General features: G+C 34.8%; 59 protein-coding genes, 2 other RNA genes and 1 pseudogene (2 of these 62 cut by a window edge). 43 read left to right on the top strand and 19 right to left on the bottom strand.

What is annotated here, in order from left to right; all coding sequences use genetic code 11:
* The 4 genes and pseudogenes from QUS22_RS02355 to QUS22_RS02345 all read left to right on the top strand — a co-directional run.
* Positions 1-14: the final stretch of a reverse transcriptase N-terminal domain-containing protein gene (locus QUS22_RS02355; RefSeq protein WP_289513519.1), read on the top strand. It extends 121 nt beyond the left edge of the window; the window shows 14 of its 135 coding nt (coding positions 122-135); the start codon falls outside the window, past its left edge; it ends in the stop codon at positions 12-14.
* Positions 15-156: 142 nt separating this feature from the next.
* Positions 157-498, top strand: a pseudogene (locus tag QUS22_RS02350) (reverse transcriptase domain-containing protein); the annotation flags it as partial.
* Positions 499-813: 315 nt separating this feature from the next.
* Entirely contained in the window at positions 814-1,119 is a 306-nt protein-coding gene (locus QUS22_RS05495) for a group II intron maturase-specific domain-containing protein (protein ID WP_353477718.1), read from the top strand.
* 741 nt (positions 1,120-1,860) lie between these two features.
* Positions 1,861-2,046, top strand: coding sequence for an SWIM zinc finger family protein (locus QUS22_RS02345; RefSeq protein WP_289513391.1), 186 nt, complete (start codon positions 1,861-1,863; stop codon positions 2,044-2,046).
* A 492-nt stretch (positions 2,047-2,538) separates the two neighbouring features.
* On the opposite strand, the gene QUS22_RS02340 is transcribed toward QUS22_RS02345, so the two are convergent.
* A complete protein-coding gene (locus QUS22_RS02340) occupies positions 2,539-3,702 on the bottom strand; it encodes an aspartate kinase (RefSeq protein ID WP_289513390.1) in 1,164 nt (387 codons plus the stop codon).
* Positions 3,703-4,100: 398 nt separating this feature from the next.
* Between QUS22_RS02340 and QUS22_RS02335 the strand changes: the two genes are divergently transcribed.
* The gene (locus QUS22_RS02335; RefSeq protein WP_289513389.1) at positions 4,101-5,561 is read left to right on the top strand and encodes a hypothetical protein; all 1,461 of its coding nucleotides are present in this window, start codon (positions 4,101-4,103) and stop codon (positions 5,559-5,561) included.
* A gap of 651 nt (positions 5,562-6,212) precedes the next feature.
* Here QUS22_RS02335 and QUS22_RS02330 read toward each other — a convergent pair.
* Together QUS22_RS02330 and QUS22_RS02325 are read right to left on the bottom strand one after the other, a co-directional pair.
* Positions 6,213-7,511: a bifunctional folylpolyglutamate synthase/dihydrofolate synthase gene (locus QUS22_RS02330; protein ID WP_289513388.1), complete on the bottom strand. Its 1,299-nt coding sequence runs from the start codon at positions 7,509-7,511 to the stop codon at positions 6,213-6,215.
* Entirely contained in the window at positions 7,508-8,098 is a 591-nt protein-coding gene (locus QUS22_RS02325) for an MlaC/ttg2D family ABC transporter substrate-binding protein (protein ID WP_289513387.1), read from the bottom strand. The genes QUS22_RS02330 and QUS22_RS02325 overlap by 4 nt, the downstream gene beginning before the upstream one ends.
* 121 nt (positions 8,099-8,219) lie before the next feature.
* Between QUS22_RS02325 and ssrS the strand changes: the two genes are divergently transcribed.
* The 3 genes from ssrS to QUS22_RS02310 all read left to right on the top strand — a co-directional run bounded on the left by ssrS (position 8,220) and on the right by QUS22_RS02310 (position 9,620).
* Positions 8,220-8,381, top strand: a non-coding RNA gene (gene ssrS, locus QUS22_RS02320) — 6S RNA.
* A gap of 18 nt (positions 8,382-8,399) precedes the next feature.
* A complete protein-coding gene (locus QUS22_RS02315) occupies positions 8,400-8,849 on the top strand; it encodes a type II toxin-antitoxin system RatA family toxin (protein WP_289513386.1) in 450 nt (149 codons plus the stop codon).
* Positions 8,850-8,915: 66 nt separating this feature from the next.
* Positions 8,916-9,620: a thioredoxin domain-containing protein gene (locus QUS22_RS02310; RefSeq protein WP_289513385.1), complete on the top strand. Its 705-nt coding sequence runs from the start codon at positions 8,916-8,918 to the stop codon at positions 9,618-9,620.
* Positions 9,621-9,657: 37 nt separating this feature from the next.
* On the opposite strand, the gene QUS22_RS02305 is transcribed toward QUS22_RS02310, so the two are convergent.
* On the bottom strand, positions 9,658-9,936 hold the full coding sequence (locus tag QUS22_RS02305) for a DUF2671 domain-containing protein (RefSeq protein ID WP_289513384.1): 279 nt from the start codon (positions 9,934-9,936) through the stop codon (positions 9,658-9,660).
* 245 nt (positions 9,937-10,181) lie between these two features.
* Between QUS22_RS02305 and QUS22_RS02300 the strand changes: the two genes are divergently transcribed.
* On the top strand, positions 10,182-10,832 hold the full coding sequence (locus tag QUS22_RS02300) for an O-methyltransferase (RefSeq protein ID WP_289513383.1): 651 nt from the start codon (positions 10,182-10,184) through the stop codon (positions 10,830-10,832).
* 1 nt (position 10,833) lies between these two features.
* Here QUS22_RS02300 and QUS22_RS02295 read toward each other — a convergent pair whose 3' ends face one another.
* Positions 10,834-11,487: a glutathione S-transferase family protein gene (locus QUS22_RS02295; protein WP_289513382.1), complete on the bottom strand. Its 654-nt coding sequence runs from the start codon at positions 11,485-11,487 to the stop codon at positions 10,834-10,836.
* A gap of 90 nt (positions 11,488-11,577) precedes the next feature.
* Here QUS22_RS02295 and ffs point away from each other — a divergent pair.
* The 6 genes from ffs (at position 11,578) to QUS22_RS02265 (ending at position 16,190) form a co-directional block, all read left to right on the top strand.
* An RNA gene (gene ffs / locus QUS22_RS02290) (signal recognition particle sRNA small type) lies at positions 11,578-11,676 on the top strand.
* Between the two features lie 15 nt (positions 11,677-11,691).
* On the top strand, positions 11,692-13,176 hold the full coding sequence (gene dnaX / locus QUS22_RS02285) for a DNA polymerase III subunit gamma/tau (RefSeq protein ID WP_289513381.1): 1,485 nt from the start codon (positions 11,692-11,694) through the stop codon (positions 13,174-13,176).
* A gap of 21 nt (positions 13,177-13,197) precedes the next feature.
* Entirely contained in the window at positions 13,198-13,512 is a 315-nt protein-coding gene (locus QUS22_RS02280) for a YbaB/EbfC family nucleoid-associated protein (RefSeq protein ID WP_353477724.1), read from the top strand.
* A 316-nt stretch (positions 13,513-13,828) separates the two neighbouring features.
* Positions 13,829-14,509 (top strand): P44/Msp2 family outer membrane protein, encoded by a 681-nt coding sequence (locus QUS22_RS02275; protein ID WP_289513379.1) that lies wholly within the window; start codon positions 13,829-13,831, stop codon positions 14,507-14,509.
* Positions 14,510-14,806: 297 nt separating this feature from the next.
* Positions 14,807-15,700 (top strand): RNA polymerase factor sigma-32, encoded by an 894-nt coding sequence (locus QUS22_RS02270; protein ID WP_289513378.1) that lies wholly within the window; start codon positions 14,807-14,809, stop codon positions 15,698-15,700.
* The gene (locus QUS22_RS02265) at positions 15,693-16,190 is read left to right on the top strand and encodes an invasion associated locus B family protein (protein WP_289513377.1); all 498 of its coding nucleotides are present in this window, start codon (positions 15,693-15,695) and stop codon (positions 16,188-16,190) included. The genes QUS22_RS02270 and QUS22_RS02265 overlap by 8 nt, the downstream gene beginning before the upstream one ends.
* A gap of 16 nt (positions 16,191-16,206) precedes the next feature.
* Here QUS22_RS02265 and hisS read toward each other — a convergent pair whose 3' ends face one another.
* Both hisS and QUS22_RS02255 read right to left on the bottom strand, forming a co-directional pair.
* Complete coding sequence (hisS, locus tag QUS22_RS02260; RefSeq protein WP_289513376.1) at positions 16,207-17,448, bottom strand: histidine--tRNA ligase; 1,242 nt, start codon at positions 17,446-17,448, stop codon at positions 16,207-16,209.
* A complete protein-coding gene (locus QUS22_RS02255; RefSeq protein WP_289513375.1) occupies positions 17,445-18,017 on the bottom strand; it encodes a NifU family protein in 573 nt (190 codons plus the stop codon). The genes hisS and QUS22_RS02255 overlap by 4 nt, the downstream gene beginning before the upstream one ends.
* Positions 18,018-18,186: 169 nt before the next feature.
* Between QUS22_RS02255 and QUS22_RS02250 the strand changes: the two genes are divergently transcribed.
* Entirely contained in the window at positions 18,187-18,438 is a 252-nt protein-coding gene (locus tag QUS22_RS02250) for a J domain-containing protein (RefSeq protein WP_289513374.1), read from the top strand.
* A 107-nt stretch (positions 18,439-18,545) separates the two neighbouring features.
* Here QUS22_RS02250 and purF read toward each other — a convergent pair whose 3' ends face one another.
* Positions 18,546-19,931, bottom strand: coding sequence for an amidophosphoribosyltransferase (gene purF / locus QUS22_RS02245; RefSeq protein ID WP_289513373.1), 1,386 nt, complete (start codon positions 19,929-19,931; stop codon positions 18,546-18,548).
* A 761-nt stretch (positions 19,932-20,692) separates the two neighbouring features.
* On the opposite strand from purF, the gene ruvA reads away from it, so the two are divergent.
* The 4 genes from ruvA to QUS22_RS02225 all read left to right on the top strand — a co-directional run bounded on the left by ruvA (position 20,693) and on the right by QUS22_RS02225 (position 23,937).
* On the top strand, positions 20,693-21,274 hold the full coding sequence (ruvA, locus tag QUS22_RS02240) for a Holliday junction branch migration protein RuvA (protein WP_289513372.1): 582 nt from the start codon (positions 20,693-20,695) through the stop codon (positions 21,272-21,274).
* Positions 21,271-22,251 (top strand): Holliday junction branch migration DNA helicase RuvB, encoded by a 981-nt coding sequence (gene ruvB / locus QUS22_RS02235; RefSeq protein ID WP_289513371.1) that lies wholly within the window; start codon positions 21,271-21,273, stop codon positions 22,249-22,251. Before ruvA ends, ruvB begins: the two co-directional genes overlap by 4 nt.
* A 544-nt stretch (positions 22,252-22,795) precedes the next feature.
* Entirely contained in the window at positions 22,796-23,014 is a 219-nt protein-coding gene (locus QUS22_RS02230; RefSeq protein WP_289513370.1) for a hypothetical protein, read from the top strand.
* 413 nt (positions 23,015-23,427) lie between these two features.
* A complete protein-coding gene (locus QUS22_RS02225) occupies positions 23,428-23,937 on the top strand; it encodes a DNA-3-methyladenine glycosylase (protein ID WP_289513369.1) in 510 nt (169 codons plus the stop codon).
* Between the two features lie 90 nt (positions 23,938-24,027).
* Here the strand turns inward: QUS22_RS02225 and QUS22_RS02220 are convergent, their stop codons facing one another.
* Both QUS22_RS02220 and QUS22_RS02215 read right to left on the bottom strand, forming a co-directional pair.
* The gene (locus QUS22_RS02220) at positions 24,028-24,900 is read right to left on the bottom strand and encodes a hypothetical protein (protein WP_289513368.1); all 873 of its coding nucleotides are present in this window, start codon (positions 24,898-24,900) and stop codon (positions 24,028-24,030) included.
* Between the two features lie 120 nt (positions 24,901-25,020).
* The gene (locus tag QUS22_RS02215; RefSeq protein ID WP_289513367.1) at positions 25,021-25,389 is read right to left on the bottom strand and encodes a glutaredoxin domain-containing protein; all 369 of its coding nucleotides are present in this window, start codon (positions 25,387-25,389) and stop codon (positions 25,021-25,023) included.
* Between the two features lie 68 nt (positions 25,390-25,457).
* Here QUS22_RS02215 and ribF point away from each other — a divergent pair, with 68 nt between their 5' ends.
* The 5 genes from ribF (at position 25,458) to QUS22_RS02190 (ending at position 30,418) form a co-directional block, all read left to right on the top strand.
* Entirely contained in the window at positions 25,458-26,486 is a 1,029-nt protein-coding gene (gene ribF / locus QUS22_RS02210; protein ID WP_353477723.1) for a bifunctional riboflavin kinase/FMN adenylyltransferase, read from the top strand.
* The gene (gene lspA / locus QUS22_RS02205; RefSeq protein ID WP_289513365.1) at positions 26,483-26,959 is read left to right on the top strand and encodes a signal peptidase II; all 477 of its coding nucleotides are present in this window, start codon (positions 26,483-26,485) and stop codon (positions 26,957-26,959) included. The genes ribF and lspA overlap by 4 nt, the downstream gene beginning before the upstream one ends.
* 37 nt (positions 26,960-26,996) lie before the next feature.
* Positions 26,997-28,340, top strand: coding sequence for a M16 family metallopeptidase (locus tag QUS22_RS02200; protein ID WP_289513364.1), 1,344 nt, complete (start codon positions 26,997-26,999; stop codon positions 28,338-28,340).
* Complete coding sequence (locus tag QUS22_RS02195) at positions 28,324-29,649, top strand: M16 family metallopeptidase (protein WP_289513363.1); 1,326 nt, start codon at positions 28,324-28,326, stop codon at positions 29,647-29,649. Before QUS22_RS02200 ends, QUS22_RS02195 begins: the two co-directional genes overlap by 17 nt.
* Before the next feature lie 406 nt (positions 29,650-30,055).
* Positions 30,056-30,418 (top strand): hypothetical protein, encoded by a 363-nt coding sequence (locus tag QUS22_RS02190; RefSeq protein ID WP_289513362.1) that lies wholly within the window; start codon positions 30,056-30,058, stop codon positions 30,416-30,418.
* A gap of 171 nt (positions 30,419-30,589) precedes the next feature.
* On the opposite strand, the gene purN is transcribed toward QUS22_RS02190, so the two are convergent.
* Positions 30,590-31,156 (bottom strand): phosphoribosylglycinamide formyltransferase, encoded by a 567-nt coding sequence (purN, locus tag QUS22_RS02185; protein WP_289513361.1) that lies wholly within the window; start codon positions 31,154-31,156, stop codon positions 30,590-30,592.
* A gap of 338 nt (positions 31,157-31,494) precedes the next feature.
* On the opposite strand from purN, the gene QUS22_RS02180 reads away from it, so the two are divergent.
* On the top strand, positions 31,495-31,911 hold the full coding sequence (locus QUS22_RS02180; RefSeq protein ID WP_289513360.1) for a hypothetical protein: 417 nt from the start codon (positions 31,495-31,497) through the stop codon (positions 31,909-31,911).
* Here QUS22_RS02180 and QUS22_RS02175 read toward each other — a convergent pair.
* Complete coding sequence (locus tag QUS22_RS02175; protein ID WP_289513359.1) at positions 31,904-32,428, bottom strand: Na+/H+ antiporter subunit E; 525 nt, start codon at positions 32,426-32,428, stop codon at positions 31,904-31,906. The genes QUS22_RS02180 and QUS22_RS02175 overlap by 8 nt on opposite strands.
* 652 nt (positions 32,429-33,080) lie before the next feature.
* On the opposite strand from QUS22_RS02175, the gene QUS22_RS02170 reads away from it, so the two are divergent.
* Positions 33,081-33,791 (top strand): TerC family protein, encoded by a 711-nt coding sequence (locus QUS22_RS02170; protein ID WP_289513358.1) that lies wholly within the window; start codon positions 33,081-33,083, stop codon positions 33,789-33,791.
* 7 nt (positions 33,792-33,798) lie between these two features.
* Here the strand turns inward: QUS22_RS02170 and guaA are convergent, their stop codons facing one another.
* Both guaA and QUS22_RS02160 read right to left on the bottom strand, forming a co-directional pair.
* Entirely contained in the window at positions 33,799-35,361 is a 1,563-nt protein-coding gene (gene guaA, locus QUS22_RS02165) for a glutamine-hydrolyzing GMP synthase (RefSeq protein WP_289513357.1), read from the bottom strand.
* A 109-nt stretch (positions 35,362-35,470) separates the two neighbouring features.
* Complete coding sequence (locus QUS22_RS02160; protein ID WP_289513356.1) at positions 35,471-36,007, bottom strand: DUF2924 domain-containing protein; 537 nt, start codon at positions 36,005-36,007, stop codon at positions 35,471-35,473.
* Positions 36,008-36,873: 866 nt separating this feature from the next.
* Here QUS22_RS02160 and QUS22_RS02155 point away from each other — a divergent pair.
* The 9 genes from QUS22_RS02155 to QUS22_RS02115 all read left to right on the top strand — a co-directional run bounded on the left by QUS22_RS02155 (position 36,874) and on the right by QUS22_RS02115 (position 41,772).
* Positions 36,874-37,008 (top strand): hypothetical protein, encoded by a 135-nt coding sequence (locus QUS22_RS02155; protein ID WP_289513355.1) that lies wholly within the window; start codon positions 36,874-36,876, stop codon positions 37,006-37,008.
* A gap of 104 nt (positions 37,009-37,112) precedes the next feature.
* Positions 37,113-37,838: a F0F1 ATP synthase subunit A gene (locus QUS22_RS02150; RefSeq protein ID WP_289513354.1), complete on the top strand. Its 726-nt coding sequence runs from the start codon at positions 37,113-37,115 to the stop codon at positions 37,836-37,838.
* Positions 37,839-37,899: 61 nt separating this feature from the next.
* Positions 37,900-38,127 carry a F0F1 ATP synthase subunit C gene (locus QUS22_RS02145; protein ID WP_289513353.1) on the top strand — a complete coding sequence of 76 codons (228 nt, stop codon included), beginning with the start codon at positions 37,900-37,902 and terminating at the stop codon, positions 38,125-38,127.
* 1 nt (position 38,128) lies between these two features.
* Positions 38,129-38,608 (top strand): F0F1 ATP synthase subunit B family protein, encoded by a 480-nt coding sequence (locus tag QUS22_RS02140; protein ID WP_289513352.1) that lies wholly within the window; start codon positions 38,129-38,131, stop codon positions 38,606-38,608.
* An 8-nt stretch (positions 38,609-38,616) separates the two neighbouring features.
* Positions 38,617-39,093, top strand: coding sequence for a hypothetical protein (locus tag QUS22_RS02135; protein WP_289513351.1), 477 nt, complete (start codon positions 38,617-38,619; stop codon positions 39,091-39,093).
* A 5-nt stretch (positions 39,094-39,098) separates the two neighbouring features.
* On the top strand, positions 39,099-39,473 hold the full coding sequence (locus QUS22_RS02130; RefSeq protein ID WP_289513350.1) for a hypothetical protein: 375 nt from the start codon (positions 39,099-39,101) through the stop codon (positions 39,471-39,473).
* 297 nt (positions 39,474-39,770) lie between these two features.
* Complete coding sequence (locus QUS22_RS02125; protein WP_289513349.1) at positions 39,771-40,082, top strand: glycosyltransferase; 312 nt, start codon at positions 39,771-39,773, stop codon at positions 40,080-40,082.
* A 3-nt stretch (positions 40,083-40,085) separates the two neighbouring features.
* Positions 40,086-40,346: a glycosyltransferase family 2 protein gene (locus QUS22_RS02120; RefSeq protein ID WP_289513348.1), complete on the top strand. Its 261-nt coding sequence runs from the start codon at positions 40,086-40,088 to the stop codon at positions 40,344-40,346.
* Positions 40,347-40,683: 337 nt separating this feature from the next.
* Positions 40,684-41,772 carry a COX15/CtaA family protein gene (locus QUS22_RS02115; RefSeq protein WP_353477722.1) on the top strand — a complete coding sequence of 363 codons (1,089 nt, stop codon included), beginning with the start codon at positions 40,684-40,686 and terminating at the stop codon, positions 41,770-41,772.
* On the opposite strand, the gene QUS22_RS02110 is transcribed toward QUS22_RS02115, so the two are convergent.
* A complete protein-coding gene (locus QUS22_RS02110; RefSeq protein WP_289513347.1) occupies positions 41,746-43,824 on the bottom strand; it encodes an acetyl-CoA carboxylase biotin carboxylase subunit in 2,079 nt (692 codons plus the stop codon). The two genes, QUS22_RS02115 and QUS22_RS02110, sit on opposite strands and share 27 nt — an antisense overlap.
* A gap of 77 nt (positions 43,825-43,901) precedes the next feature.
* Positions 43,902-44,660 carry an ankyrin repeat domain-containing protein gene (locus QUS22_RS02105; RefSeq protein ID WP_289513346.1) on the bottom strand — a complete coding sequence of 253 codons (759 nt, stop codon included), beginning with the start codon at positions 44,658-44,660 and terminating at the stop codon, positions 43,902-43,904.
* A 157-nt stretch (positions 44,661-44,817) separates the two neighbouring features.
* Between QUS22_RS02105 and gltX the strand changes: the two genes are divergently transcribed.
* A complete protein-coding gene (gltX, locus tag QUS22_RS02100; protein WP_289513345.1) occupies positions 44,818-46,200 on the top strand; it encodes a glutamate--tRNA ligase in 1,383 nt (460 codons plus the stop codon).
* Between the two features lie 308 nt (positions 46,201-46,508).
* Here gltX and QUS22_RS02095 read toward each other — a convergent pair whose 3' ends face one another.
* Positions 46,509-47,642: a class I SAM-dependent methyltransferase gene (locus tag QUS22_RS02095; RefSeq protein ID WP_289513344.1), complete on the bottom strand. Its 1,134-nt coding sequence runs from the start codon at positions 47,640-47,642 to the stop codon at positions 46,509-46,511.
* 82 nt (positions 47,643-47,724) lie between these two features.
* Here QUS22_RS02095 and QUS22_RS02090 point away from each other — a divergent pair, with 82 nt between their 5' ends.
* The 3 genes from QUS22_RS02090 to QUS22_RS02080 all read left to right on the top strand — a co-directional run bounded on the left by QUS22_RS02090 (position 47,725) and on the right by QUS22_RS02080 (position 49,212).
* Complete coding sequence (locus QUS22_RS02090; RefSeq protein WP_289513343.1) at positions 47,725-48,117, top strand: hypothetical protein; 393 nt, start codon at positions 47,725-47,727, stop codon at positions 48,115-48,117.
* Entirely contained in the window at positions 48,118-48,402 is a 285-nt protein-coding gene (locus QUS22_RS02085) for a DUF2610 domain-containing protein (protein ID WP_289513342.1), read from the top strand.
* A 588-nt stretch (positions 48,403-48,990) separates the two neighbouring features.
* Positions 48,991-49,212 carry a Fic family protein gene (locus tag QUS22_RS02080; RefSeq protein ID WP_289513341.1) on the top strand — a complete coding sequence of 74 codons (222 nt, stop codon included), beginning with the start codon at positions 48,991-48,993 and terminating at the stop codon, positions 49,210-49,212.
* Positions 49,213-49,775: 563 nt separating this feature from the next.
* Here QUS22_RS02080 and dapD read toward each other — a convergent pair.
* Positions 49,776-50,600, bottom strand: coding sequence for a 2,3,4,5-tetrahydropyridine-2,6-dicarboxylate N-succinyltransferase (dapD, locus tag QUS22_RS02075; protein ID WP_410543818.1), 825 nt, complete (start codon positions 50,598-50,600; stop codon positions 49,776-49,778).
* Between the two features lie 67 nt (positions 50,601-50,667).
* On the opposite strand from dapD, the gene QUS22_RS02070 reads away from it, so the two are divergent.
* Positions 50,668-51,063, top strand: a complete 396-nt coding sequence (locus QUS22_RS02070) for a zinc-ribbon domain-containing protein (protein WP_289513339.1) — start codon at positions 50,668-50,670, stop codon at positions 51,061-51,063.
* Between the two features lie 225 nt (positions 51,064-51,288).
* On the top strand, positions 51,289-53,094 hold the full coding sequence (sdhA, locus tag QUS22_RS02065; RefSeq protein ID WP_289513338.1) for a succinate dehydrogenase flavoprotein subunit: 1,806 nt from the start codon (positions 51,289-51,291) through the stop codon (positions 53,092-53,094).
* On the opposite strand, the gene QUS22_RS02060 is transcribed toward sdhA, so the two are convergent.
* Positions 53,066-55,609: an ankyrin repeat domain-containing protein gene (locus tag QUS22_RS02060; RefSeq protein WP_289513337.1), complete on the bottom strand. Its 2,544-nt coding sequence runs from the start codon at positions 55,607-55,609 to the stop codon at positions 53,066-53,068. The genes sdhA and QUS22_RS02060 overlap by 29 nt on opposite strands.
* 397 nt (positions 55,610-56,006) lie before the next feature.
* On the opposite strand from QUS22_RS02060, the gene QUS22_RS02055 reads away from it, so the two are divergent.
* A protein-coding gene (locus QUS22_RS02055) for a dihydroorotase (RefSeq protein WP_289513336.1) crosses the window boundary here: on the top strand, positions 56,007-57,236 show its 5' portion. Its footprint extends 102 nt past the window's final position; only the first 1,230 of its 1,332 coding nucleotides appear in the window; it begins with the start codon at positions 56,007-56,009; the stop codon falls past the right edge of the window.

The raw sequence follows: 57,236 nt of genomic DNA, 5'->3' as shown, positions 1-57,236 counted from the left end.
CTAGCCTTAGCTAAGTAGAAAGAATATAATTAGCATATTCTATGGATCTAAAGGAAAAAGTAAAACCATCAAGACGAATCTGGATTCTAAAACCTGGTAAGCCATCGGAACATCGTCCCCTTGGTATTCCCACTAATATGATCGTATCGAGCAAAACAAACACTTGTTAAAATGGCGCTAGAACCCGAATGGGAGACAAAATTCGAGCCGAACATTTATGGTTTTAGGCCTGATAGATCTTGTCATGATCCCATGAAGATCATGTTTTATGCGCTTTATAAGAAATCCGCATTTATTTTAGATGCGGATATCTCTGGATGTTTCGATAATATAAAACATCACGCACTGTTGGAAAAACTTAATACTACTCCAACCCTTAAGAGAAATATTAAAAAAGTGATTAAGAGCAGGTGTGATGGAAAATGGAACTTTCCAACCAACCAACTGAAAGTGGTACAATTCAAGGAGGAACTATTCTTCCTCTGTTGGCCTGTATAGCATTACATGGTTTGGAACAATATATTAAAAAAATCTCAAAGGGGAGCTTCTACAGTATAGGGGAAAAAATGTGGTACAATGTCACAAAGTGGGATACAACAATCACTCAGGGTTATTTTTTATGCCGATGATTTTGTTTCATACATTTAGAGTGATGAGATTATTCTGAAGGCTAAGGAGCTAGTCGAAAGTTGGTTAAAAACTATCGGACTAGAGCTAAAACCTTCAAAAACAAAGATCTCTCACACTCTCAAGTTTTCCAACGGACAGAAACCAGGTTTCAATTTTCTTGTTTTCACAATACAACAATATCCAGTGAAAAGTAAGAAAGGTTACAAGTTATTGGTTAACCCAAGTCGTAATTCTGTTAAACAGTATACGTTGGTTATTAAACATAAGTTAAGGAAAATGCGAGGCGAATCGCAAGAAGCTGTAATAAACAACCTTAATCCAATTGTTAGAGGATGGTGTCAGTACTACACTTCGGTAGTCTCAAGCAAAACCTTTAACTCATTGGATATGATCATGTACACCCAACTTTGGAGATGGGTAAAATGTAAACACCCAAACAAAGGAGGATGCTGGATTAAGAGGAAACACTTTAAAAGGTATGGTAACTAAAATTGGAGATTTATGACAAGTAACGGAATACGTGTTACAAAACATGGAGAACATGCCAGTGAATGGCATATCAAAGTGAGAGGAACCAAATTTCCTTATGATTGAGACTGGCCATACTGGGAAAGTTGTTTGAGCACAATTCCAGGAAAATCGCTATAAGTAATAAAACTACTGAAGATGCAACAAGGCGAATGTAATATTGTCATCTTTGGATTAGATTTGATGACTTAGCACATGTGTATCATCAGGACTGCAATAGACTCAATAATAACATCAAAAGCTTATCCTCATTACACGAGCACTGTCATGACCAATTGCATGGAAGTATGTGTGACAAGCGCCGAATTACAGAAAAGTCGGATAACGAGGGACTGTTAAGTCCGGTTTTGAAGCTGAGGGGGAGGTGACTTTCTCTCCTTAGGTAACAACAACTGCTTCAGATGGTAAAAGTATCCTACGCCATCTATACAACTTAGACTCAATTAACGAGTATCAAACACGCAACATTACAAAAGCGTCTGCAGGAAAGAAACGCCATAAAAGTTGTGATGAGTTAATAAATTTTTATGAAAAAAAGATATGTTAGAAAATTGAGGCTTCAAAGGAGGTACAAAATGGGGCCATATTATGGAGATATCGAGGGTCTTATCAAAGAACCCTACCTCTTCAGAGGTAGGGATTATTTCAATAAAGGGAAAGTACAGATTATATCTGTTAATGAATCTCAATTAATGAATCTCAATGCAAATCAGAAGTGATGGGGCATATGTATATCGGATAACGTTAAGGTGCAATGGTCCACTCCTTAGTGGGGGGTGTTCCTGTCCTGCGTTTGTGTACTACGGTCCGTGTAAACATATGGCTGCAACAGGTTTTGCTTTGATCAATCTCGATTGGGAAGAAATACAGGTCATCTGTGTGTTCTGAACATACTGATAAACAAGTTCACCTTGAAAGGTTGTACTTAAAAAACGAGCCAAAAGCCCACTTTAATAAGTGTTCGCTTAAATATCCAATATCTAGAGATTTTTGAAGAACTGGAGGATAAAGAATATGAGCAATTCATTCAAAGCGAATTCTCAAAACTCAAGAATTATAGCTAATAAAGCCCGCTCATGTCATTCCACAATTTGATTGTCACAGGATCTGGTTTATAGAACCACGATTCTAGCCTAAGTGCTGGAATCTGAACTTCAGGATATCACATATAATTGCATGCCTCACTACAAACACATTTTGATAAACTTGAGTTACTTAGCCATAGTTTAATCATTGCGTCTTTTGGTAAAGAACTCAAGAATTTAATATTTCTAACTTTTGGCTTGGTAACGGCTTGTTAAGCTTTTGCTGTTTTACTAAAAAGATCTTGAATAAGCCTATTCAAGAACAAGCGCTTGTGTAGTTATAGGTAACGTAGGGCTACCTGGTGCCGCATATCAATTCGGAATGTAAATCTCTAACAAGGGTTTCGGCACATTCTCTTTGAACAATTATACTGATTTTAGTTTCAGACGCCGTGATAGCAAGCATTTCTATCTTTTTTTCGCTTAAGACTTTGAGGGTGCAGTGCATCACTTCAGTGTTAGACATAACACCAATACCAATTATTGAAATTTTAGCTACATTACTGTTGATAACATAACTTTCCTTCCCATTCAGTAGCGCTTTCATTAAATCAATATCAAGTTCGGAAATTACAAGACTTGACCCATGTATTATATCAACTTTAATATTTGCCTCTGTCATATCTTTTAAAATGCGCAAGGTATTTGCAAGGTTAGTAAAAGTTACAAGCGCTTCATTAGTGCTACAAGTTATTCCAGTGATTAGATATCTTTCTAATACATCTTTTTTGTGTAGTACTGAAGTGCCTTCCACCTCTTTAAAAGTGGATAGCACATGTACTTTAATGTTATGTTTCATTGCAAGTTGTACTGAACGATTATGCAGTATTTTAGCACCAGATGACGACATTTCCAACATCTCATTATAAGAAATAGACTTGAGCTTATATGCTCTTGGAACAATTTTTGGATCAGCTGTATATATTCCATCGATATCAGTGAAAATCTCGCAAACCTTGACGTTAAAAACTACCGCGAAGGCAACTGCTGATATATCAGAGCCTCCTCTTCCAAAAGTAGTGATTCTATCATCATGTATACCCTGAAAGCCGGCAATGATCGCAACAGTGTAACCTTCGGCAAAAGATCTTTTCAGATGATCAATCCCTATCGTTTTTATTTTAGACTCAGAGTAAAGATCGTCAGTTATAATTGGTAACTGCCAGGCAAGCCATGATTTAGCATTTACTCCGATAGATTGTAGGGTGATCGCCAGTAGTCCACAAGAGATCTGCTCTCCTGCTGAAAGCATAACATCATATTCTGATAGATCTTGTCTGCGACTTAAACTTGAAATTTGTCTAGCTTGAAAAGCCATTTGGTCGGTAAATCCTGCGACAGCGGAAACGACAACAACTACATTACAGCCTTTTTCAACATCTTTTTTTATCAAATTTGCAACTCGGTTTAAATCAGTTAATGAAGTCCCACCAAATTTTTTTACGATCACGTTATCCATAGTTACAATATAACTTTCCTTTGGAGAAAAATATAGCACTAGTTGATATAAGTTTTAAAAGGCTCAATTATTAGACCTTTTGCATAACCTAAACTAAAAGGCAGTTGTAGTATTTATACTTTTTTCTGCGTTTTTTTACTCTAAACACTAGCTGCTTTTAAATTGCAACTAATGTAAGCGTCTGGAGTTATGGCTTAAGAGACAAATTAAGAGGTTGTGAAAGGGCCTTTTGTTTCCATATTAAGTATAATGAAATTATTCGCTCAAGTTCCTCGCTTTGATTATATAAATATGAGTTTTTGTGGTAAACAACAAGATCACTTTTACAGGTCAATTGCTTGTTAAGTGAGTATAAAAAACTGCTATTAATGCAAAATCAATCTTCATAGTTTAAAATTATGCAAAATGATAATGAGTTTTTGTATAGGAGTGCAATTATGGGCGTAGTAAGTAAATTTTTAATCAGATCTATTGGAAATAATAACATAAAAGGTGTGAAACTAGCTTTAAGCCTTCATTATTTAGTAAATAATCTTGAAAAACTCTTTTCGAGAGTTAATCCTTTTAGAAATAAAGCATCATTTAACAGGAATGATGATCAAGTTTTAAACCGTGCCTTAGGATACGCAGTAAACAATCTTGATTATGGTGCAATGGTATTACTTATTAACGCTGGTGCAAGCGTTCATGCAATAGGCAGCGATGGTGTAAGAAGTATAATTTATAAATACAAAAGAGCACTTGCTTATGAGAAAGAGGCACCGGAGCAAGCTAAGGAGTTTCTTGCAAAATATAAAGAAAAATGCTGTTTAGTACTCAGTGAATTAATAATACATGGTGCAATATCTAAAAATAACGAAGAAGAGAAGAATATATTAAAGATTTTCGAGAAAAGAGAATGTTTTGGTGAGTCTAGCTCAGCTAGTAATGTAATACCACCTGAAAACTCTCCTAGAACCTTTAATTGTAAGCCAACAAATATGGAGTTTATGAATGTTGAAGTAAATAATATGATACCACCTAAGAAACCTCCTAGAACTTTTGATTATAAGACAGAGGGTACTAGCTATGATACATTGCTTGCGAGAGAGCCCATTTACGCTGAGGTGTATGACTCCAAAGTCAGTAAAGCATTGCAGGAAAGTGGTCATTTGAGCATATCAGAAGAGCCTATTTATGCTAATGTAGCAGAGGGTACTAGCTATGATAGATTGCTTGCGAGAGAGCCCATTTATGCTGGGGTGTATGACTCCAAAGTCAATAAAGCATTGCAGGAAAGTGGTCATTTGAGCACATCAGAAGAGTCTATTTATGCTGATGTAGATGCTTTATATAAAGCATCTACCAAAAGTTTATCGTTGGAAGATAGTGGTTATTCTGGTATATTAGAAGAACCTATTTATTGCACTGTAGATGCTCTTTTAGAGCAAAAAAAGGCTGCTAGCCTAACACTGAAAGAGCCGGAGCAGTTATCGAAGCCTATTTATGCTAAAGTAGATCTTTTCGAGAAAAGGGCAGAGAGAAAACTAAAAGATATAAAAGCTAATTTTAGGATTTATCATGGGCTGGTACAAGATAAAGTAAGTCAGTGGCAAGAGCGAATAAAAATAAATGAACAAAACTCTAGTAGGCTAATAAATCAGCAACAGACTAGTGATCAAAAAGTTGAGGTCAGAGATGGCTTCAGTGTAAAAGAAATAAAACAGAAGTATGAGAGCAAAAATTCAGGTTACAATTCTGGCTACGGGTCTTATACAGAAGTTGAACAATTAAGAATGGGACCTAAAACCCCTAACTCTAAGGTAAATTTGGTGGATATTGAGTGTGGAATAGAGAAAGGTGTTTGTGTTCTAAAATGATAGAAGTATCCATTTAGTGGTGTAGCAGGAAAACTTTCAAAACAAGTATAACCATTAAAATAAAAACGCAGAAAATGTGGTCCTTTATTAAGGTAAGAAAAGAACTATTGAAACCCACATAACACGTGCCTTTTTGCTACACCACTGAACGTTTACCAACTAATCTAAACTATAAACATTAAGAAATTCACTAAGTGAAAAAAAGGCAAAAAAAGCCCTAGTCACTGTCTATTTTCAGTATTGGCGTTTTTTAAATCTTAAATGTTGCAATTTAGCTGCTTTTAAACTGCAACTAACCTTAGCTTAAATATTTAAGAAATTTACTAAACAAAGAAAAGACAAAAAAACCCGCAGTAGCTAATTATTAACTCTTTATTTTAAAATTGACGTTGGTGATGTCTTGAATGCTTTATAAGCGCGTTCCAGCTTTTATAGGTAAAAACCTAGAATTTTATAAAGATATACGGTGGACATAGTGCAAAAATTAAACAATAGTACGCCAAATACAAGTTTTCTTGTCCTTTTAATCTGCACAGATTGGGAAGTTAAATAATAGCTTCACTATTGTGATAAGTGAGCTGGCAAGATTTGTCAAAGAATTTTTGCCTTTCTCTCAGCTACCTGAGTCATTGTTATCGCACTGCCGAATTGTTATGCAAGAAGTCTATTCTCTATAGCAAAATCTCTGGCCAGAAATAATGAACCACAAATCAGTATGGTTTTGACGTTTTGAATAGGAGCTTTTAGTATGTGGTTTAATATGGCATCGCCAATTGATTCACATTCAGTAGCATTTATTCCTATATTATTGGCTCTCTCTCTAATTAAATCTGTGTTTGTTGCTTTAGGTTCAGACTTAACACAAACCGCACATAATAACTTGGTATATGGTTTTAGATGTTCCAAAAATTCTTCTACATTTCTGTTACGAGTAACACCAAAAATCATATAGATACCTTCAGCAAAATTATTTTTTACCCACGCAGCTAATACTCTGGCACCGTCATTATTGTGTGCACCATCTAAAAATAATTGCCAATCTTTTGGTAATAAAGAAATTAAATGGCCCCCTTTTATAAGCTCTAGTCGTGCAGGCCAGTAGGTATGTTGTAAACCTGAAGTGATATCCTCCTCTCCAATATCAAATCCATACTTTCCACTCAAAATGCTACATGCTGCAATGGCGTTTCCTGCATTAATTATCTGATGATCGCCCTTTAAAGATAGCAAAGGAAATTCTATTGATTGAATAGCTGATTGAAAAATCATTTTGCTATTCTGTTTTTTGCAATTCCACTCAAGCCCCCCTCTATATAAAGGAGATTTCTTATTTATTGCATAGTGCTCTAGCGTATTCATTATAGATTTTTCTTGTGGTGCTACTACACAAGGAACATTGTGTTTCATTATCCCGGCCTTTTCACCTGCTATGGTTTCTACAGTAGAGCCAAGATATTCCGTATGGTCAAGTGCAATGGAAGTGATGATTGTTAAAATTGGATTATCTATAACATTTGTTGCGTCGAGCCTTCCACCCATACCCACCTCGATTAAAGTGACATCAGCTTTATGACGAGCAAAAGCTAAGAAAGCTACAACAGTTGCAGTTTCAAACAAAGTGATTGGCTGATCTGCAATTGCAGTACGGCATTCTTCCAATAAGTTATATAATTCATTGTCGTCGATATAATCGCCTGCAATAACTATTCTCTCGTTAAACTTTACTAAATGTGGGGAAGTGTATGTGTGAACCTTATACCCTGCTGCTTGCAGCATGTACCTTATAAATGACAATGTTGAGCCTTTTCCATTAGTTCCAGCTATGTGAATTGCGGGAGGCATTTTTCTCTCGGGATTTCCTAATATATTTAGGAAACTTTTTATGCGCTCAAGAGAAAAATCCTTTGGCTTTCTACCAAGCGGCTTAGGCCAATGAGGCATGTATATCATAGATTGTTATTACATTTTAATTCTCTTGTAACACTCGCTATACCATATGTATCAATTTTCTCGCTGAATTGAGAACGTTGATTAATAGAAATGCTTATCCCATTCATTATAACATCACTTATTAAGAAAGAATTGCCATTTTTAGTAACCTTGAAATCAATATTTGTAAATTCTTCGTTGCCGTAAGAAAATCTTGTACTAATCAAGCAAGTTTCGTCATTAACCGCTTCCGAGCTCATTATAATCATTTCACTATTATTCATGTACTTATATAAAATTTTAACGCACAAACGCGTAAGATACATCTCATACTCTCTTAAGAAGCCTTCTCTTTCTTCCTTATTAATCAAAGCCCAGTGTTTTCCCATAATGAATCGAGATATTTCTTTGAGGTTAACATTATTTTGAATGATCTCCTGAAGCTTTTTATATACATATTCTCGATTTTTTTTATTCTCCTTTGCAGACACGCTACCTGCTTGTTGTTTCATAGCATGCATAAAAATTTTGTGACCTGCACAACTAGTGTAGGCACTTGAAGAAAGTGCAACAAAAACAGCAAAGATTAAAACTTTAGTAATACTCATAATATATATTTATTGACTTTAATACTTAAAATGCAAAGTTTAATAAAAGTTGAATAATAGTTAGTTTTACTTTAACTGTAATATACCTATAGACATGACATATGTAAACAGTTATAATTATAAGGGTCTGTTCTATACGTTATGAGTTAAGTTAAGTTTCCCGAGCGATAATTTCTAGTCAAGGGAATTGCTTCTATTAATTTCAATGAAATTAGTGTGTGATGCCCACCTTAACTTCAGGTCTCAGGAATCTACTAAGGCTAACGGTAGATACGGATCCCATTCCAGTTAGTTTAAATTTATGCTCCACCAATATAAAGAACAAGATACTTTTCTCTGTTCACCTAATGAAGTATTTCAGGTTGTAATTGATGTTGAGAAATACCCTGATTTTGTTCCTTGGTGCAAAGCTGTTTATATAAAAGAAAAAATTGATAGCCAAATGGTTGTGGATCTCCTGGCAGCTTTTCATGGGATTAAAGGAAGATATACATCAGAAGTAACCTTTCTTTCTCCAAGTGAGACAAATGAAGGTTGGATAAAAGCTGTATCATCAAATGGAATATTTAAACACTTATATAGTGAATGGAAATTTATCTCTATAGGTGAAAGTGAAACTATGGTAGAGTTTTGTATAGAGTTTGAGTTTAAATCCAGCTCGTTTTCTACTTTACTAAATTCAGTATATAAATACACACAAAGTAAAGTAATCGCTGCATTCAAAGATAGAGTTGAAAGTTTAGCTGAGTGAAAAGTTATCTTGACATTATTAGTATAAATATGTTACTTCTTTAGTAAATTAAGAGTTTATGATATAATGACCTTTAGACTATTGCTTTTACTAATTTTTATAAGTTTTAATTCTTATGCAGTTGTTGAGCAGGACTCGTCCAACAATCAATACACTCAAAAAATTGATGAAATAACACTAAAAGAACTACTATCACCATTACCTGATGATAAATTATTAGGAGACCCCCAAGCGCCAATCCTAATGATAGAATATGCTTCGCTCACTTGTTACCACTGTTCTCTTTTTCATAAGGAAGTTTTTCCTAAAATTAAAAAAAAATATATAGATACAGGCAAAATGCTATATATATTTCGTCATTTTCCTTTAGATTATAGAGGCCTAAAGGCAGCAATGCTGAGCTATTGCTACGAAAAAGAAGAAGATTATTTTAATTTTAACAAAGCTGTTTTTAATTCAATAGACTCGTGGAGCTACTCTAACTTAAGCGATTTAACTGTATTGCAGAAAATTGCTTTGCTAAGTAACTTAACGAAAGAAAAATTTGAACACTGCATCAGTGAAAAGAAGAACAAGGAAGTGTTTGATAAAATTATAAATGATAAATCACTGGCAATAAATAAGCTTGGTATTATGGCCACCCCAATATTTTTCATCAAGCTTAACAACGGTGAATTGTATGCAGAGCATAATAAAATTAAACACGAGGGGTATAGAACGCTAGAATACTTTACTAATGTAATAGATAAACTATATATGAAAAAGCTATAGTGAAATAATACCACTGTAGCTTATCACACAAAAGACCCTATGCTGAGCCATCATTTTTCATCACTGTTTGTTGTTTTTTACGCTCAAATTCTCTCTTTTTACTGTGCCAAGTGTAGTAATACATAGCAATCTTATTCTCTATTAATATTATTGTTCCATCATAAAACTGAACCATGTCCATAACTTTCCTCTGGGCTTCATCAAAACGTTCCCTATACTTTTCACGATAAGCTGGGTTATTTAGTAATGTAACCCCTTCATCTTTGCTAGATTTTTTGCTTAGCGTTTCAACCCCACCAGTAATATTATAAGACATATAACCCCCCTCTCATTGATTATGAAAATTATATTTTAACAAAGGGAAATGCTTATGAGCAGTCCCTCTAATTTTAGTATGATAATTGATCAATTATTATACTAGTTAATTATGATATTACATATAATAATTTTTGTCACTTAAAATTTTACGCTGTAAGATAACCACCTAAAACAAATGTTTTTACTATTTCGAGCTAACATTTATAAACTTTATGTAAACTAAACCTTTCTATAATATGAGACATGGCACGTAGTAACTCTAGTAAGAAATTATCATACATAAGAGATTTATTTGCAAAGGAATATAAAAAAATAGAGGAGTACTGTATTCTTAAAAAAAAGAAACATATTCAAATTAGCGCTGAAGAAGGAAAGCTGTTAAGTCTATTTATAAAAATTCATAAAGTAAGAAGCATCGTTGAAGTTGGCACGTTATACGGTTATTCATCAATTTGTATGGCAAAAGCTCTACCTGAGTATGGCCATATATACACAATAGAAAACGATCCTGAACACTTGAGTATAGCAAAAAGAAATTTTAGTATTTTTAATTTGAACAATAAAATTACTTTAATAGAAGGTAACGCATTGGAAAAGTTGAATGAGCTATCAGCGAAAGCGCCATTTGACATGATATTTATCGACGCTAATAAGAGCGGCTATCCTCAATATTTAGATTGGGCAGAGTTATACATTAAACAAGACGGGCTAATTGTTGCAGATAATACTCTATTGTTTAATACAGTATTTTTGGAATCACCTCCAGAAGAAGTATCGGAGGAATCATGGTACGCTATGAGAGGATTCAATTACAGATTATCAGACGAAAAAAGATATTACTCTATATTGATTCCAACTGATGAAGGGATGACTGTAGCTTTAAAGCTAACATGAGTTAAAAATCAAAGTTGGCATAATGCTGAGGAGGAGTTAAACCAAGAACCCTCTCTAACAACATCTCACGAAAACAAGGCCTTGACTTAACAATAGAATACCATTCTTTTAAAATTTTACTCCTTTCCCATGGAAAACTATTTACGTAGTCCATTACAGAAATATGTGATGCTAAAGTAATGTCAGCCAAAGTGAATCTATCGGTTGCAAGCCAAATATTTTTGCTAATTAAGTACTCAATATATTCCACATGACAAGACAGGTTATGCTGAGCTGCGTGAAGATACCTAGAGTCAGGACTGCGATTAATTATCACTTTCTCATTTATGATATACTTAGTAACTTCATTATAAAATTTATTATCAAACCAGTTAATCAAAGCACGTATTTTAGACTTAACAACAGTAGAGGAATCCAGCAGTTTGATATCGTTGTTGTAAGTTTCTTCTAGATATTCACAAATAGCGTTACTGTCTGCTATAACAAAATTATTATCTATAAGCACTGGTACCTGTCCAGTTGGGTTAATTTTCATAAACTCATTCCGCTTCTCCCACGGGTTTTCGTATACTAAATCACAACTCAACTTTTTTTCCTTTAGAAGAGCTCTAACTTTTCGTGAAAATGGACAAAGAGGGAAATAATATAAAATCATAATTGATTTCTATAAGTAATCTATGCAACCTCAATTAATCATAAACCAAAGTAGGATATACCTTGCTAAATAAAAAAAAAAGTATAATATTTTATAAGGTATGCAGGCAAAAACTCTGTAACTTGGTCAGATCAGAAATGAAGCAGCCATATCAGAATCTTTTTGGGTTGCATACCTACTTTCATTGTTGTTTTATTCTAGACTATGAACATAGCATTAAAATATCGTCCTGGCAGCTTCAAAGATCTAGTAGGTCAAGATATATTAGTGCGTATATTAGAAAATGCTTTTACTCTCAACAAAATCCCACAATCTATACTGCTCTCTGGTAGCAGTGGAGTTGGTAAAACTACCACAGCAAGAGTAATAGCTTTATGTTTGAACTGCTCCTTGGGACCAACTTTTGAGCCTTGTGGATCATGTGAAAATTGTCTGGCGATAAAAAGTTCAAGTCATCCAGATGTGATTGAAATCGATGCGGCAAGTCACACTAGCGTTGAAGATATCAAAGTAATCCTAGGAGACATTTGCTATTCACCTATAAGTTCCAAATTCAAAGTTTACATTATAGATGAAGTACACATGTTATCTAGCAGTGCATTCAATGCGTTACTTAAAACTCTAGAAGAACCACCATCTAGTGTAAAGTTTATTTTGGCAACTACAGAAATAAAAAAGATACCAATAACTATCATCGCGCGTTGTCAAAGGTTTGATTTGCATAACATTCCTGCAGCTAAAATAGTAGAGCGTTTGAATGACATTGCACAAAAAGAAAATTATCTCATTGAAAATAGGGCATCAGAATTAATTGCACGTCACTCTGGTAATTCAATGCGTAACGCCTTATTTTTGATGAATCAAGCAGTGCTATATAGCAAAGGTGGTGTAATATCTGCTGAAAGCGTGACAGACATACTTGGTCTAGTGGATAAAGACATTATATTTGATCTACTGAAAGTAATGCTAGATGGTGATTTACAGAGGGCTTTATTGGTATTTGACAAAGCGGTTAAGGCAGCAAACCCACTTAGTATTTTTGAAGGTCTACTGCAAACAATCCAATTAATATGCCGTTTTTTGATTACAAAAGAGGTTGATAGTTCAGTTACGGAATGTGAAAAGAACAGGATAAAAGATTTAAGTGCAAAGAAGTCTTTAATATTTTTCTCAAGATTGTGGAAGGTGTTGCTCAAGGGAGTTCAAGATATAAAAGCCTCAACATGCAATGACGTTGCTGCTGAAATGATATTAATTAGCCTCTGTTATCTTTCCGATTTACCTTCTCCGGAGCAAGTAGTCAAAAAAGTTCTTGCACAGAATACACAGCAAAGGAATATGCGTAACACAGAGAGCACACAGCAAGAAAATTACGATTTTGATAAAATTCTGCAACTATTACGACAGAATAACCAAATTTATCTTTACAAACAACTATGTAGTAACCTACAATTAGTGGACTGCAAACCTGGATATTTAAGGTTAAAAGCTGTATCTCAACTAAGTAGTAATTTTTGTAATGATTTAAAAAATTACTTAAATCGAGCCACTAGACAAGAATGGGTTGTTATAGTTGATGCGGGTTATATAAACAGGGGGACAAGTGACCTAAGTTATGTACCTGTAGTCAAGGATATACTTAATACATTTAAGGGTGCAAAGGTAGTTAATATAGAAAACAAGGAGTAAGTTGTGGATTTTAGTCAAATAATGAAGCAAGCACAAGAAATACAAAAAAAGCTTGCAGAAGCTCAAGAAAAGTATATTGGTAAAGGATTCCAAGGTATTTCTGGTGGTGGTAAAGTTTCTGTATTAGTAGAAGTTGTAAAAATAGGTAGCTATAAAGCCAAGAAGGTAAACATAGACTTAGAGCTTATGAGAAATGAGGAGAAAGATATAGTAGAAGATTTAGTAACAGCAGCGTTCAACGATGCTATTAAAAAAGCAGAGGAAGACATGGCAAATGCAACCTCTGATCTTGCTGGTATGATGGGGTTACCACCTGGATTTAAACTGCCTTTTTAAGTTTTTCTGTATTGTTAACTAGGTTCCTGGTATTTTGGCACTAGCATTGTTTGATATAGTGCATCTGCAACATTATTAAAGATGGAAGGAGCTGTGGCAGTTAGGGTGCTGAGCAGAGTAAAGAAATACTAGAGTCGGAAGAAAATACTAAGGGTAAAAAGTCATATAATTCTATTGTTTATTAACAAAATCTTTATCCCCTAAAAAATTGGTTTAAATGCAAAATATTTTGTGTTATTAAGTTAGTACTTGACTTAACTTTAGTTTTTACTTAAATAGCTAGAGTGGAGTTTTAATTTTTTTTACGAGGACAATTATGCATTATAAAAAGTTTTTTTCAGCAACCGCTTTAGTGACGTTGCTAAGTTTATCAAGCTCTGCTTTTTCAGATCCTATTGGTCCAATAGCTGACGAAGAAACTAGCTACTATGTTCGCTTACAGTACAATGGTGAAGTGTTACCTTTCAAAACAAAAATTGATGGCATAGCGCATAAAACAGGTAAAGACTACGATAGTCCCTTAAAGGCGTCTTTTATTGCTGGTGGTGGTGCATTTGGTTATAAAATGGATGATATCAGAGTTGATGTTGAAGGGCTTTACTCACAGTTGAGTAAAGATACAGAGGTAATAGATGTCGCTGCAGCTTCGGGTATGGCAGATAGTTTATCAGTAATAACAGGATTGGTTAATGTATATTACGATGTAGCAATTGAAGATATGCCTATCACTCCATATGTTGGTGCTGGTGTTGGTGCAGCGTATGTCAAAAATCCTTTGGGTACTCCTGTTGAAAATCAGAAACGTGGGTTCGGTTTTGCTTATCAAGCAAAGGCTGGTGTTAGCTATGATGTAACTCCAGAAATCAAGCTTTTTGCTGGGGCTCGCTATTTCGGTTCTTGTGGTACTCACTTTGATAAGGCAGTTAAAGACGATGACAAAATCAAAGTTCTTTACAGCACTATTGGTGCAGAAGCTGGAGTAGCGTTTAATTTCTAGTCTGTCTTGCAACTCTTCTTATCATCCCAGTTCTGTCGCCAAAATTATTGACACTGGGGTCTAGAAAAAAAGAAATGTGGATTCCAGTGTTTTTACGCACTGGAATAACATCATTTGCTATGTAGGTTGTCTTGGTTTATGCAGCTATACGTTATGCACTGGTAGTCAGTTTGAAGCATCTAAGGCTTCAGTTGGATGCAGGGATATACAATAAGTTATGCTTTCTTTCAAATTAAAGCTTGAGTTTTTACTAGAAAATCAGTACATTATATGCATGGAGTTTTAATTTAAGTTGTTATGTTAACCCCAATGGTAAATTTATCTGTTAATAGTAGCACTAATCTCATGCAGTATATTGTTGAAGTGCGAAAGTTTCCTATGTTATCTCAAGAGGAAGAGGTGCAGTTAGCAAAAAATTGGCACCAATGCAAAGATGTTTCTTCTGCTCATAAATTGATTACCAGCCATTTGAATTTGGTAGTGAAAATTGCTATGAAGTTTAAAAACTATGGACTACTGTTGATGGACCTGATCATGGAAGGAAATATGGGTTTAATGCATGCAGTAAAAAAGTTTAATCCTGATTTGGGATTCCGCTTTTCAACTTATGCGGTGTGGTGGATTGAAGCTTCAATAAAAGACTTCATATTGAAATCTTGGTCGTTTGTAAAAATAGGCACAACGCAAGCACAAAGAAGGTTATTTTTTAGTTTGCGCAAAATAAAAAAAAGAATTTTACGATATACAAACAGAGAAACTTTAAACAATGAAGAAATAAAAGCAATATCTAATGAACTTTCTGTATCTGAAGGGGACATTGTACAAATGAATTATCGTCTGGCTTGTAAGGATCAGTCGCTAAATAATTGTATAAAGATAGGTGACGACTCTAAAAAGGAGTTACAAGATGTGATCCCGTGTAACTCGGTCGATCAAGAAATAAGCTATCAGAATCATGAAGAGAAAGAATTAAAAGAAATAATTTTGAACAATGCGTTAGCAAGCCTTAATGAAAGGTCGAGAGATATTTTTATTAGCAGATATTTGTCTGAAAATACTCAAACTCTGGATGAGCTTAGTAAAAAATATGGTGTTTCAAGAGAAAGAATAAGGCAGTTGGCTGAGCAATCGATGAGTCAGGTAAAACAATATATACAATCGGAGAGTTTAAAATTTGGTTTGCATGCGTAGGTTTCTTGTATTTCTAATATTTCTTTCAGTAGGCGCTCTTGCATCTGTTAGTGATGTGCAACTGAAGGAAAAATATAAAGACTGGCTTGTGTATACTGCATTAGAAGATGGAGAGAAGGTGTGTTACATCGTATCTTACCCTAAGAAAAAAAGTGAGCATTATACAGCTGACCGCAAGCCGTATGTAATGGTCAGTTATGTTGATAAAAAAGCCGATGAAGTAAGTGTCACTTCTGGCTTTCAGTATGATAAGGAGCCTGTAGTTCTCAATATCGATAAAAAAGTTAAATACACATTACCAATAATGCAGGGAAGTCTTGCGTGGGCAGAGCATACAAAAACAGACCAAGATTTAATCCTCAAGATGAAGCAAGGATTATTAATGGTAGTTAATGGAAAGATAGAAACAACAACTGTCGATGATACTTATTCCCTACTTGGTTTTAAAAAGGCGTACCAAAAAATGCACGATTTGTGCCATACAAGGTAAACTAAATTTATTCAACCTATGCAAGTAAAGCTTGATGAATGTTTTCCATTATATCGCTGCGGGCAATCATTTTTTCTTCACCTGTATCCATGTCTTTAATCTTCAAAGTCTTGCTGCTCAACTCTTCATCACCAAAAATTAACGCAGCCTTAGCATTTGCTTGATTTGCTTTTCTCATTCGGGTTTTAAGCGTTACGTTATATTCATAGATTACATATAAACCACTTCTACGTAGCTCATTTGCAAGTGTTAAAGCACATTCTTCAGCTTTTTCTCCAATAGGAATTAGACAAATGGGTCCCTCTTCTTTTGGAGTATAATTAATTAATTCCATTATGCGCTCAATACCTCCTGCAAATCCTATCGCTGGAGTGTGTTTTCCACCTACTGAAGATACTAGATTATCATATCTTCCCCCTGCAAATACTGCTCCTTTGCTACCCAAATCTTCTGTAACAAACTCAAACACTGTGTGGCAATAATAGTCTAGACCACGGACTAGTTTATTGTTTACGGTATAAGGTATATCAAGTATTGCTAATCCTTTTAGTATTTGTTCAAAGAAATCTGAGGACTCTTTAGTATAATAATCATTGATTTTAGGTGCATCAGAAATTATTTCTTTATCTGCCTTGTCTTTGGAATCCAATATTCTGAGTGGGTTTTTAATCAATCTATTTTGGCTATCTTCTGATAGGTCATTTTGAAACTTTTTGAAATATGATATCAAAGCCTCTCTATATTTGGTTATTGTTTCACTATCACTCAAAGAATTAATTTCCAGCCTTACGTTCTTGTTGATACCAAATTCAGTTAGCAGGTGTTGAGCGAGTGATATCAACTCAATATCAGCTTTTGGATCCTCGATACCAAAAACTTCAAAATTTATTTGGTGAAACTGCCTTTGTCGTCCCTTTTGTGGTCTTTCATAGCGAAATGCAGGTCCTGTTGAAAACAATCTTATCGGTGTTTGTAGTTTTTTTTCAATCAATAGCCTGACAACTGCTGCAGTGAACTCAGGACGTAGAGTTATGCTCTTTCCTCCTTTATCGTTAAAGGTGTACATTTCTTTATTGATGATGTCTGAACTATCACCCAAAGTCTTTGTGAAGACTTCCGTGTACTCAAATATTGGGGTTTGAACGGGTAAAAAGCCATATAAATTTGAGATCCTGTTTGCCTTTTGTTGGATATATTGAAATTTATGCCATTCATCGAACAGGAGATCTTTTGTGCCTCTAACTGTTTGATTAGTCATAGTGTAGTCTCTATACCTGAAACTTCTGGTATGTGATAGCACAGCATATTTTGCACTCCTTGCTTGAGGGTCATTGCAGCGCTTGGACATCCAGAACAAGCTCCTTGCAGCTCAACATAAACTATCCCATCTTTGTAGCCACGAAATTTGATATCACCACCGTCTTGAGCAACTGCAGGTTTGATATAACTTTCCATCAATTCTTTTATTCTATTTACAATTTCTATATCATTTTCATCAAAAAATTCTTCTTTCGGCATGTTATTATCATTTACTCCTTCTTTATCTAGCGCTTTTCCGCCTGAGGTAAAGTGATCCATAATCGTAGTTAAGGTTTCCACTTTTAGTATATCCCAATTAATTCCATCCGATTTTGTTACTGAAATAAAATCATGACCGAAAAATACTCTCACTACATGTTCTATTCGAAAGAGATTTGCTGCTAATTTAGAATTTTTTATTTCATCTGCACTTGAAAAACCAGCAGTTTCCCCCTCGTTTAAAATTGCAAACCCAGGAAGAAATTTTAGAGTGTTCGGGTTTGGTGTTTCTTCAATTTGAATGAACATGTTGTTTACCATGACGACTATAATTGTTACTATTTAATCACAAAATGATAAAAAAATATACATGTCATTCATTTTTTTTCTTTTTTTAACATTCATAGTAATTATATTTGTTTTGTCTAGCGTTGTTGTATTTTTTCTCTTCCTGGTAAAAAAAAATAACATAAGTTTTATGATGAACTCTATACTAAGTAAATTTTTGAATGAATTTGATGGTAGTAAAAGTTATACTAAAAATTACACTGATGGCCACATGTCCAAAGATGAGGCACTAAAAATATTGGGGCTGAAGCCTGAAGCAAGCAAAAATGAAATCAATAAAGCGTACCAAAATTTGATTAAATTAGTTCATCCAGATAAAGGAGGCTCAGAATATTTTGCACAAAAGCTAAATGCAGCACGTGACAGGTTATTGAAGAATTAATAACAACTTCTTAAATTCTAACCATTAGAAATTTTTTTGGTTTTCATATAAACTTTACTAGCACATACTCAAGTTAGTAGAAAAACCTTACCTTTACTAATAATAGATTACTTGCCAATTGGATAATCACCAGTGAAACAAGCATCGCAGTATTGCGGTGCTATGTTATTGCGCTTCTCTTCCTTAACAGCCTGATATAGCCCATCAATGCTTAGGAAGGTCAGGCTATTCACTCCTATACTTGTCTCTATTTCTTTTATGGACCAATTTGCAGCAATTAAATCCTTGCACTCTGGTGTGTCAATTCCGTAAAAACAAGAGTACTTAATCGGTGGGCTTGAAATTTTTAGGTGAATTTCTTTTACTCCTGCAGCTTTTAGCATGACTATTATGCTTCTGAGTGTACTACCACGTACTATACTGTCATCTATCAAAACTATGTTTTTACCCTTTAAAATGTGCTTATTAGCATTGAATTTTAATTTTATTCTAACTTTACGTACTTCAGCTGTTGGTTGTATAAAAGTTCTTCCTATATAATGATTACGAATTATCCCCAGTTCCATAAGTAACCCTGAATGTTTTGCATATCCAATAGCTGCAGGTATTCCAGAGTCAGGTATCGGTACCACCATATCCACATTGTTTTTTGGTGGACTTTCCTCTGCAAGTGTTCTTCCTATTTCTTTTCTTATATCATATATAGAACTATTCTCCATTACACTGTCCGGCCTTGAAAAATAAACGTATTCAAAAACACAAAAGCTTGATTTTTGCTGCGAAAAAGGAAATGCTGATGTTAGGTTACCGTTTCGATCAATAGTGACTAGTTCACCTAGTTTTATTTCTCTAACAAACTCTGCATTTACTATATCAAAAGCACAAGTTTCAGATGCGAGCACGTAAGAACCGTTCAACTTTCCTAAAACAAGAGGTCTGATCCCTGCTGCATCGCGCACTCCAATAACTACTTCTTGGTTGATTGCAACAAAAGAATAAGCGCCTTGTATTTGCTTTAATGCAGATATAAAACTTTCCAGAAAGCTGTCTTTTGTATTGGTTTCTATCAAATGTACTACCACCTCTGTATCAATATCTGATTGAAAAACGCATCCCTGTTTAATTAACCGCTCGCGTATTGGAGAAGTGTTAATTAAATTACCATTGTGCGCTATAGCAAAACCTCCAAATTTGTTGCTTTTGCCAAACATTGGCTGCGCTCCAGATCTACTACCACTTGTTGAATATCGAACGTGGCCTATTGCATAATCTCCGGGCAGGGATTTCTTTATTTCATTTATGTCATCAAGCATACCGCTCACTTGACCTTGAAAATGATAAAAATGCAACTTACCGTTTTTACTCGTTGCTACACCAAAAGATTCTTGACCTCTATGCTGCAAAGCATGAAGACCTAATATAGAGTTAAAAGCAGCATTCTTATTGGGGCTTATACCAAATACTCCGCACTCTTCGTGCATTTCATCGAGCATAAAAACTATGAGTAAAGTTTAATTTTACTTTAGCATAGATTAATGTACAAGCATTTTATTTACTAATTGCTTTCAAAACTGAGTTTTTTGCAGCAATTTTGATGCAAGCACCTAAAAAAAAGGATGGTGTAGCTACTTTCTTGTCATACCAGCGCTCCTATGATGTCTAACACTGGTTCCTTTATGACGGTGTCATGCAAGTAACTGCACTGGCATCTAGTCTTTCCATAATCATCAAAACGTTGTATTTTAACATAAAACAGCTACTTTTATACTCGCCAACTTCATAAAATCTCTGGATCTCAGTGCTGGCTACTTGGATGACACCTCCTTGCCAAGTTCATGAGCCGCTTTAGCTATAAATATTTAAGAAATTTATCAAGCGGGGAAAAAGGCAAAAGAAACCCCATGGCAGCTAGTTATCCACTATCATTTTACCAGTTGGCATTTTTTAATGTCTTTAAGCGCCTGAATAAGAGTGATTTACAACACTAGCTGGTAATGTAGACAATAATGTAAAGGACATGAGATGTACATAGCGCAAAAAATTAAACATGATACGCCAGGCATACTGAGCTTTCTTGTCATTTAATCTGTACAGAGAAGACAAATAATTAGCTTCAGTTTCATTATAAGAGGATTGACGTGGGTTATCAAGTAATTTTTAGTTTTGTTTTGGCTCCCTGTTTTCAAATCATAATGTTTGTTTGCTTGACCTAAGATCTAGGAGCTTTTAAACTGAACTCTATATAGTGTTAAAAATGATAGGAAGCCTAAGCGGAATAGTCGATGAAGTGCGCAGCGATCACATAGTTCTGAATGTGAGTGATGTTGGCTATATAGTGCACCTTTCAGCCAAAGCTTTAAATGCATGCTCTACCGGTAGTAGAATAAAATTACTTATCGAAACTTATGCAAATAATAGAGAAAACATTACTCAGCTATATGGTTTTATAAGTAAAGAAGAACAGCGGTGCTTACGTTTATTAGTTAAAGTAAGCGGCGTTAGCTATAAAACTGCAATGTCAATTTTGAGCAAACTAACACCAGAGCAGTTGTTTTTAGCAATTGCAAATGAAGATAAAGTAACACTCAAGATGAGCGGACTCGGGCCAAAACTCATAAATCGAATTATCACCGAATTAAATAGTAAAGTGAGTAAATTAGGGGTAAATAACAATGATTTTTGTCCCATCAAAGAAGATGCGATTTCAGCTTTGATCAATCTTGGATATGAAAAAATGAAAGCCTATGATACTATAAAAAAAATACAGGACGAATCACCAAATCTCGAAACTAAGGATATTATTCGCGCAGCACTTAAGGAGCTTTCAACATTATGAAATCAATATCATGCAGTAAAAAATACGCTGAAGACGTACGTAACTTAAGCTTTAGACCTGAGCAACTTAATGATTTTGTTGGACAAAAAGACTTAATACAAAATTTAAAGGTGTTTATAAACGCTGCGCAGACGAGAACTGAAGCTTTAGATCATGTTTTATTATACGGCCCTCCAGGACTTGGCAAAACAACTTTAGCACAAATTGTCTCTAAGGAGTTAAGGGTTAGCTTTCGCGCAACTTCTGGTCCTTTACTTAGTAAAGCTGGAGACTTGGCTGCAGTGCTCACCACTTTAAATGCAAAAGATGTCTTATTTATCGACGAAATTCATAGATTAAATCGTAACATTGAAGAAGTTTTATACACCGCCATGGAGGATTTTTGCCTGGACATATTAGTAGGTGAAGGCCCATCTACTCGAACTTTAAGGATGGATTTACCACCATTTACGTTAATTGGAGCAACCACACGGCTTGGGTTGCTTTCTGCACCGCTTAGGGATCGTTTTGGCATTCCTTTGCACCTTGAATTTTATTCTTGTGAGGAATTGGTTGACATTATAAAAAGAGGTGCAAAAATTCTTTCTGCCAGAATCGAAGAAAATGCTGTGCAGGAAATTGCCTATCGTGCGCGTGGCACTCCAAGGATTGCCTTGAGATTACTAAGAAGAATAAGAGACTTCATTGAAGTAAAAGATAGTAAAAAAATTACCTATGAAATTGCCGGTTTTGCGCTATCAAAGTTGGGCATAGATAAGATGGGGTTAAACAAGTTAGATATGGACTATCTAAGATTTTTATTCAACACCTCAGGACCTGTTGGAATTGACACTATATCTATTGCGCTATCTGAGGATGCCGGCAATATTGAAGAAACAGTAGAACCTTATTTAATCAAAATTAGTTTTGTAAAGCGCACACCAAGAGGACGTGTTCTAACTGATCAAGCAAAGGAGTATTTGAGCCTTCGATATTAAGAAGCTTTTCTAACATAATTATATATTAGCTTATTGGTATAATACTATATTTTAGTTGTATTAATGATGATGGAGGGGCATATATTAGGCAGGTTTTTTAGAAAGTTATTGAAAGTTATAACTTTTGGATTATATGATAAAAGTATAGCTGGAAGCCCTTATGCAATTATAGCGGAAGGGCTTGCTAGCAATAGTTTAGCTTTAAAGTCAAATAAAAAAAGCAAGAAGGGCATCTTATTCTGCTACAGAATAAAGCAAGAACGAGCGATAGTTCTGATACAACTATGCAGAAAAATTGTCTGGTGGTAACTCAGCTTTGAGCGCTCAGGGTATACCTAAATCAACACCAGACGAGAATAAGCGCGGATATGTCGAGTTGGAAAGCGGTGAAGAGTGGAATAAGTTATTTAAGTGACAGAATGATCCTTCTACCAATACCATAAACCCGAGAACCTTTTTCTCCGAAGAAAGGAAAATCTCACTATCATGGCAAAGAGATCGTGGGCAAAATTGCTGACCAAATAAAGCGGAGATATCTAAAGGTATGAAAAATAGTATTATAGGGTCTATAATGATAAAAGAAGCCAAAAGGGAAGGAAATGTTGTTTCTCATTCCATGAGAGTTGTGTTGAATGGTAGTAAAGGAGGAGTAAATATAGCTAAATTTCTGGGTGGTAATATATGTAAAAAGTACAGTGTAAAAGCAATTACATTTTTTCATCCTAATCAAGAAAAAAAGAGAGGAGCATATTGCTATATTTAATGATAATGGAGAAAGAGTTTATGAAATAATTAGTGGATCATATGAAAAGACTTTAAAGTGGTATGTTGATGGAAAAGAATGTTAAATTCGAATTAATGTTGACGGTAAGAATAGTGTAAGGCTCCTTGAAAGCAACAGTGTTACTGAAGAACAGTTATGCACAAATAAAGAAGTAAAACTATGAAAGAGACGTGAACCAAAATTTTACATGAAGCGCTAGCATCGCAATTACAACAAGCGCAATCACAATCAGAAAGTTCTGAAACAGTAAAGTTTTTACTGTGACCTTCAACAAATGTAGAAGATGCGAGTACACCAGAGCAAGATCAAGCTCCTACTGCTCAAATTGAATAGGTAAAACAGTGAAAGTTCATATAAGTTGCTTGCAAATGCAAGTAACTTATACTTTTATAATGAGTAACACAATACTACCAAGAAATTTCTACGAGCGGCCGACCTTAATTGTGTCTGGGGAGTTATTAGGAAAAGTTCTCAAATTTTCCAACTTTAGTGGAGTGATAACTGAAGTTGAAGCCTATATAGGGATGGATGATCCGGCTTGTCACGCAGCAAGAGGCTACACTAATCGAACTTCGGTAATGTTTGGTACACCAGGGTTTTCATACGTGTACATTATATATGGAATGTATTACTGTTTAAATATTGTGACAGAAACAGAAGGATTCCCAGCCGCAGTGTTAATACGTGGATTAAAAATCATTGAACCGTTTGAAGCAAATTTAGATGGACCAGGAATATTGTGCAAAAGATTAAATATCACAAAGGAACACAACAAACGAAACCTCACTATAAGTCACGAATTTTGTGTTTATGAATCTCACCTCAGACCGGATTATATTTGCACCCCAAGAATTGGAATCAGTAAAGGCAAAGAGAAATTTTGGCGATTTAAGATTCTTTAGATCGAACTTTTTGATATCATTCCAGTATGCAACGCTGGAATAATAGAGAGTGATGCAAGAAGATACAGGTTCATTAACTCTCACACTATTTTAATGGAACTTAACAAGTTTATCTATAGTTTTAGTAATAATTCTTGGAGTATCTGGAGAAGTCTCTAAGCTCAGCCTATTTAGTTGCTCTATAGCAAACTCGCTGTTCTCATTTGTTATAAAATCACATAAAATGTTTTCTATATCTTTAGTAATACTTTCATATTTTTTCAAAGGATGACTGTGTGGATACCTATTGATGGTTTTGATGCTGGAATACTCTGCAAAAGCTTGATCCTTAAAAGCAAGTTGTCTCAATTTTTCTTTGAGTTTTACTTCTTCCTCTTGTGCTAAAAGGCAAGACTTTATCAGTGATTTTATAATCGAATTTAACGTCTGATGCATTTCGGAATTTACCACAACATTAATGGTATTTTCTTTTACCATGCAATCATACGTACTTTTTTCACTCTTTAACAACTCTATAAACATTCTGCTGTTTTGTGAATTCAACTCTAAATTTTCTTCACTCATAGGAGTTATTATGAAGGTATTTTTATTTACTCTAATGTTAAATTGTGGAGAGCCCTCAAAAAAAGAAAATGCCACATCCTTAGATTCAAGTGCATTGTTACATGCAGAAAAAAGAGTGTGTGCTATAACGCTGTTTGGTACCTTCATTCTGTGTTTACTCAAGTGATGTAACACATTTTCAACATCACGATATGTAAAGCCTGAACTTTTTAGTAAATCAACAATCTCTATGCCGTTGTGTTGTTTATATTCTATTCTCACTTCTTCTGCAAAAAGTGTTTTGGCTGCTATGTGCTTATCAAGCACTGTGAAAATCTTGATGAAATTCTCTAAATCTTGTTTGTCAACTAGTTCTATACTAATCAAGTCTCTGCTAACAATTGAAATATTTTTTATCATTTTTTCCCACTAAAAAAACTCACTGGATGAATTGTACTTTTAATCCATTAAAAATTGCTTAAGGTGAGCATATTAGTTTTTCATTCGTGCATTGCACGATAATAAAAGCGAAATAAAAGATTACATAAAATCATCATGTGATACAACGTATTCTTCATATTCATCATTACCGCTTATATAGGTTGTGACATCGATGTGATCTTTGCCATTATTCAACATATCATCCAACTTTCCTTCTCTTTCGAGATCCATCAATTTGTTACATCCAGCAATATGTTGTATATAATTGCCGTTTTCATCAGTAATAAAAATTTGTGGAACTGTTCTAACATTATATTTTGATTTTATGTTGTTAAACAAATCTGAGCTTTTGAGTACATTAATTTCTTCATATGTCACACCTTTTTTATCTAGCAAATCTTTTGCTTTTTTGCAGAACGGACAATGCTGCTTTACGTATATTACAACCTTTCCTTTAGCATTTTTCACGATTTGTCTCCGTAGTTTATGAAATACAATTATTATATATAAGAAATATGTTTAAAATATCAAATTGTATGAAAATTATTTACGATTGTGAGCAGGAAACAGAGAGTAAAGTAGCATTAACTTTTGGAAATTTTGACGGCGTTCATCTAGGTCATGAATCTGCAATTTCCACCTTAAAGAGGGTAGCACAGGAAAGAGGATTGTTCCCTGCAGTTTTAACTTTTGAGCCTCACCCATCAACTGTCTTACTTAACAGAAACAATTTTAGATTGACAAATCAAGAACAAAAAAAGGAACTAATCGGCAGCTACGGTATAGATTACTTATATATTATTAATTTCAACGAAAGTTTTGCTCAAGTAAGCTGCGATGACTTCATCAGTAAGATTTTGATAGATAGGTATGGTGCTAAACATATAATTGTCGGAGAAAATTGTACCTTTGGTCATAAACGATTGGGCAATATATCAACTCTAGAGGAACATTCTGAAACGTATGGATATTCTTTGACTAGATTAAAACCGGTGATGGTTGATGGGGAAATCTGCTCTTCTTCTTCTATTAGAGAGCACATACAAAAAGGCGAAGTAGAAATTGCTAATAAGTTGCTCGGCAGAGCTTATCAAGTTTCTGGTGTTGTGACAAAAGGTGCGTGTAGAGGTAGAGAAATAGGATTTCCAACTATAAACATTCCGATAGAAGAGTGCATGATAAAACCTAAGTTTGGCACATATTACGCTAAAGCGTCATTTCCTTCTCTAGATGTTATTCCAGCACGCGATTCTGGAATCTATAGATCCCAGTGTCAAGATACTTTGACGACAGAGAGTTTTTCAAAGGGCTCATTTCCTAGTAGGAGTTTAAGTTGGCTATACGGAGTAGTCAACATTGGTATGAGGCCTACGTTTAAGGATTTGAAAAAGCCCATAGTTGAAATGCACATATTTGATTTTAATCAGGATGTATACTACCGTAATGTTAACATACAACTTTTAAAATTTATCAGGTCAGAAAAAAGGTTCCATAGTATTGACGAATTAACAAAACAGATAAATCATGATATACTTAAAGCTTATCAGTTGAGGGCAAACTTATGAAAAAACTATGCTTAATTGTCATACTAGTTACAGTATTGACTGATCAGGTGAGCAAATTGTACATAAATTCACTGATTGATGAAGGAGAATCAATCGAGATTTCTAGCTTTGTAAAACTAGTTGAAGTATGGAATTCAGGTATTAGCTTTGGGATGTGCAGTGCTTTACCACGTAGCGACATCTTTTTTTCAACACTTTCAATATTAATCATTAATATACTTGCATACTTGATATACAAATCTAACGATAAGTTAACTTATTTTGGTTTTTCTCTGATGATTGGTGGAGCAATTGGAAATGTAGTTGACAGGATCTACTGGGGAGCTGTATATGATTTCATATATTTTCATATTGGCAATTGGTACTGGCCCGCTTTTAATTTAGCAGATATATATATATCTTGCGGAACGTTCACATTGTTATATAAGTGGTGTATATATGAGAGGTTTATTTCTAAGTATAATGAGGAGTAAGACCATCGCCTTGGGTTAATTGTATTAGGTTAGAGTAATGTTTCACAAATTCTTTAGTTTCTTTATATTATTCTTACTTTTTTCCACTTATTCAAATTCCTTGAAGGCTGCAAGCATAGAACACAGCATAGAACATGCTAAACTCAGTAATGGGCTAGATGTCTATGTCGTACTTAATCATCGAATACCAGCTGTTTTCCATGCAGTAATATATAAAGTTGGGGGAATGGATGATCCTGTCGGCAAAGCAGGATTGGCTCACTACTTTGAACATTTAATGTTTGAAACTACAGGAAGATTTAAAGATATAGAATCGACTATGAGTAGCATTGGGTCACAATTTAACGCGTTTACCACTAAGGAATATACCTGTTACTACGAACTAGTTCTCAAAAAAGACTTACCACTGGCAATGGAAGTTGAAGCAGATAGAATGGGCAATTTCAACGTTACTCAAGACAAAATAGATAGAGAAAAGAACATTGTGTTAGAAGAAAGAAAGATGAGATTTGATAATCATCCTAGCAATCTATTATGGGAAGAAATGAATAGTGCATTTTACCGTAATGGCTATGGCAGGTCTGTTATTGGGTGGGAAGGTAATATCAAAACTTACAACCAGGATGATATAACGAGATTTCATGATAACTATTATCACCCAAACAATGCAATACTGCTGATTGTTGGCGATGTGGAATTTGATGAAGTAATGAAATTAGCAGAAGAAAAATATGGGGAAATTAAAGCTAAGCCTACTATTAGGCATTACTCAAATCAAGATCCAGCACATAATGCAAGTCTATTAGTGACCTTAGAGAGCACTGAAGTAAAAGAACCAGTTTTATATTTTCGTTATCGTGTTCCTTTATTTAAGCGCATGGATGAAACCTCTGCTGTTGATTTAGCGGTTGACATTTTAGGGGGGGGCAAGTCTAGTAAACTATATCAAGATTTGGTTTTAGACAAGGACGTGGCAGTGGCAGTTTCTGCCTATTATAATAGTTTAGCTTTTAGTGATGGCTACATTGATATCAAGATAACCCCAAAAAGCAAAGTGGATTTAAACACTGTTGAAAGAGAGCTAGGTAATGCGATCAATAACTTTATCTCTGAAGGAATAACGAACGAGGAACTACAAAATATAAAGTATAGGTACAAAGCAGCAAAGTTTGATAATCTATCTGATTTAACTCATATAGCAATGTTTTATGTACCGCGCCTAGCGCTTGGTATGCCACTTGATGAAATAGATATTTCACATAATAAAATCAATGACGTCAGTTTAGAGGATGTAAATAGTAAAATCCGTACTATCTTTTCTGCTAATAAATTAATCGGTCGTTTGTTGCCAAAAGGAGGTAATGATGACAAGAATAAGTAAACTTGTATTTCTTCTTCTTTGCATAAGCTTTAATCTATATGCAAGCGATAACCCAAACATTGCAGTAGAAGAGGTTACTACCCGAAGAGGGCTTAAGTTTTTACTTGTTGAAAACCACGATTTACCAAAAGTTTCACTAAATATATCGTTCAAGAATGCAGGTTATGCGTATGAGAATGCAAGAAAGCAGGGACTTACTTGGTTTACTTCTCTTGTAATTCAAGAAGGTGCAGGAAAAAACGATGCCAGAGATTTTGCGAAAAAGCTCGAAGACAAAGGAATAAGGTTAAGTTTTAGCGCTGATTTAGAAGCCTTTAGAGTTTCATTAAATACTTTATCTGAAAATCTAGAGGATGCAATTTTGCTACTAAGTGACTCTATAATGCGTCCCAAAGTTGACCCTGAAGGGTTGAATAGAATTTTCGAGAAAGCCAAAGTTAATTTTAATAATCTTGAGAAAAATCCTTACTTTATTGCTGGAAAAGAATTAGGTAAGTTGTTGTTTAAAAAGCACCCTTATTCAAAAAGTAAATATGGAACTCTTGACACTATAAAGAGCATTACTAGAGACGATGTTTTAATGTACATAAAGCGTAATTTCACCAAAGACAATATAGTTATCAGTGTTGTTGGTTGTGTAACAAAAGAGGAAGTTAGTGCACTACTGGATAAGTATTTATCTAAATTACCATCTAAAAGATCAAAAGTCAGAAAAATACCTGTAAAAAATGATTTCGGTCCTGCAGAAAGCAAGAACATTTTTATGGATATACCACAGAGTGTGATACTTTTTGCTCAAAAAGGTATAGCTTATGAAGACCCTAATTATTACAACGCTAGTGTCTTAATTAATGCGCTTGGCGGCATGGGGCTGAATTCAATACTAATGAAAGAACTGAGGCAAAGCTTGGGTATTACTTATGGTATTGATGCAAATATTATTTCCAATAAACATGGGAACGCTATAGGTGGAAGTATGAGTACTGATGGCTCTACTGCTGGCAAAGCTATATCAGCAGTAAAAAACACATTGAGCAGAATAAAAAAAGAAGGAATTAATGAACAACTGTTTAAGGGTACAAAAGTTAGCATGGTAAATTCCTATATTTTTTCCATGTTTAACAACAATAACGTAGCTGCAAAGTTAGATAATATTCAGGTAAACGATCGTGATATTGACCACATAAATAATTTCGTGAGCCACGTTAGTAATGTTACATTAGAAGAGGTAAATAAGTTAGCAAGTTATTTACTTGATCCTGAAAATTTATTTTTTGTTGAAGTTGGAAGGAAAGTACAAGGTAAATAATTACTACAATATGGGTAAATTTTTAACCATGTACTTTTATAATTTGAGTATGTGGTTAATTTTGACGTTCAGTTGAAGGAAGATACGAAGAAAACTACAAAAGGGAACAAAAAAGTTCCGGTTACTTTGCTAAACTCTTTAATAACGATATTTTCTGCTATCAACACAAGTATGTTAGCACTTGTCAAGTTGATATACATTACAAGTCAACAAATAGGCATAGCAAGCATAATGCTCTGTAATATTAGCACAGTGTTTTTTTAGCTCGATGTTCCTCATTTCAAATGTATACTCTTTTTTTAATTAGCTTAGAGAAAAAAGCTTATATAAAAAATGTAACTACAAGAAAACGTTTGAAGCAAAAAAAAGGTAAACACAGAATTTAAGGCATTTGTTTAGACATGCTATGCGATTACTATTTTTAATTGGTGCTGTAGTTTCTATTACGTTATTCAGTAATCCTGCAGCCTTTTTTGTTATCATACCTGTTGTTACATTGGGTTGTGTAGTAATGACTGGTAAAATAACTAACTCTGTTTACTTTCAGATTAAAAATTTTAAAGGTTACCTTTCACAATTTTCAAAAGAGGGACAGGAAGAGCTGTACACAGAGATGAAAAAAGAAATAAACTCATTACGTCTTTATAGAATTATAGCGAAAGTTCTACCTGATATAGTAGTATTAGCAAAACTGCATGCTAACAAGAAGGATAAAGGAAGGCAAAAAGAGGTTCAGCATTTAAAAGAAGTGCTAAAAGGAGGTAATTAGAGATGAATCTATAATAATATAGCTTGAAAAAAATAGCAAGGTTATTGAAATGAGAAAAGAAGAACATGAATGAAAAAGCTCCAACTCTGAAGTTCCGACATACCTTTCTTTGAGTCAGAATGTAGCAAAGAGAGTAAATAATATTACAAGATCTACCTAGTTTATTGAATATCACTTAGCATTGCTTTCTGCTATTAACCTTACTGCTTCCACGTAACATTTATGCTCCTCAGCCAAGATGCGCTCTGAGAGGCTCTGAATGTCGTCATTCGGTAACACCGGCACAGCAGTTTGAGCAATTATGGCTCCAGCGTCAATTTCAGGAGTGACGTAATGTACGGTACAACCTGTAATTTTCACACCTGCTTTTAGAGCTTGCTCTTGAGCATCTAAGCCCTTAAAGGATGGAAGCAAAGAAGGATGTATATTTATAACTCTGTTATGCCATTTACTCAGAAAGTCAACTTTTAGAATTCTCATAAATCCTGCAAGGCAAATTAAATCGACCTTATATTGAATGAGTATTTCGTGAATTTTGTTGGCATCAAGCGGTTTATTCTCAACAACAAACGTTGAAATTCCTGCTTGCTCTGCTACTTTTAGGCCAGCTGCTTCACTATTGTTTGTGATAACACATACCGCTTCTGCTGGAAAACTGTGGTCTTGACATGCTTCTATCAATGCTTGCATGTTTGATCCCCTGCCTGAAATTAGTATTCCGAGCTTTATCTTTCTCATTGTAATATAGTTAGTTTAGAATTTAGTGTAAGAATTAATATTAACAGAACAGCTTAAAAAGAAAACTTGTTTTATAGCGTATAGGGTACACTAGTAGATTTTTTCTGTTGTAAGTAACCCTCTTATTTCTGGTTTTTGATATCTTGCTGGGCAGCATAAAAATAATAAATGGCTCCTAATACGAGTCAGGTACCCAGCTGAAATTGGCTTTAATGCTTAGATATTGTGTTATTATTGTATAATATGCTATTATAAATATATGCTTTTATAACCGCGTTATTATTTATTTAACAAAATATTAGTATAATCTATTTACTAGATTAAACGGAGAGAGTTGAATGAGCAAATCACCACACAACGCAAAAATAAGTAAATCTCAGGTTACTCAGTGGGAGGTGATAAAAAATTGTGAATATGCTGATAATTGCTTGTCAAAAATAGTAACTTTATACGTTATTAAAATGGCTCAGCTTTCGGATCTTTATACGAGTAATGAACCTGAAATTAACACTATTCTTGCAAGAATAAGTGTAGCAAGTGAAAACGTATTTTTAAATAAGGCCGCCACCATTGAAGTTATGGAGAATATTTTTCCATATAAATTTAATAGTAGGAAGAAAAACAACATATCAAGACTAGAAGATTTATACAATTATTTATGTTCTATTGTAGGTAATAACCTTCCAAAAGAAATGCTTGAAAGTCTTGTACGGGAATACAAGGATGCTGTTAACCTATTTAAAGCAATCACCTGATCGAATGCAGTATTTTCAAAACCTTACTCTCTATCTCAGAAATGCTACTCTTGAGGCTTTTGTCTATCAAACACATGGTAGATGTATATGTTTGTCGTTTTCTTACAACATCGATAGTTAAAGTACCAGGAGTGATCGTGACTGAATTTGCAAATAACGTAACGCTTCCGTCGTTATATCCTTTACATTTCTTTATGATGATGATTGGTTCAAGCTTAAATTTAGTTTGTAGCACCTGTTTTGCTATGTAAATGCTTGATAAAATCATTTGGTATATTAACCACGGTATATAACTTACTAGTAACTTACAGAACGACAGTCTACTTGTACCGTTTAAGATCTGACTAAGAGCACTTTCAGCATTTATCAATCGTTTAAAGATAAACAATGTGAACACAGAGGAAAATACCCCACAAAAAACAAAAAACGGCTCAAAATAACTAGACAATATAGTCCACAGAGAAAATAAAGTCACGAATAATAGAGAAAAAAACTTGATTTTCTGCCTAAGGTCCATGGTCCATAGTATACTTAAATGATTTTTTAAAGGAAGATAATAATAACCTTGTCCCTTATAAATTATAAATTAGTGTGTTACAAATGTCCCGGTACTAAACTCCCATCACCATACATTGAAATCATGTATAAAGTTAATTTACTAACTACTTATTTGACTTTAAATTTTACGTATTATAAATAATGTGATTGTACTAAGGAAGGTTATATGTGTATGCGACTAAAGCTAGCTCAGAAAAAGAAAGCACTTGGAGTAATAGTTGGCTGTTCGAGGTGCTATGGGTCTCATACCAGCTTCTGGTGTGTGCAATAGTGTTGCTATTTTAATTGATAGTCCCATAGCGTATTAATAACATCTGCTTTTGCCATATCTGAAGTGTTTTTTGCTTTGTATGTAGTCTTCGATGAAGGCCATAAACCAGCTAAAATGATGAAAAATGCTACTAGTTCTAAAGTTGACGAGAAGGTGCCTGCAGACATGATGATTTGATAAATCATCATTCTACTACGTGTTAGCAGAATCTACGCTGAGACACTATGGGGGTATGGTGTAGTAGGGCCTAGACTGCACTAACTTACATACTTCGTCTAAGCGAAGTCACTTAATTTTTACATATCTATTGTAAGTTAAAGAAGCTGAATCTGGAACGAAAATGTTAGCTGAAGCCTGGACTTTACTGATACTTACATTACTTGAAACTATACTTAACGTAGACAATTTAATCTTTATTTCTCTAGCAATAGAGAAGGTACCAAATGCATTGAAAGAAAGAGTACGCCTTATGGGCCTTGGGCTGGCACTATTAATACGTTTTGCAACACTATTTTTCACATCGTATATATTATCAATGCAAAAACCTATATTTCACGCCGTATCGCTCAACATTTCAATAAAAGATTTACTTATGATAGTAGGAGGATTATTTCTCATTGTTAAAAGCTCTATAGAGTTGTGGAACAACATTTCTTTACGTAAACAAATCGAAAAAAAAATAGATATCAAATCACAATTGTCTTTAGTAGTACTGCAAATTATATCAATAGATTTAATTTTTTCGGTTGATTCTTTGTTAACTGCTATAGCATTGACTCACAACATGGTAATAATTGCTATAGCATATACGTCTTCCATACTAGCAATGATATTTTTATCAAGTTATACTGCTCAGTTAATTAAATCTAGCGTGAGTTTAAAAACAATTGCCATTCTATTTATTTTACTTGTCGGTGTATACTTAATGCTTGATGGGCTTGACATAGAATTACCGAAAGAATACCTGTATTTTTCATTGATGTTTGCATTGCTTGTAGAAGTTATAGGTAGCATAAAGAAAAAAGTGCAGTGTATGAAGAAGAAAAAATAGCTCTAGGTTATTCCCACTCAATAGTTGCTGGCGGTTTAGAAGTCAAATCATATACAACTCTATTTACTCCGGAAACACTATTAACAATTATGCTGCTGACATTTTGTAAAAAATCCCAAAATATTAACGAATGTTGGCTTTTATTTTCAAATGGAAACGCATCAGCTGTCATACCATCAGATGATGTTACAGCCCTCAAAGCACAAACATATCCGTATGTACGACCATCTCCCATGACGCCTACAGTTCTTATCGGTAATAGTACAGCAAAAGCTTGCCATATCTTATTATATAGATCATAATTTTTCATTGTATTAATATATATTTCATCTACTTCTTGCAGTATTCGCACCTTTTTTTCATCGACTTCACCTATAATCCTTACTGCAAGTCCAGGTCCAGGAAATGGATGTTGAAATATTATCTCGTCTGCAAGACCAATTTCTTTCCCAAGTAGCCTTACTTCGTCTTTAAAGAGGTAGCGCAAAGGTTCCATTAGCCTCAGATTCATTTTTTCTGGCAACCCACCAACATTATGATGAGACTTAATTGTACTGGTGTTTCCTGAATTATGTCCTGATTCAACTACATCGGAGTAAATTGTACCTTGCATTAAAAAATCCACATCACCTATTTTTTTCGCCTCTTTCTCAAACACTTCAATAAAAGTATTACCAATAATTTTTCGCTTTTCTTCCGGATCGTTTATTCCCTTTAACCTACTTAAAAATAAATTTGATTTATCAACGTAATTTATCGGGATCTCTTCCAACATAGTGATGGTTTGGTTCTTGCGTAACAACCCAGTATTGATAAAAATACAGTTTAATTGTTTTCCTATAGCTTTATATGTGAGAGCTGCTGCAACACTTGAATCAACCCCGCCACTTACTGCGGCGATTACTTTTTTTTCTCCTACTGTGTTTTTAATTTTTTCCTTCTGCTTTTCAATAAGTGACCTCATTGTCCAGTCTCTTTCACAATCTGCAATATCCAAGAAGTTAGAGAGCAACTTACTACCATTTATCGTAGCTTTAACCTCAGGATGGAATTGAGTACAGTATATCTTACGCTGTTCATTGGCAATTATTGCGATTGTTTGATTTATCACACCTGATGCAATAACAGTAAACCCTTGCGGTGTAATTTCAACACTGTCTGCATGATTCATTAACACATCCACTTCAGAATTAACGTCCCATGCACCCTTTATAATGGGAGATTCTTTTAATATCTTGATCTTAGTTTTGCCAAATTCCTGATTGAATTCTCTTTTTATCTTTGCCCCAAAATAATGACAAATGAGTTGCTGCCCATAGCATATTCCAAGTATAGGAACGTTTGTTACCTCATTAAATTTTATAATTTCATATGCTACTTCGTTTGTTTCAGAATAGCTATCATTCACAGATTGTGGTCCTCCAGAGAAAATAAACCCATTGAATTTTGATATTATCTCAAAACTAATGTTGCTTTGAAATATTTCGCAATAAACGCCCATTTCCCTGACTTGTCTTGCGATAAGCTGAGTAAACTGTGAACCAAAATCGATAATAGCAACTGCTGACAACTTACTCCTCCATATTATTTAAGTCAATATCTGATAATAAAAAAATGGTGGAGTAAGTAAACCAAGACCTCTTTAAAAATTCAAACATATTGCTTGAGTTAGCCATAAGCTACTTTTGAGCTGACAAAAACTTTGTAGGGTGGTAGCTCAGAGTTTTTAGCCCTTCTTCAGGGTTAAGGCATACCTTGAAGAACCCCCAACCATCGCAGTTTTTACCAGTAATCCATGTACCAGCTGCAGAAAGGGAACTATAGATTTTCCCATTATAAATAAACCCTACTTCATTGTTGACTACAACTTCATAAGTTTTCCCTTTATATTTTCCAATAAGTGTTTTACCTACAAATAGAGCTTTAATAACTTCCTGATTGTGTGTTATGCTATATTTATTCTTAATCAGCCTAACTTTTTTAAGCTTACCTGTTTTAGGTTGGTCTATTTCGCGCTCACTTAGTGGTTTGATGCCTAACATATTATTTAATACTTTGTTTATTATATATATTACAGTCTCGTTTTTAACTTCTTCTGCTCTTTTATTTACATATTTTTCTACTTCACTGCGCACATGCACCTTTAACCTTTCAAAAAAGTCCTGTAAGTCGAGTAAAGTTAATTCAGATGTTTCCATAAAACTTCCTAGCTTCATTACGTACCTCAATAATACACCTGTAGCCAACGCAGGTTAGATTCTTTGATTGTTCTCTAATTGCACATAAGTCAACAATAATTTTCACACAAATCAAAATAGCATATTTCTCTACAACCTTTAGTAATTTTATGTAAGTTAAAAGGTAGTTGTGCGTTGCATGCTAGAATAGCACTTGGCAATATAGAAGCTTTTGTAATTTTATATACTCTTGTGGAGAGAGTCTATCTTCTCTATATCACCTTTTAAATCCACCTACATAGAGAACTTAAGATTCATGTTTTTGTCATTCTAGTAGCAGTGATAAATATAGCCATTAATAGTTGAGCTTCCTATCGCATTGTGGCTTTTGTCTAGTATTTCGCCTTCCACTCGATAATAGCCAGTATATTCATTAAAGGAACAATCCGTCAATTTGATGTACCCGCTATCAAATTCCTGTTCTAAATTTAAAGGCTGATTAATAAAATCTATTTCACCATAATTATGCCTCACATTGAATTAAAATTAAATCATGGTTAAAATAAGATGTTAAGTTAAGATATTAGATAATTTAGTAAAATTGGAAGGTTTTAAAATATGCTCTTTCAACGTTAGCTTTAGCTTGTACTTTAGTATTAATATTTTATTAATATGCTAATATCATAATAACAATTTTAATTATAGGTGATTCTATAGATAGCATAATAGCATTTGAACTACCAGCAAATGAATATAGAGCCAATATTTCATACATTTCTGCGTACAATTATAGCCCTTCTAACATAAGCTTTTCCAGCCTGAAAAATCCTGAAGGGAACATAGACTACAGCAGTATTAGTGGATTAGCATTTCTTTCCTGTTTTGTTGGAGTGCTATATTTAGATGTGTCTCTTAACAGAAGAGAAATTGATAACAAAAGCGACAACCCTACTATAAATCTGGAGTTTCAAGCTAAAGCCGAAATAGTTATCCTAGCTATCAAAGATAAAATAAAAAATTGCGGTTTTAAAATAAAGTAAATAGATGGGGCTCTGTGTTACAGAGCCCATCATTTTAATTCTTGACTTTATCCTATAAAATTTATACCTTATCTACTGTTGCAGTCTGAGTTTATAAAGTCAAAATGGCGTTAAACCCGCTAGAGCAGTTTAAGGTATATACAATAATAGAATTACCCAAGCTATTTGGGTATAACATAAATTTTACCAACTCATCTCTTTTTATGATGATTTCGGTTATATTAATAATATTCTTCTTGCTCTTTGGAGTAAGGAATAGGTCAGTAATACCAGGGTATTTGCAAGCTGCAGTTGAATATGTATATGATTTTGTTATTTCAATAATAGAAAATAACACTGGAAGTCAAGGCCTGAAGCACATTCCGTTAATATTCACAGTATTTATTTTTATTTTGTCGTGTAATTTAGTTGGTGCTCTTCCTTATAGTTTCACGGTCACAAGTCATGTGATAGTCACTTTTGTCTTATCGATGATAGTTTCTATCTATACAACAGTTGTTGGATTCAAAGAAAGGGGAGTAGAATTTTTACGCATATTGCTGCCGGAAGGCACTCCGTTGTGGCTTGCACCCATGATGCTTTTTATTAAGCTATTTGCTTACTTGGCAAGGCCTATAAGCTTATCAATAAGGCTCGCTGCAAACATGATTGCGGGTCATACAATTATCAAAGTAATAGCAGGGTTTATCATGAACATGCACGTGGCTCTAACCCCTATACCGTTTTTATTTATAATCGCACTAATAGGGTTTGAAGTGTTTGTTGCAATTCTACAAGCTTACATATTCACCTCTTTAACATGTGTATATTTATCAGATGCAGTAAAATAATTGACTTTATCTGCAGAACATTTTACAATTAATATTGTAGGAAAATGGTTAAAGGTAATATATGGATTTAGTAGCTTTAAAATTTATAGCAATTGGTTTAAGTGTGCTTGGTATGCTCGGGGCGGGTATTGGTGTAGCAAATATATTTTCTACTATGTTAAGTGGGCTTGCAAGAAACCCTGAGTCAGAAGATAAAATGAAAAAATATGTCTATACAGGGGCGGCTCTAGTTGAGGCGATGGGATTATTTGCATTTCTGCTTGCACTATTGTTGATATTTGTTGCTTAATATGCCACAACTTGATGCTTCAACTTTTTTTTCTCAAGTTTTTTGGTTTTTAATTTTTTTCTCCTTACTTTTTTTTGTAGTAAGTTGTTTATTTCTGCCAAAGTTAGATGAAATAATAAATACCAGAAATAAGAGAATATTGGATTCTTTTAATAGTTCTATTCATCTCCTAAAGCTTATAGAAAATCAGACTGCTAAACATAACGCGGCTTTAAACGAAGCTAGAATGCAAGCAAAAAGAGTCGTAAATGATGCACTTGCCCAGGTAGAAGAAATGAGAGCCAATGTGAAGAATATATTAGAGGGGGAAGACAAAAAAATGAGTAAGCTTATTGAAGAAAAAGTGGCAAAATTTAAATCTGAGTATGCTGATGAGTTAAAACAAATAGCTACTGATATTGCCTTAATTTACTACAATAAATTAACCAATTCTGAAGTTGAAGAGGAGCTTGTTGCTCGCTTAATATCCAAAGAGTTTTAGAGGTTTTTATGTCTACATCACTGATTGTTGGTCTTGCTTTTTGGGTGGGTTTTATCCTTTCATATAAATTGCTAAAGAAAGTAATAAAAAATGCCCTTAATAATAAGCGTAGCAAGAACAAACTTATAGATGAAGAGGTTGAAAAATTCAACAGAGATATGTTGGAGTATTACAGAGAATCTTCTGAAAAATACAAAAAATTGGACGCAGAAGTTAATAAAATGATGAATGAAGCGCTTGATAAGGCTCATTGTATCATTAAGCACAATAAACAGCAGCTGGACCAGATATTAGATGACAATGCGCGTTTCCACTTGAAGAAAGTCACTGACCAAGTTGAAAAAGCTATTGGAGATTTACATTCCAACACAGCTAGTATAGCCGCTTGCGCTGTAAAAAAAATAATGCAAGGACATAAGGATGATAGGCACAGTAGCGAGGTTATATCTTCACTTTCACGTGACTTAAGTAAAAAATTGCATTAGGTTTAATGCAACAGCCACCTATACTTCAAGCTAATAATATAGAAAAAATTAAGTTCGACTCTAGTTTTTGTAAAGAGCAAGAGAAGCTTTTTTACTATAAATTTAATATAATTCCTTGGCAAAAATTGAATAATACTACTTTTTTTATGGTTGAAAACACAAGTCAAGATATCAACCCTTGGATCAAGGCCCACTACGGTGACGGATGCGTATTAATAGAAGCCGACGTTGGACAGATTTTAGATCTTCTTAACTCGCATTTTGGTATTTCAGAATTTGTAAGCAACTATTTATATTACAAAGATCCTGATTTTTCGGTCAAGAATATCAAACTAAGTCACATATTTTTGCTTCTTTCTTTGTTATGGCTTCAATTCTAACTCTAACAGAGAAATATACATACTTTGCTTTGATGTTGATATTTATATTTGGATGTTACAGTTATTTTTTCAAATTTATAACTAAGATTTTTAGCTTATGTGAAACCTCCAATCAAAAAATAGATTATGATAAGATGAATGAAGAAGATTTTCCTATATACACTGTTTTATTGCCTGCTTTTGAATAAGGTACAGTGATAGAGTAATTGATTGAAGGCATTGAAGTTTGGGTTACCCAAAATCAAAATTAGATGTAAAGCTTCTAATGAAAGTGATGATTAGGAAATGCTTGCAGCTATGGTAAAATACACTTTACCGCAATATTTTGAAGTATTAAAAGTGCCTCATTCTTTGCTTAAAACCAAGGCTAAGTCATGCAATTATGCTATGAGTTTTGCCAGAGGAAAGTACTCAGTAGTATATGATGTAGATGATAAACCAGATCCACTGCAGTTAGAAAAAGCACTGATCGAGTTTGGTCAGGGTGACAATAAATTAGCTTGTGTGCAGGCTAGGTTAAATTACTACAGTTGTCATCATAGCTTCCTTACAAAGTACTTCCCTATGAAATATGTGAACTGGTTTCAGTATTTATTGCCTGGATTCTAAAGAATGAACATACCAATACCTTTGGGCGGTAGCAGTAACCATTTTTCAGTAGAAATTATGAGAAAAGCGCTTTTTGGGGATGCTTACAATGTCACCGAAGACGCTGACTTAGGCTTAAGACTTACACAAATGGGATATAAAATTAGGATTATTGATTCGGAAACATTGGAAGAATCACCAACTACTGTGTTTGCTTGGATCAAGCAAAGAATACGTTGGATCAAAGGTTATATGCAAACCTACCTGTCCATTAAAAAAATATAAAGTCACTTTATAAACACACTCGACTCAGAGGAATTTTGCTATTGAGCCTTTTTGTTGGCTCTGCAACTTTTATATTTTTCACTACTCAATTTTTATTGCTTTCATTGGTGTTAACTAAAGCTTTAAATGAGTTATTTTTGTGCTACTTTGTAGTGGTATACGTTACTAACTTGACTCTTTTGGTGATAGCCGTTAAACTGCAAAAGATGCCTTTTTATTTTTATATAATATCAGTATTTGTTCCTGTCTATAGTCTGCTGCATAGCGTTGCGGCTTTTCTTGCCTTGTGGGAATGTGTTATTCACCCTCAGCGATGGAACAGAACTCAGCATGGTTTATGGAAGCAAAACCTGTAGCTATTTGGCTTTTTCTCTGCTCTGTCATGGTGGTCCTCATGGTAGGAATTGGAGGATTTACCAGACTTTCAAAAGCAGGATTGTCTATTACGGAGTGGAACCCAATTACTGGAACATTACCACCACTGAGTGAGCAAGATTGGCTACAAGAAAAATCAAAATATGATGCTACACCTGAATATAAAGCATTTAACTATGGTATGAGTATGGAAAAGTTTCATACTATCTACTTAATAGAATATGTACATAGATTGGTTGCAAGACTAACAGGTTTAGTTTTTGTTCTACCATTTGTATATTTTATCCTAAAAAGGAAAATATCTAAAAAGGTAATAGTAAGGCTATTCATAGCATTATTATTTGGGGTTTTACAAGCTTTTGCTGGTTGGTATATGGTTAAAAGTGGCCTGGTAGATGAACCTTATGTTAGTCACTATAGGCTCGCACTTCACTTGCTGCTAGCGTTGGTTATTTTTGCATTTTTGTCATGTCAATTTTTTGATTATCAGATAAGTTCACAAAACAAAATTAAGATTAAATGTACTTCAGAACTGTTTTGCGTGAAGCAAAGCCATATTGTCATCCCAGTGTCACGCACTGGGGTAACAGGATTTCAATCTATCAATAGTAGTATATATTATACAATACTCATTCTGATTTTAGTTGTTATACAAATGATTTTCGGCGCTTTTGTCGCAGGGTTAAATGCTGGTTTGATTTACAATACCTTTCCACTAATGGACGGTCACATCGTTCTGGAAGACTTATTTTTCTTACGGCCTACATGGTTAAATCTCTTTGAGAACAGGGTGACAGTGCAATTTATACACCGAGTACTAGCATTGCTAATATTAGTTCTGACGGCAGTACTCACAATAAAAAATGCCAGTGTAAAACCGGTATATGTTATATTGCTCTCCGTCATCATTCAGATAATTTTAGGGGTAGCCACTTTGTTGTTACACATACCAATAGCCATTGCTATAGCCCACCAAATGTTTTCATTTATCTTATTTGGATCAGGTTTATATTTCTTATGTTATTTAAGAAAGAGCTGTATTCAGAGCTAATACCACATCACCAATCTGTACATTTTTTCCTTCTTGAACGGGAATATTTTTTATCACCATTTCTGATTCAGCACATATGATATTCTCCATTTTCATCGCTTCCACAACAAATAAAGGTTGTCCTACCTCTACCTGGTCTCCAACATTTACGTGTAATTTAACTAATAAACCAGATATTGGAGATTTTACAGCATCTATAGAAATCCCTTCTGTTTCATTATTGAGCATGAACTTACTTAATTCAGCTACATGAGGTTTAAGTACACAACACTTAGCTTGCATTCCGGCATGTCTTACAAAGAGTTTGCTACCTTGCCTTTCTACTTTAAGTGCTATATTGGTATCGTCATTAATTGTGATATATACTAACCTATAACTTGAACTCCACTTACCACTTACAGAATACGTGTTATGGTTGTATATTGTTGTTAATGTATTATCTTGGTACTTTGCGTTTACAGAGTACTCATTATTATTTATTCTCACTATGAATAAATCTCTTGCATGGCCACCTGTTATCCCAGTGCTTGACTCTTCTTTTTTTCTGGATGCCAGCGCCACGCGCTGGAATGACATCGGAGGTGTTTCATTCACTGCTTCATAATAGTACCTTTCTTCATTTTCTAAATAAACATATAGCGTAGCGAAAATAAATATTTTAATATATTCTTCTGTAACAAAATCTCCGTGAAACCCGTTAGGATAATGGTCTGGAATGAATCTCGTGTGGAGCTTTGCCACGACAAAATTTGGATTATGGAAGATGGATTCTAGAAATTCTATATTATTTGTTACTCCTCCTATATAGCATTCAGACAATGCTTTTTGCATTCTGCTGATCGCTTCTATTCTATCTTTTCCGTATGTTATTACTTTTGCAATCATTGAATCATAGAACATGCTGATTTCTGAGCCTGCAGCAACGCCGTCATCTATTCTTACATAATCATTTCCATTCGGTTTATCGTAATGTTTTATTCTTCCACTGGAGGGGAAAAATCTTTTTGATGGATCTTCAGCACAAATTCTACTTTCTATTGCAGAACCAGTAAGTTTAAAGTCATCCTGACTGAACCTAAGTTTTTCTCCACATGAAGCTCTAATCATTTCTTCTACTATATCTATTCCAGTCACGAATTCTGTTACTGGATGCTCAACTTGCAATCTCGTATTTACCTCAAGAAAATAGAAATTTTGGTCCTTATCTATAACAAACTCAAAAGTGCCTGCTGAAAAATAACCAACTTGTTTTGCCAAAGAAACACATTGGGCATACATTTCTTGTCTCGCCTTCTCACTGATAAATGGACTTGGTGTTTCCTCTATTATCTTCTGATTATTCCTTTGTATTGAGCATTCTCTCTCTCCAAGACATACTACATTTCCATATTTATCTGCTATGATTTGTATTTCGATGTGCCTTGGTAACTCTATATATTTCTCTATAAAGATACTGCCATCCTTAAAACTTTTTTTTGCTTCGGTTGTTGTTGATGTAAATGCTAGTTCAATTTCCTTTTTGGAGTTTACAATCCGCATTCCCTTGCCGCCACCACCAGAAGCTGCCTTTAGCATAACTGGAAAGCTAATCTCTTCAGCCACACTAGTTGCATGTGCGACATCTTTAATCTTGCCCATATACCCTGGCACTACATTCACCCCAGCTTTTCTTGCCGCTTCTTTTGCTGTTATTTTGTTGGCTGTAACTTCTATTGTTTCTGCACTTGGGCCGATGAAATCTATATTGTGTTTTTGCAGAGCACGTGGAAAATCTGGATTCTCTGCCAAAAAACCATAGCCTGGATGAACTGCCTGTGCACCTGTTTCAACTGCTACTTCGCATATTTTTTCAATGTTTAAATAACTAATACAAGAAGGTGAAGGGCCGATATACCTTGACTCATCTGCTTGCCTTACATGTACGGAATTTATATCTGCATCCGAATATATGCACACACAAGATATACCCATCCTACGAGCAGTTCTGATAATCCTGCAGGCAATTTCCCCTCTATTTGCTATTAAAATCTTACTGTACTTCTTTTCTGTCATCGTATAAATATTCTTTCTTAAGAATCACTCTTAAGTGAGTACATTTCTATGTAATTGCCTGCAAGTGATTTCTAGCTTTATACTCGATCTAAACTATTACCACCTAAAGGGTGTATAGCGACAGAATCTGTCACTACAGTACTTTCGTCATACAAGCCGTATATTCCGTTGCATGCCTTAAACAATAAACATGTAGCCCCCCCAGAAGCTATTGTAGCTACTGAAGCTAGTGCAAGTGATTGAGAAACCAAAAATAAAAGGTACAAGGATAAACACAAAGCAGCAATACAAACTATAGTTCCTACTATATATAAACACAAGTGAAACTTCTGATTACATATAAAGCTGTCTTTTATGCCTACGATTTGCTTAATTTCTTTCTGTTGTGCAGCATCTAAGTAATAAAGAGGAGTTTCTCGCTTCTTATTAAAAGCATAATCTTTACAACAGAGCGCATCTTTAATATACTTTTTATTACATTTTAGTTCTTTTTGTAATCTACTTGCTTCTTTCCGATCTCCAGCCTCTACTGCTTTTTTAATTTTGTTATCAGCTTCCGTCTCTAAGTAATGCGAAATCTCTTTTACTGTAAGCAACAAAACCCCACTCCTTGCTGCTTCATGAAGTGGATTATTTCCATATTCATTACGCTGAGCTACGAGAGCAATGTTCTGCTTACAAATGTTTACAAATTTATCTTTATTTTGTATTCTTGCAGCTAGATGCAAGAGATTATCTGCCTGTACTTTTTGTTTTGCTTTATCAAATGGGCCAGTGTAACGCCAATTGACATTAGCTTCATTATTTGAGAACAGTGTTGCTATATCTTCAGTCATAACTTACCTATTATTTAACCGTTACTAAATTATACAACTTGATTTATGAGAAATAAATACAGTTTAATCTTCAAAGAACAAATGAATTACAGCAATTCCACATTGTTGCAAGCATAAATTTTAGCTATCATCATTTACATTGCTGTAACAGACAAATATGTCAGATATAGTTACTAGATTTGCTCCATCGCCGACGGGGTTTTTGCATATTGGAGGAGCTCGTACTGCCTTATTTAATTGGCTCTATGCAAAGCATCATGGCGGCAAATTTTTGCTGAGAATTGAGGACACAGACAGAAAACGTTCAACACAGGAGACAATCGATGCGATAATAGATGGGCTGAAATGGCTTGGTATAAGCTATGATGGGGAAATAGTATACCAATCAAAAAGAATAGAGCGGCACATTGAGGTTGCAAATCTTTTGGTTGAGAAAGGTAAGGCGTATCACTGTTATTGCCCTGAGGATGAAGTTGCAGAAGAGAAAGTAAAAGCGAGGGAAGAAGGAAAGATATATAAGCATAAATGTACTAGTGTGACATCAGACGTAAAACCTGTTGTACGCTTTAAAGTGCCAGATTCGCAAGATATCGTTGTTGATGATAAAATATACGGTCAAATTAAAGTAAATAGCGACCAACTTGGTGACATAGTAATTTTACGCTCTGACAACACTCCAACGTACATTTTTGCTGTGGTAGTTGATGATCATGATGCTGAAATAACTGATATAATACGTGGTTCTGACCACCTTACCAATACTTTTAAGCAATTACTAATATACCAGTCTCTTGATTTTGATATTCCACGCTTTGCGCATATACCGCTCATCCATGGGGAAGATGGAAATAAGCTATCTAAAAGGCATGGTGCAACAAGTGTTTGCGACTATGAAAAGATGGGGATATTGCCAAAAGCAATGCGTAATTACTTACTGAGGCTTGGCTGGAGCCACGGTAACGATGAGATTATTAGTGATGAACAGGCGATAGAGTGGTTTAATTTAGAGAGTATTGGTCGTTCACCTGCATGGCTTGATTTTAAAAAACTAGAGCATTTGAATAATCATTATATTAATAATATAAGTAATGAGGATATTCTAGCTCTAATATTTGGAGAAAGTACTCTAACTGACAAGAAAAAGAACTATTTACTGCGAGGACTAACAGAACTAAAAAAAAGAGCAAATTACCTTACAGAATTGCTGGATTTAGCCAAATTTTATATTCAAGATCCGCCGCTTGATTTAAGTGAAGAAGCTGAGCAGATCGTTAAATCTAACCTCGATATAATCAAGTTACTTGCGTCATTTCTTTCAAAGATCGGTGATGAAAATTGGAACAAGGGTTTTTTATCTGCTCAAATCAAGGAATTTTCAAAATTGCATAATATGAAAACAAGCGATGTGTACCACTCATTACGCGCCCCTATAACCGGGGTAATGAATGCGCCAGGAATCATTGATATAATGGTAATTCTTGGTAAAGATGAGTGTGTAAGGAGGTTGCATGAATGCGGAAAATTACTTGACAAATTTTAACAACTTCATTACCTTAGTAGTAAGAGTATTTTTGACTCAAAACTTGCTTTTGATCTGCGCAAGTTCAATGACAAAGCTTAGTAAAAAACTTAAGATACTTTTTGGCAGGTTACATCAAGTTATTGGAGCTGTATGTCTTTTAAATTTTTTCTACATTATTGCGCTTAAATTAAGCTTCAGCAAATTATTATAGCGCCAATTTAAAGTATTTAAAGAGTCAAAACTCGCATCACGGGGTTTCTTTACATTTTTTCTCATTTGGTAAATTTCTTAAATATTTATAGCTTTAGTGTAAAGGCAATATAAGACTACAAATGTTGGATCAACATTGCTTTAAAGAGAGTGCCCATGTTTTCAGTCAACCTTAGAAATTCACTAAAGATCCTATCCCTTTGTTCGTCGTTTGCGTTTTCCATTAAAATCTGTGTTCTTTCTTTTATGCCAAAAAGATATAAAAATTCTCTTTGAGTTAAAATCTTGCAATTTACGTACTTTAATGAATCTTTTAACGCTTGAAAGTTCACAAGTGCAGTAATATCGCTATTACCAACGTTTTCAAGAAAATTGGCATATTTATGTTGCTTTACCGATTGCAGAGTACTCTTGTACAAAGGATATACATAGCCATAATCTATGATCAAAGCAGCTCCTCCGTTATTGACTATCTTCTTCTCAAGTCTTTTTAATATTTCAATTCCGGCTGGACATACTTCCACTATTGGGCCATTAAAACCCTCTGTCATGCAAGTAGCTGACACTGGAATCCAGTTTTTGGTAGTTTCATCCACTTGTTTACAATCAATTTTGCTGGATCCAAGTGTCGCGCTACTTGCATGACAAGAAAGGGGCACTGGAATGACATCATCTTTTTTTCTGGTTATGCACTGGAATGATAGCGAAAGACTGTTATCATCTTGTTTTATTACCCTATTTTCGTACCACTTCCCATTACAGTATACAAACTGATCAATTGGAAGAGCGTCAAAGAACTCATTTGCCAAGAAAATAGTTGGCTGCTTGGGTAAATTGTCAATATCTTCATGCCAATTAATATCTAATCTCTTTAATTTCTCCTTTTGTATCTTCCGTAAAATGGGGCTTATTTCGACTAGGTGAATTGACATTGAGCCAAAAAAACTACTATATCCCTTAGTAACTCTTATTACATCGTGAATGAGCGTTCCTTTACCTGGCCCAAGTTCAACTAGGGAAAATTGTGATGGCTTTCCTAATTTTTTCCATGTATGCATTAACCAAATTGCAATTACTTCACCAAACAATTGACTAATTTCAGGGGCGGTAATGAAATCACCATCTTTGCCAAGTGGTAATTTATTCATGTAATAGCCATACTCTTCATGATATAGAGCAGCATTCATGAAATCACTGATCGATATTGATCCTTTGCTTTTATCAATTAATTTGTGTATATGAGCAAGCATGTTATTAATAAACGCTTAACTATAGCGTTTCATAATGTAAAATAGTAGAGTATTTGTATATATAGTATAAACTTAAGAGCTCATGAATAACAGTACTTCAATTATGGATGACCAGGATACCGATCGCACTGCTCTTATTTACCAAAGTAATGGTATTAAATGTAAATTTGAGGAAGCTGTCAATTTTGTAGGAAATAAGGTTATAAGCTCTGATGGGTTAACTTTGGCAGAGGTATTTCAAGTTTTAGTTCAAATGCTAAATGGTGATATAGAATTGATAAAAAAAGTGCTAGCATATGCTAATATTATGGCAAAGCATGGAATGAAGGTAGCGAAAGACTCTCAATTGAGTAGAGCTGATGTTCGTCGAGCTCTAGAAGAGAAAGCAAATATCGTCAACAGACAGGATTTTATAAAGAAACCACCTTCTACACCTGCTGTAAAATTAACCAAAAAGAAAAGTAGAGGTTTTTAGATGGTTGATTCTATAAAAAAGTTTACTGTACAGTGTGACTTCAAAGGACAAACTTCACCTTTTGCGATATACATAGGAAATCCAAAAAGTGGCACTCATCCAATTCATCATCAGGATGCTTGGCTCGTAAAGGAGCGTGGGGGCAATATTCCAAGCAAGGTAAAAGAAAGCCTGCAGAAATTATACAAATTATCTCAGGAAAATGGGATCTCTTTTCCGGAGTTATGCACATATGCTGTTACTGTGGTTAACAATAATGATAAAACAAGTGACAGCAAAGAGTAGCATACTATGTCTCTCTCATTGCAAGCATCTCTTTCCTGTTATCTAAGTCTTACACAGAGGCCATACAGTTGTCTAGTTTGTAAATGTTGCTTTATCCGCATTTTATCAGCATAGTATAAAAGTAATGTAATGCAGGTATCATGTCGATGAAATTTATACCAAATTATATAATTACTTCTAAAATTGCTAGCTACCTTATGAGGATTGAAGCAGCAAAAGAAAAAGTGTTACATTTGCTGTTGACTGTATCTATGCTTTCCTTCTCTTCGTGAAACTGCACGGCTCTATACTACACATTATTCCACTATGATTGAAGGAAATTGACTCGAGCCTAAGCAGATTGAAGAAATTTTAAAAAATAAAGGTCACTTTACGAAATATAAGAAAGACGAAAATGAGGTAAAAGGATATTATGCAGCTTTCGCTCAAGTTGAACAATGGGCAGTAAAGGGGATATCTATTACTGAGAAAGCCATTCAAGCTCTTTACGTCCTAGTGATGGCAAGTGGAAAATCTAAGATGAAGCCAGCACCGTATCGTGATTGACAAAATGTCATTCGTGATAGCCGTACACGAGCAATTATTTACATGCCACTGGAAGCAAAGGGTGTACCAAAGCTTATGAGCAGTATGGTAAACTGGATTCGTGACAGTGAACAAGTACCTTGCCCAATTATTGCAGGTATCGCGCATTATAAATTTGTAACAATTTACCCTTACTATGATGGTAACGGCTATACTGCAAGATTGCTGACTGCATTAATTTCACACCTTTGTGGATATGACCTAACAGGACTTTACTCATTGTAAGAACGTTATGCTAAGAATCTAGGAGCATATTACGAAGCAATCAGTGTAGGTCCATCGTACAACTATTACATGGGATGAGCTGAAGCGGATATCACTAAGTGGGTGGAGTATTTTGTAGAAGGTGTAGCAATTTCATTTTAGAATGTTTTACAGCGTATAAATGAAGAAGGGCACAGAACTGACCAAAACGATTCTAATGAGTAAGCTTGATCCTAAACAACATAAAGCTCTTGAGCTCTTCGGGGGCCCACTATTACAGCTAGTCAAGTTGGCAAATTATTTAATTTTAAGCCTTGCACCAGTGAGCAACTTTGTAAGGAATCGGTAGAAATGAGATTTATTGAAGTTGTAGATTTTTCCAATAGAAGAAGAAAATACAAACTTAGTAAGCAATATGAAGATTTGATCTCAAACTGTAGATTTAACCTAACGAACAAGAGTTAACTGATAGGAGAATAGATATAGTCAAGAATAATATCAGAGTTTTTTAGTACATCACAGGATTCCAGTACTTGCATGACATCATATACTATGTAATATAGCGTTATATTAAAAATCATAACTTAGTCCCTTAATATGTCATTTATAGAAGTTTTCGATCTCGTCTTTTCATCCACTTTTTTTACTATAGCTGCGCAATAAGTTGAAATGTTGTTTTTAGATGAAATAGATCCAGGTACTACTACAGAGTAAGGTGGCACTTCGCCATAAAGCACCTTACTAGTTTCTCTATCAATAATTTTTGTTGATGCTCCAATAAAAACTCCCATACCTAAAACTGACCCTTCTCTTATTATAACACCTTCTGCCACCTCGCTACGCGCTCCTATAAAGCAATTATCTTCTATAATAACCGGAGAAGTTTGAATAGGCTCTAAAACTCCACCGATTCCCACTCCTCCAGAAATATGGCAATTTTTCCCTACTTGTGCGCAGCTACCGATAGTTGACCAAGTATCTATCATTGTGCCCGAGCCGATATACGCACCAACGTTAATAAAACTTGGCATAAGAACGACGTTTGTACCTATATGAACAGATTGGCGGACAAAACACCCAGGAGCTGCCCTAATTTTCAACCGGCGAAACCTTTCTTCATTCCATCCATCAAACTTATTGTTGATCTTATCAAACCACCAGTTGTTATTACCTATTATTCTGCTTTCTTCAATAAGAAAATGTAATAATATTGCCTGCTTTATCCAAGTATGCACTACCCACTCTCCGCTTGACAGCTTTTTTGCTACTCTAATTTTGCCTCTCTCTAAGAGTTCAATCACTTTTTTAATTGTTATTTTTGCTACTTTCTTTAGACCGCAGTCACTCAATTTATCTTTATTTTTCCAGATATTTTCTATATCACTCTGTATTTTTTCTAGTTCCATTATTACATATTGACACTAAGTTTATAGTTTTGTATAATTCGAGTTTGTTACTACTTTACACGTAATTGTTGTGAGAATAAAGTGCAATAATTGTACTAAAACTTACTTAGTACCCTACGAGCAGATAGGTGAGTTTGTGAAGAAGGTAAGGTGTACAAACTGCAATCATACATGGTATTTATCAGGCAAAGTGCATACTGCTAGCATACGAGAAAAAAAAGTTGGTGGAAGGAATTTTTTAGTGTTTGCTACTTTAGCTTTTGCAGTAATAACAGGATTATGTATTGTAGTATCTAATCCTAGAGAAATGAACAAGGTGTACAGAACAATCAGTTCGTATAAGGATTCAATAAGCTGTAAATTAGGGTATAAAAAAGAGCAAATCGGTAGCTCAAACGTAAAAAAGCTTGCTGCAAGTAAATTTTATCAAGACTATCTTTTTCTATCTAATTTAAGATCCAGTTGAATAGATATCAATACTTAGGTCATAACTATACAAACGCTGTCAATTCAGGGAATCTCTACTAGGGGTAACGTTATCTCAGTGTCAAGCACTGGGATCTATGGATAATACAACTTCATCATATAATTTCTCAGCTCTTGCCTAATTAAATTCATTACATCTAGAAAACTTATATAGATTTTCTTTGCTTCTATGGTATCATGAGCCTGTAGTGATAAATAAGCAAATATGGATAAATCAGCGTATGAGATTGTAGAGCACGAGTATGATATAGTGGTAGTAGGTGCAGGTGGAGCAGGGCTCAGAGCAACACTTGGAATGGCTGCTACTAATTTCTCAGTAGCTTGTATCTCTAAAGTTTTTCCTACACGCAGTCATACAGTTGCAGCACAAGGTGGAATTAGTGCAGCTTTAGGGAATATTGCTGAGGACGATTGGCGCTGGCATGCATATGACACAATAAAAGGTTCAGATTGGCTTGGTGATCAAGATGCAATAGAATATATGTGTAAAAACGCTGCTAAGGCCGTTATTGAACTTGAAAATTTTGGTGTACCTTTTTCTCGTACAGAAAATGGCAAAATATACCAGCGTTCCTTTGGTGGAATGACAACTCATTTTGGTAAGGGAAAACCAGCTCAGCGTACTTGTGCAGCAGCAGACAAAACTGGGCACGCAATCCTTCACACTCTGTACCAGCAATGTCTTAAGTTCAACGCTGAATTTTTTGTTGAATACTTTGTAATCGATTTAATCATGGATAATGAAACAGGAGCTTGCTGCGGAGTTCTCGCTTGGTCGCTGTGCGACGGCACACTACATAAATTTCGTGCACATTCGGTAGTGCTAGCAACAGGTGGATACGGACGAGTTTATTTTTCTGCAACAAGTGCACATACATGCACAGGTGATGGTAATGGCATGGTGGTAAGAGCTGGACTACCGCTTGAAGATATGGAGTTTGTACAATTTCATCCAACAGGAATTTATGGCTCAGGGTGCTTGATAACAGAAGGGTGCCGTGGCGAAGGGGGGTATCTTGTTAACTCTAAGGGCGAAAAGTTTATGGAGCGCTATGCACCAAAAGCAAAAGATTTGGCTTCCCGTGATGTGGTAAGTCGGGCAATAACAATTGAAATTAGAGAGGGAAGGGGAGTTGGACCAAAAAAAGATCACATATATTTAACTATAGCACATCTTGATCCGGAAGTAACAAAACTGAGACTTCCAGGAATTAGCGAAACTGCAAGGACCTTTGCAGGAGTTGACGTTACTAAAGACCCGATACCGGTTATTCCAACTGTTCATTACAATATGGGTGGCGTTCCAACCAATTGTTATGGAGAGGTGATCACGTTGAAAAAAGGTAAAGAAGAAGTAGTAGAAGGATTATTTGCAATTGGAGAAGCTGCGTGTGTTTCCGTGCATGGTGCAAATCGGCTTGGTTCTAATTCGCTTCTTGATCTTGTGGTTTTTGGTAGGGCTGCAGCGCTCAGAGCAAGAGAGAAGCTAAAACCTAACTCACCACATAAAAAGTTGCACTCAGATTGCACAAACTGGATAGTAGATAGGTTCAATAAAATGCGATTTGCTTCTGGAAGGCTCAGAGTATCGAAAATACGTAGCGAAATGCAGCACACTATGCAAAAATATGCATCAGTATTCCGTGTTGCTGAAGTTTTAGAAGAAGGTAAAAAAGCTATAAAAAAGGTAGCAAAAATGATGCCTGATATTGCAATTGAAGATCGTAGTATGATCTGGAACAGTGATTTGGTTGAAGCACTAGAGCTTGCTAACATGGTACCACAAGCGGTTATCACCATGGAATGCGCAGCCAATCGCGAAGAAAGCAGAGGTGCCCATGCGCGTGAAGACTTTCCTGAGCGTGATGACAAAAACTGGATGAAGCACACTATAGCATGGCTTGAAGAAAAAAAAGGTCAGATCAATGTAAAAATTGGTTATAAGAAAGTTGCTGAAAAAACTCTTAGCAACGAAATCAACTTCATTGCGCCGGAAAAGAGGGTTTATTGATTTGCTCGTTGAATCCTAACGATCCATTAATAACTTGGGATATTGATACACCATATGTTTTAGAACTAGGAGGGCTTTTAATGAGTTTTGATTGGCCTTGCGATTCTTGGGCTTTTTGTTCTTCTGAATTCTTAGCTGAATTTTGTTGAGCATCTCTTTTATTAGACATACTTTGTTCGTCAGTAGTGAGTTCCTTTAAAGACTTCTTAATACCGCTGAACCCTAAAGTGAATATTAGGCAGACCATTCCAGTAATAGCTATGATAGGTAACGCTACTCCGATTGCAATTTGTCCTTGGAAACAAGAAAGCGTTACCATTGTAATAATGGTCGTTGCCACTGTTATTGCTAACAATACACTAGCTCTTCTAACAGGATCAATACACTTCCATACAGCTTTGAGACCATTTCCTGTCTTTTTCATAAAAGCACCAACCAAAAAGCTGGGCCGTTTACAAGTGGCGCGGCAGTCATATCTTGCTTCAAGCCTTTCTGTAAATTCTTTAGATTTACCTCGCGCTTCTTGTGGTATTTTTTGGTTATCCTTTAAATTGAGTAAAACTACATAGTATTTTTTAGTATGAAATTTCTCATCTTCTAACCACAAGGAATTAGGGTCAGCACCTTTTTTTAATAACTTTACACAAAACTTTACCGTGTTATCAAAAATCTTTCTTTGATACTGATACTCCTTTAATTTTAGACATTCTCCTTTCTTTGCTTTTGCTTTTAATGCTACCTGCAGAGGAGTGTTTTTTTCACCATTGGTTGCCTTCACGGCCTTACTTAATTGATCTTTAGATATTATTCCTTTTTCCACTGAATCTAATATTGATTTCAAACATGCAACTTTTTTTTCTCCTTCTAGCAAGGCAATGCGGTGTAATACATTATTGCCCTTTCCATCTTGACTGGTGATATCATAACCACTCTTTAGCAACTTTTTAAATTCACCTATATTTCTATTGGCAATTTCTGTATTGTTAATCGTTAACGATTTTTTTGTCTCTTGGTCTAACCCAGACTTTTGCATTAATTTGTTTAGTTTTGGCAGGAGGAATTTACAGTAATATGTTTCTTGTTTCTGAGATAAATTGCTTTCTGGTAGCTTTAATTGATTATGGTCAGCACCTTTCTGCAATAATTTTTCGCAAAATTTAATCGTATTATCTTCCAAAGCAATAGGGTTATGTGTATCTTTTATTGCCTTAGTAATCAATACTATTTGTATTGGTGTTTTCTCGTCTTTGTTTTTAGCATTGATAGCCTCTCTCAATTGATCAGCAGATATTTTCCCTTTTTTCACTAAATCTAAAATCAACTCCAAACACGTAACTTTTTGCTTTTCTTTGAATGAGGCAATATGGTGTAAAGCATTATTACCTTTTTTATCCTGAATAGTGATATCAGCACCATTTTGCAGCAATATCTCTAGGACTTTATATCTATTAGTTTCTTCAAATTTCTTAAGTGATCGGTTCTCACCCTTCTCTCCCATATGCCGAAGCAACTGGTGAAGAGGTGTTTGTTCTTTCTCTTTTTTATTTTTAGCATTTACAGCTTTTTTAAACCGAGCTTTAAGTTGCTCTTTTCCTCCCTCCTCACTTACATTTAGTACTATATTTAAAAAATCAAGCTTTTGGTTTTTCTCTAATTCTCTAACTATTAGATGTAAAGCATTGTTGCCATCTTTATCTTTCTTAGTGATGTCATAACCTCTTTGCAAGGGTTCACTAAGTTTATTTTGATCTTTATTTAAGAATGCTTTATGTAATGAATAACCATCGTAGATGATTTCTGCAGCCTTAATTATTATCAAGTTTTTTGTCTCTTGATCTAACTCGGACTTCTTTACTAACATTACTAATCTTTTCAAGAATTTAAGATAGTATGCCTTTTGTTTTTCTTTTAAACCATATAGTGTTTCCTTAGCTAATTCTAGCTGGTCTGGGTTGACTCCATGTATCAACAGTGCTAGGAAGAACTTAAGTGTGTTATCGTTATCTTGAATTGTATGAGACCCATGCTTCCCTTTTGTTGTCTCGTCAATTAGTGCCATCTGAAGAGGAGTTTTTCCGTCCTGATTTTTACTATCAACAAGTTGTGCTGGACCTGAAATTTTTTCTATTAGGATACTCAGAGACTTGCATTTTTGTTTCTTCTTCAGCAACGCAATAAGGTGTAGAATATTATTTCCTTTTTCACCTCTTATATTGTTAATATCTACAGAGCCTTTTTCTTGCCACTTTTCAAATTTTCGCTTACCTTTTTTTATTGCTCTTAATGTTTTATAAATATTATTACTTGTTTTGTTAGTTACTTTTGGATTTTGGGTTTTTAATCTTGTTACCAAAGGCTCTGTATCGTCAGTTGAATACTCATAATCATTTTCAATATAGCTTCCAACTCCACTATCAAAACTCTCTCTACAAGTGCTACTACTTTGTGGACGGCTAACTTGTGGAGCTTTTACTTTTTCATACTGTCCTTGTCTTTCATTCTGATTGATATCCATACTAGATCCTCTATATTAAAAGCTATTTGGTTATCAGCACTCAAACCAACAACCAGTTAAATTAGATTTTTAAATTGAGCTAAACGTTGTATGTGTGATCAAAATATAGGTGGAAAGACAGAAAACTAGTTTCGATTAGAAAATTTGCCGTCATAGTCAAACCTCACTTTAGCATTTATTTACTATTTTAACCATTTAATCTTAAAAAATAATAAATACGGCTAAAGTAGATTAGTAATATGTTGCTGTTAAAGTAGATAAGAGGCTACAGAAAGCAGAAAATTAAATGCGACTATTTCTGTGTCAAAGCTTTTGCAATTTTAGTGCACGCTTTAATTTAGTTGTATTTTATTAAAAAAGACTTTAGATTCATTTCATAATCAATACTTATAATTTAATGACTCAAACTTGGAGTTTATTGCAAACAGGGCAGAAGGAAAGTTACAAGGTAGCATATACAAATGCTCGCATTATCGACCCAGAAACTAAACTTGATATCAAGGGTTCACTGTTAACTGAAGGGGACAAAATCGTTGATTTTGGTGAATCATTATTTTCAAGTGGAGTACCAAGTGGGGTTAACGAGACAATAGACTGTAAAGGGCTTGTTCTAATGCCAGGCCTTGTTGACATTCACGTGCATTTTCGTGAGCCAGGCCAAGAGCATAAAGAAACTATATATACAGGGAGCAAATCCGCAGCTGCGGGAGGCGTTACAACTGTAGTTTGCCAGCCTAACACTGTTCCGGCAATAGATAGTGTTATTCTAGCTAAGTATTTGAGATACAGAGCATTCGAAACTTCACATGTGAACGTTGAATTCTACGCCAAAATTACTACTTCAGAGGAAGAATTGACTGAAATTGCACTTTTAAAAGAAGCAGGTGCTGTTGGATTTACCGATGATGGCATGCCTGTTATGAATCCAATGATCATGAGACAGGCGTTGCTTTATTCAAGTATGCTAAATGTTCCTATTGCTCAACATGCAGAAGATCTAGATTTATCAGCAGGCGGTGCAATCAACGAAGGTAAGATTTCTGAAGCATTGGGAGTAAAGGGTATCTTAAATGCTTCAGAATCGGTTATGGTAAGTCGCGATATACTGCTCATGAAAGATATAGAAAATGTACACTATCATATTTTACATGTCTCTGTAAAAGACTCACTCGCTGCTATTAAACGTGCAAAAGATTTAGGATTAAATGTTACATGCGAAGTAACTCCTCATCACTTTACTTTAACTGAAGATATAATAAAACAACATGGAGCAATTGCAAAAATAAATCCACCGCTTCGTACCGAAGAGGATCGTTTAGCTATGGTTGAAGGTTTAAAAACAGGTGTGATTGATTGCATTGCAACCGATCACGCACCACATGATCGTAACTCTAAAGATCTGCCTCTTGAAAGCGCTGCATTTGGTATTGTAGGCCTTGAAACAATGCTGCCCCTTTCACTTGAACTTTACCACAATGGGCGGATGAGTTTGTTTGATGTACTAGCGAAGCTCACATACAAGCCTGCAGATATAATACGCGTACCGCGTGGCCGTATACGTAAAAACTTTGTTGCAGACTTAGTTTTAATTGATCTGGATTATGAATGGGAAATTAAAGTTGACGAC

The sequence above is a fragment of the Wolbachia pipientis genome (assembly GCF_030373985.1).
Classification (GTDB): Bacteria; Pseudomonadota; Alphaproteobacteria; order Rickettsiales; family Anaplasmataceae; genus Wolbachia; species Wolbachia pipientis_D.
This window is presented reverse-complemented; position numbering and strand designations above follow the sequence as displayed.

What these genes read in the sequence shown, in the direction of transcription:
- QUS22_RS02335 (WP_289513389.1), top strand. Translation starts at nt 4,101, where the DNA reads ATGCAAAATGATAATGAGTTTTTGTATAGGAGTGCAATTATGGGCGTA.
- QUS22_RS02080 (WP_289513341.1), top strand. Translation starts at nt 48,991, where the DNA reads ATGCCACTGGAAGCAAAGGGTGTACCAAAGCTTATGAGCAGTATGGTA.
- QUS22_RS02115 (WP_353477722.1), top strand. Translation starts at nt 40,684, where the DNA reads ATGGAAGCAAAACCTGTAGCTATTTGGCTTTTTCTCTGCTCTGTCATG.
- QUS22_RS02125 (WP_289513349.1), top strand. Translation starts at nt 39,771, where the DNA reads ATGGTAAAATACACTTTACCGCAATATTTTGAAGTATTAAAAGTGCCT.
- QUS22_RS02265 (WP_289513377.1), top strand. Translation starts at nt 15,693, where the DNA reads ATGCGTAGGTTTCTTGTATTTCTAATATTTCTTTCAGTAGGCGCTCTT.
- QUS22_RS02280 (WP_353477724.1), top strand. Translation starts at nt 13,198, where the DNA reads ATGAAGCAAGCACAAGAAATACAAAAAAAGCTTGCAGAAGCTCAAGAA.
- QUS22_RS02275 (WP_289513379.1), top strand. Translation starts at nt 13,829, where the DNA reads ATGCATTATAAAAAGTTTTTTTCAGCAACCGCTTTAGTGACGTTGCTA.
- QUS22_RS02200 (WP_289513364.1), top strand. Translation starts at nt 26,997, where the DNA reads ATGTTTCACAAATTCTTTAGTTTCTTTATATTATTCTTACTTTTTTCC.
- QUS22_RS02315 (WP_289513386.1), top strand. Translation starts at nt 8,400, where the DNA reads ATGCTCCACCAATATAAAGAACAAGATACTTTTCTCTGTTCACCTAAT.
- QUS22_RS02195 (WP_289513363.1), top strand. Translation starts at nt 28,324, where the DNA reads ATGACAAGAATAAGTAAACTTGTATTTCTTCTTCTTTGCATAAGCTTT.
- QUS22_RS02110 (WP_289513347.1), bottom strand. Translation starts at nt 43,824, where the DNA reads ATGACAGAAAAGAAGTACAGTAAGATTTTAATAGCAAATAGAGGGGAA.
- QUS22_RS02060 (WP_289513337.1), bottom strand. Translation starts at nt 55,609, where the DNA reads ATGGATATCAATCAGAATGAAAGACAAGGACAGTATGAAAAAGTAAAA.
- QUS22_RS02105 (WP_289513346.1), bottom strand. Translation starts at nt 44,660, where the DNA reads ATGACTGAAGATATAGCAACACTGTTCTCAAATAATGAAGCTAATGTC.
- gltX (WP_289513345.1), top strand. Translation starts at nt 44,818, where the DNA reads ATGTCAGATATAGTTACTAGATTTGCTCCATCGCCGACGGGGTTTTTG.
- hisS (WP_289513376.1), bottom strand. Translation starts at nt 17,448, where the DNA reads ATGACTAATCAAACAGTTAGAGGCACAAAAGATCTCCTGTTCGATGAA.
- QUS22_RS02295 (WP_289513382.1), bottom strand. Translation starts at nt 11,487, where the DNA reads ATGATTTTATATTATTTCCCTCTTTGTCCATTTTCACGAAAAGTTAGA.
- QUS22_RS02175 (WP_289513359.1), bottom strand. Translation starts at nt 32,428, where the DNA reads ATGGACCTTAGGCAGAAAATCAAGTTTTTTTCTCTATTATTCGTGACT.
- QUS22_RS02160 (WP_289513356.1), bottom strand. Translation starts at nt 36,007, where the DNA reads ATGAAGCTAGGAAGTTTTATGGAAACATCTGAATTAACTTTACTCGAC.
- QUS22_RS02255 (WP_289513375.1), bottom strand. Translation starts at nt 18,017, where the DNA reads ATGTTCATTCAAATTGAAGAAACACCAAACCCGAACACTCTAAAATTT.
- ruvB (WP_289513371.1), top strand. Translation starts at nt 21,271, where the DNA reads ATGAAATCAATATCATGCAGTAAAAAATACGCTGAAGACGTACGTAAC.
- QUS22_RS02300 (WP_289513383.1), top strand. Translation starts at nt 10,182, where the DNA reads ATGGCACGTAGTAACTCTAGTAAGAAATTATCATACATAAGAGATTTA.
- QUS22_RS02170 (WP_289513358.1), top strand. Translation starts at nt 33,081, where the DNA reads ATGTTAGCTGAAGCCTGGACTTTACTGATACTTACATTACTTGAAACT.
- QUS22_RS02090 (WP_289513343.1), top strand. Translation starts at nt 47,725, where the DNA reads ATGAATAACAGTACTTCAATTATGGATGACCAGGATACCGATCGCACT.
- QUS22_RS02220 (WP_289513368.1), bottom strand. Translation starts at nt 24,900, where the DNA reads ATGATAAAAAATATTTCAATTGTTAGCAGAGACTTGATTAGTATAGAA.
- QUS22_RS02145 (WP_289513353.1), top strand. Translation starts at nt 37,900, where the DNA reads ATGGATTTAGTAGCTTTAAAATTTATAGCAATTGGTTTAAGTGTGCTT.
- QUS22_RS02270 (WP_289513378.1), top strand. Translation starts at nt 14,807, where the DNA reads ATGTTAACCCCAATGGTAAATTTATCTGTTAATAGTAGCACTAATCTC.
- purF (WP_289513373.1), bottom strand. Translation starts at nt 19,931, where the DNA reads ATGCTCGATGAAATGCACGAAGAGTGCGGAGTATTTGGTATAAGCCCC.
- purN (WP_289513361.1), bottom strand. Translation starts at nt 31,156, where the DNA reads ATGAGAAAGATAAAGCTCGGAATACTAATTTCAGGCAGGGGATCAAAC.
- ruvA (WP_289513372.1), top strand. Translation starts at nt 20,693, where the DNA reads ATGATAGGAAGCCTAAGCGGAATAGTCGATGAAGTGCGCAGCGATCAC.
- QUS22_RS02345 (WP_289513391.1), top strand. Translation starts at nt 1,861, where the DNA reads ATGCAAATCAGAAGTGATGGGGCATATGTATATCGGATAACGTTAAGG.
- QUS22_RS02330 (WP_289513388.1), bottom strand. Translation starts at nt 7,511, where the DNA reads ATGATATACATGCCTCATTGGCCTAAGCCGCTTGGTAGAAAGCCAAAG.
- QUS22_RS02190 (WP_289513362.1), top strand. Translation starts at nt 30,056, where the DNA reads ATGCGATTACTATTTTTAATTGGTGCTGTAGTTTCTATTACGTTATTC.
- QUS22_RS02085 (WP_289513342.1), top strand. Translation starts at nt 48,118, where the DNA reads ATGGTTGATTCTATAAAAAAGTTTACTGTACAGTGTGACTTCAAAGGA.
- QUS22_RS02310 (WP_289513385.1), top strand. Translation starts at nt 8,916, where the DNA reads ATGACCTTTAGACTATTGCTTTTACTAATTTTTATAAGTTTTAATTCT.
- QUS22_RS02305 (WP_289513384.1), bottom strand. Translation starts at nt 9,936, where the DNA reads ATGTCTTATAATATTACTGGTGGGGTTGAAACGCTAAGCAAAAAATCT.
- lspA (WP_289513365.1), top strand. Translation starts at nt 26,483, where the DNA reads ATGAAAAAACTATGCTTAATTGTCATACTAGTTACAGTATTGACTGAT.
- sdhA (WP_289513338.1), top strand. Translation starts at nt 51,289, where the DNA reads ATGGATAAATCAGCGTATGAGATTGTAGAGCACGAGTATGATATAGTG.
- QUS22_RS02150 (WP_289513354.1), top strand. Translation starts at nt 37,113, where the DNA reads ATGGCGTTAAACCCGCTAGAGCAGTTTAAGGTATATACAATAATAGAA.
- QUS22_RS02120 (WP_289513348.1), top strand. Translation starts at nt 40,086, where the DNA reads ATGAACATACCAATACCTTTGGGCGGTAGCAGTAACCATTTTTCAGTA.
- QUS22_RS02230 (WP_289513370.1), top strand. Translation starts at nt 22,796, where the DNA reads ATGAAAAATAGTATTATAGGGTCTATAATGATAAAAGAAGCCAAAAGG.
- ribF (WP_353477723.1), top strand. Translation starts at nt 25,458, where the DNA reads ATGAAAATTATTTACGATTGTGAGCAGGAAACAGAGAGTAAAGTAGCA.
- QUS22_RS02325 (WP_289513387.1), bottom strand. Translation starts at nt 8,098, where the DNA reads ATGAGTATTACTAAAGTTTTAATCTTTGCTGTTTTTGTTGCACTTTCT.
- QUS22_RS02225 (WP_289513369.1), top strand. Translation starts at nt 23,428, where the DNA reads ATGAGTAACACAATACTACCAAGAAATTTCTACGAGCGGCCGACCTTA.
- QUS22_RS02340 (WP_289513390.1), bottom strand. Translation starts at nt 3,702, where the DNA reads ATGGATAACGTGATCGTAAAAAAATTTGGTGGGACTTCATTAACTGAT.
- QUS22_RS02180 (WP_289513360.1), top strand. Translation starts at nt 31,495, where the DNA reads ATGAGCAAATCACCACACAACGCAAAAATAAGTAAATCTCAGGTTACT.
- dnaX (WP_289513381.1), top strand. Translation starts at nt 11,692, where the DNA reads ATGAACATAGCATTAAAATATCGTCCTGGCAGCTTCAAAGATCTAGTA.
- QUS22_RS02135 (WP_289513351.1), top strand. Translation starts at nt 38,617, where the DNA reads ATGTCTACATCACTGATTGTTGGTCTTGCTTTTTGGGTGGGTTTTATC.
- QUS22_RS02140 (WP_289513352.1), top strand. Translation starts at nt 38,129, where the DNA reads ATGCCACAACTTGATGCTTCAACTTTTTTTTCTCAAGTTTTTTGGTTT.
- QUS22_RS02095 (WP_289513344.1), bottom strand. Translation starts at nt 47,642, where the DNA reads ATGCTTGCTCATATACACAAATTAATTGATAAAAGCAAAGGATCAATA.
- QUS22_RS02130 (WP_289513350.1), top strand. Translation starts at nt 39,099, where the DNA reads ATGCAACAGCCACCTATACTTCAAGCTAATAATATAGAAAAAATTAAG.
- QUS22_RS02250 (WP_289513374.1), top strand. Translation starts at nt 18,187, where the DNA reads ATGATGAACTCTATACTAAGTAAATTTTTGAATGAATTTGATGGTAGT.